The sequence below is a fragment of the Aestuariibaculum sp. YM273 genome, from assembly GCF_030908365.1.
Lineage (GTDB): Bacteria > Bacteroidota > Bacteroidia > Flavobacteriales > Flavobacteriaceae > Aestuariibaculum > Aestuariibaculum marinum.
Genome location: NZ_CP133090.1, coordinates 3361101 through 3418771, shown reverse-complemented (window position 1 = coordinate 3418771; position 57671 = coordinate 3361101). Strand labels below are relative to the sequence as shown.

42 protein-coding genes and 2 tRNA genes (2 of these 44 cut by a window edge) are annotated in these 57671 nt (G+C 33.3%); 34 read left to right on the top strand and 10 right to left on the bottom strand.

Features of this window, described 5'->3' with window-relative positions; translation table 11 throughout:
• The 4 genes from RBH94_RS14575 to RBH94_RS14560 form a co-directional block, all read left to right on the top strand.
• A protein-coding gene (locus RBH94_RS14575; RefSeq protein WP_307881552.1) for a hypothetical protein crosses the window boundary here: on the top strand, positions 1-189 show its final stretch. It extends 690 nt beyond the left edge of the window; the window shows 189 of its 879 coding nt (coding positions 691-879); the start codon falls outside the window, past its left edge; the stop codon is at positions 187-189.
• A gap of 17 nt (positions 190-206) precedes the next feature.
• Complete coding sequence (gene aroQ / locus RBH94_RS14570) at positions 207-623, top strand: type II 3-dehydroquinate dehydratase (RefSeq protein ID WP_307881551.1); 417 nt, start codon at positions 207-209, stop codon at positions 621-623.
• A gap of 102 nt (positions 624-725) precedes the next feature.
• Positions 726-1229 (top strand): hypothetical protein, encoded by a 504-nt coding sequence (locus tag RBH94_RS14565; protein WP_307881550.1) that lies wholly within the window; start codon positions 726-728, stop codon positions 1227-1229.
• The gene (locus tag RBH94_RS14560; protein WP_307881549.1) at positions 1226-1693 is read left to right on the top strand and encodes a hypothetical protein; all 468 of its coding nucleotides are present in this window, start codon (positions 1226-1228) and stop codon (positions 1691-1693) included. Before RBH94_RS14565 ends, RBH94_RS14560 begins: the two co-directional genes overlap by 4 nt.
• An 82-nt stretch (positions 1694-1775) precedes the next feature.
• Here the strand turns inward: RBH94_RS14560 and lpdA are convergent, their stop codons facing one another.
• Positions 1776-3152 (bottom strand): dihydrolipoyl dehydrogenase, encoded by a 1377-nt coding sequence (gene lpdA, locus RBH94_RS14555; protein WP_307881548.1) that lies wholly within the window; start codon positions 3150-3152, stop codon positions 1776-1778.
• A gap of 476 nt (positions 3153-3628) precedes the next feature.
• Here lpdA and RBH94_RS14550 point away from each other — a divergent pair, with 476 nt between their 5' ends.
• On the top strand, positions 3629-4555 hold the full coding sequence (locus RBH94_RS14550; RefSeq protein WP_307881547.1) for a nuclear transport factor 2 family protein: 927 nt from the start codon (positions 3629-3631) through the stop codon (positions 4553-4555).
• Between the two features lie 52 nt (positions 4556-4607).
• Here RBH94_RS14550 and RBH94_RS14545 read toward each other — a convergent pair whose 3' ends face one another.
• Entirely contained in the window at positions 4608-5159 is a 552-nt protein-coding gene (locus tag RBH94_RS14545; protein WP_307881546.1) for a DUF1572 family protein, read from the bottom strand.
• Positions 5160-5177: 18 nt separating this feature from the next.
• Positions 5178-5654, bottom strand: a complete 477-nt coding sequence (msrB, locus tag RBH94_RS14540; protein WP_307881545.1) for a peptide-methionine (R)-S-oxide reductase MsrB — start codon at positions 5652-5654, stop codon at positions 5178-5180.
• 164 nt (positions 5655-5818) lie between these two features.
• On the opposite strand from msrB, the gene RBH94_RS14535 reads away from it, so the two are divergent.
• Together RBH94_RS14535 and RBH94_RS14530 are read left to right on the top strand one after the other, a co-directional pair.
• Positions 5819-6634 (top strand): M48 family metallopeptidase, encoded by an 816-nt coding sequence (locus RBH94_RS14535; protein WP_188222183.1) that lies wholly within the window; start codon positions 5819-5821, stop codon positions 6632-6634.
• A gap of 90 nt (positions 6635-6724) precedes the next feature.
• Positions 6725-8056 carry an MFS transporter gene (locus RBH94_RS14530; RefSeq protein WP_307881544.1) on the top strand — a complete coding sequence of 444 codons (1332 nt, stop codon included), beginning with the start codon at positions 6725-6727 and terminating at the stop codon, positions 8054-8056.
• 66 nt (positions 8057-8122) lie between these two features.
• On the opposite strand, the gene RBH94_RS14525 is transcribed toward RBH94_RS14530, so the two are convergent.
• Entirely contained in the window at positions 8123-10669 is a 2547-nt protein-coding gene (locus RBH94_RS14525; RefSeq protein ID WP_307881543.1) for an ATP-dependent Clp protease ATP-binding subunit, read from the bottom strand.
• A 257-nt stretch (positions 10670-10926) separates the two neighbouring features.
• On the opposite strand from RBH94_RS14525, the gene gyrA reads away from it, so the two are divergent.
• Positions 10927-13497, top strand: coding sequence for a DNA gyrase subunit A (gene gyrA / locus RBH94_RS14520; RefSeq protein ID WP_307881542.1), 2571 nt, complete (start codon positions 10927-10929; stop codon positions 13495-13497).
• Positions 13498-13508: 11 nt separating this feature from the next.
• Entirely contained in the window at positions 13509-14759 is a 1251-nt protein-coding gene (locus tag RBH94_RS14515) for a tetratricopeptide repeat protein (protein WP_307881541.1), read from the top strand.
• Positions 14760-14816: 57 nt separating this feature from the next.
• On the opposite strand, the gene RBH94_RS14510 is transcribed toward RBH94_RS14515, so the two are convergent.
• Both RBH94_RS14510 and RBH94_RS14505 read right to left on the bottom strand, forming a co-directional pair.
• Entirely contained in the window at positions 14817-15566 is a 750-nt protein-coding gene (locus RBH94_RS14510) for a C40 family peptidase (protein WP_307881540.1), read from the bottom strand.
• 5 nt (positions 15567-15571) lie between these two features.
• Complete coding sequence (locus tag RBH94_RS14505) at positions 15572-16750, bottom strand: acetyl-CoA C-acyltransferase (protein ID WP_307881539.1); 1179 nt, start codon at positions 16748-16750, stop codon at positions 15572-15574.
• A 124-nt stretch (positions 16751-16874) separates the two neighbouring features.
• On the opposite strand from RBH94_RS14505, the gene RBH94_RS14500 reads away from it, so the two are divergent.
• The 4 genes from RBH94_RS14500 to RBH94_RS14485 all read left to right on the top strand — a co-directional run bounded on the left by RBH94_RS14500 (position 16875) and on the right by RBH94_RS14485 (position 20747).
• Complete coding sequence (locus tag RBH94_RS14500) at positions 16875-18935, top strand: HD family phosphohydrolase (RefSeq protein ID WP_307881538.1); 2061 nt, start codon at positions 16875-16877, stop codon at positions 18933-18935.
• Positions 18936-19035: 100 nt separating this feature from the next.
• A tRNA-Ser gene (locus RBH94_RS14495) sits at positions 19036-19119 on the top strand.
• A gap of 52 nt (positions 19120-19171) precedes the next feature.
• A tRNA-Pro gene (locus RBH94_RS14490) sits at positions 19172-19246 on the top strand.
• 217 nt (positions 19247-19463) lie between these two features.
• The gene (locus RBH94_RS14485) at positions 19464-20747 is read left to right on the top strand and encodes a site-specific integrase (RefSeq protein WP_258228539.1); all 1284 of its coding nucleotides are present in this window, start codon (positions 19464-19466) and stop codon (positions 20745-20747) included.
• Between the two features lie 150 nt (positions 20748-20897).
• Here RBH94_RS14485 and RBH94_RS14480 read toward each other — a convergent pair whose 3' ends face one another.
• Both RBH94_RS14480 and RBH94_RS14475 read right to left on the bottom strand, forming a co-directional pair.
• The gene (locus tag RBH94_RS14480; RefSeq protein ID WP_258228540.1) at positions 20898-21155 is read right to left on the bottom strand and encodes a hypothetical protein; all 258 of its coding nucleotides are present in this window, start codon (positions 21153-21155) and stop codon (positions 20898-20900) included.
• A 9-nt stretch (positions 21156-21164) separates the two neighbouring features.
• Positions 21165-21611 (bottom strand): hypothetical protein, encoded by a 447-nt coding sequence (locus tag RBH94_RS14475; RefSeq protein ID WP_307881537.1) that lies wholly within the window; start codon positions 21609-21611, stop codon positions 21165-21167.
• Positions 21612-21762: 151 nt separating this feature from the next.
• On the opposite strand from RBH94_RS14475, the gene RBH94_RS14470 reads away from it, so the two are divergent.
• From RBH94_RS14470 to RBH94_RS14425, 10 genes are all read left to right on the top strand, one after another.
• On the top strand, positions 21763-23562 hold the full coding sequence (locus RBH94_RS14470; RefSeq protein WP_307881536.1) for an RHS repeat domain-containing protein: 1800 nt from the start codon (positions 21763-21765) through the stop codon (positions 23560-23562).
• A 41-nt stretch (positions 23563-23603) separates the two neighbouring features.
• Entirely contained in the window at positions 23604-24239 is a 636-nt protein-coding gene (locus RBH94_RS14465) for a hypothetical protein (RefSeq protein WP_258226950.1), read from the top strand.
• A gap of 163 nt (positions 24240-24402) precedes the next feature.
• Complete coding sequence (locus RBH94_RS14460) at positions 24403-28125, top strand: hypothetical protein (RefSeq protein WP_307881535.1); 3723 nt, start codon at positions 24403-24405, stop codon at positions 28123-28125.
• Between the two features lie 495 nt (positions 28126-28620).
• Positions 28621-29355 carry a hypothetical protein gene (locus RBH94_RS14455; protein WP_258226953.1) on the top strand — a complete coding sequence of 245 codons (735 nt, stop codon included), beginning with the start codon at positions 28621-28623 and terminating at the stop codon, positions 29353-29355.
• Positions 29356-29358: 3 nt separating this feature from the next.
• The gene (locus RBH94_RS14450; RefSeq protein ID WP_258226954.1) at positions 29359-29718 is read left to right on the top strand and encodes a hypothetical protein; all 360 of its coding nucleotides are present in this window, start codon (positions 29359-29361) and stop codon (positions 29716-29718) included.
• Between the two features lie 20 nt (positions 29719-29738).
• Entirely contained in the window at positions 29739-30203 is a 465-nt protein-coding gene (locus RBH94_RS14445; protein ID WP_258226955.1) for a hypothetical protein, read from the top strand.
• Positions 30200-31453 (top strand): hypothetical protein, encoded by a 1254-nt coding sequence (locus RBH94_RS14440; protein ID WP_258226956.1) that lies wholly within the window; start codon positions 30200-30202, stop codon positions 31451-31453. The genes RBH94_RS14445 and RBH94_RS14440 overlap by 4 nt, the downstream gene beginning before the upstream one ends.
• Positions 31454-31476: 23 nt before the next feature.
• Positions 31477-31770: a hypothetical protein gene (locus tag RBH94_RS14435; RefSeq protein WP_258226957.1), complete on the top strand. Its 294-nt coding sequence runs from the start codon at positions 31477-31479 to the stop codon at positions 31768-31770.
• Positions 31763-32230 carry a prepilin-type N-terminal cleavage/methylation domain-containing protein gene (locus tag RBH94_RS14430; RefSeq protein WP_258226958.1) on the top strand — a complete coding sequence of 156 codons (468 nt, stop codon included), beginning with the start codon at positions 31763-31765 and terminating at the stop codon, positions 32228-32230. Before RBH94_RS14435 ends, RBH94_RS14430 begins: the two co-directional genes overlap by 8 nt.
• Complete coding sequence (locus RBH94_RS14425) at positions 32220-33353, top strand: type II secretion system F family protein (RefSeq protein WP_258226959.1); 1134 nt, start codon at positions 32220-32222, stop codon at positions 33351-33353. Before RBH94_RS14430 ends, RBH94_RS14425 begins: the two co-directional genes overlap by 11 nt.
• Positions 33354-33636: 283 nt before the next feature.
• On the opposite strand, the gene RBH94_RS14420 is transcribed toward RBH94_RS14425, so the two are convergent.
• Positions 33637-34833 carry an IS256 family transposase gene (locus RBH94_RS14420; RefSeq protein ID WP_258226960.1) on the bottom strand — a complete coding sequence of 399 codons (1197 nt, stop codon included), beginning with the start codon at positions 34831-34833 and terminating at the stop codon, positions 33637-33639.
• Positions 34834-35175: 342 nt separating this feature from the next.
• Between RBH94_RS14420 and RBH94_RS14415 the strand changes: the two genes are divergently transcribed.
• Genes RBH94_RS14415 through RBH94_RS14395 form a run of 5 tightly spaced genes read left to right on the top strand, consistent with a single transcriptional unit; the run spans position 35176 to position 43814 of the window.
• On the top strand, positions 35176-38310 hold the full coding sequence (locus RBH94_RS14415) for an RHS repeat domain-containing protein (RefSeq protein ID WP_307881534.1): 3135 nt from the start codon (positions 35176-35178) through the stop codon (positions 38308-38310).
• Between the two features lie 23 nt (positions 38311-38333).
• Positions 38334-38783 carry a lipocalin family protein gene (locus RBH94_RS14410; protein ID WP_258226962.1) on the top strand — a complete coding sequence of 150 codons (450 nt, stop codon included), beginning with the start codon at positions 38334-38336 and terminating at the stop codon, positions 38781-38783.
• A 6-nt stretch (positions 38784-38789) separates the two neighbouring features.
• Positions 38790-42857, top strand: a complete 4068-nt coding sequence (locus RBH94_RS14405) for an RHS repeat-associated core domain-containing protein (RefSeq protein WP_258226963.1) — start codon at positions 38790-38792, stop codon at positions 42855-42857.
• A gap of 22 nt (positions 42858-42879) precedes the next feature.
• On the top strand, positions 42880-43281 hold the full coding sequence (locus RBH94_RS14400; protein WP_258226964.1) for a hypothetical protein: 402 nt from the start codon (positions 42880-42882) through the stop codon (positions 43279-43281).
• A complete protein-coding gene (locus tag RBH94_RS14395) occupies positions 43281-43814 on the top strand; it encodes a hypothetical protein (protein WP_258226965.1) in 534 nt (177 codons plus the stop codon). The genes RBH94_RS14400 and RBH94_RS14395 overlap by 1 nt, the downstream gene beginning before the upstream one ends.
• A gap of 346 nt (positions 43815-44160) precedes the next feature.
• Here RBH94_RS14395 and RBH94_RS14390 read toward each other — a convergent pair whose 3' ends face one another.
• On the bottom strand, positions 44161-45153 hold the full coding sequence (locus RBH94_RS14390; RefSeq protein WP_258226966.1) for a DDE-type integrase/transposase/recombinase: 993 nt from the start codon (positions 45151-45153) through the stop codon (positions 44161-44163).
• A gap of 493 nt (positions 45154-45646) precedes the next feature.
• On the opposite strand from RBH94_RS14390, the gene RBH94_RS14385 reads away from it, so the two are divergent.
• The 6 genes from RBH94_RS14385 to RBH94_RS14360 all read left to right on the top strand — a co-directional run.
• Entirely contained in the window at positions 45647-48661 is a 3015-nt protein-coding gene (locus RBH94_RS14385; protein ID WP_258226967.1) for a hypothetical protein, read from the top strand.
• Positions 48662-48680: 19 nt separating this feature from the next.
• Positions 48681-49130, top strand: a complete 450-nt coding sequence (locus RBH94_RS14380) for a hypothetical protein (RefSeq protein ID WP_258226968.1) — start codon at positions 48681-48683, stop codon at positions 49128-49130.
• 6 nt (positions 49131-49136) lie between these two features.
• On the top strand, positions 49137-54302 hold the full coding sequence (locus RBH94_RS14375; RefSeq protein WP_258226969.1) for a DUF6443 domain-containing protein: 5166 nt from the start codon (positions 49137-49139) through the stop codon (positions 54300-54302).
• 12 nt (positions 54303-54314) lie between these two features.
• Positions 54315-54809 carry a DUF4348 domain-containing protein gene (locus RBH94_RS14370; protein ID WP_258226970.1) on the top strand — a complete coding sequence of 165 codons (495 nt, stop codon included), beginning with the start codon at positions 54315-54317 and terminating at the stop codon, positions 54807-54809.
• A gap of 604 nt (positions 54810-55413) precedes the next feature.
• Entirely contained in the window at positions 55414-56844 is a 1431-nt protein-coding gene (locus RBH94_RS14365; protein ID WP_307881533.1) for a DUF6055 domain-containing protein, read from the top strand.
• Positions 56845-56862: 18 nt separating this feature from the next.
• A protein-coding gene (locus tag RBH94_RS14360) for a glycoside hydrolase family 127 protein (protein ID WP_307881532.1) crosses the window boundary here: on the top strand, positions 56863-57671 show its 5' portion. 1585 nt of this gene lie beyond the right edge of the window; only the first 809 of its 2394 coding nucleotides appear in the window; the start codon lies at positions 56863-56865; its stop codon lies off the right edge, out of view.

Here is a 57671-nt window from a genome sequence, read left to right as displayed (position 1 = left end):
AAGCAAAAGTTGATTAATCTCGATTTAGCTAACGGAAAAACCTCTATTGTAATTCATGCTGACAATGAAGGAAGCATAACGCCGAATACGGTTATTGTAGAGCTAAAAGATGGTGATAATACTCTAAAAGCCATGTCTAACCTCAAAAAAGGAGAAAAGACACAAATCGATTTTTTAAAAGCTAAATAAGTCTATTATAAATTTAAATGAAAAAGATAATTATAATTAACGGCCCGAACTTAAATTTATTAGGAAAACGTGAACCTGCTATTTATGGTAGTTTAACCTTTACAGAGTTTCTCGATACCATTAAAGAAAAATACGAGGGCATAACTTTAGAATATTATCAGTCTAATGTTGAAGGCGAAATTATAAATAAACTACACGAAGTTGGTTTTAGTTACGACGGGGTAATTTTAAATGCTGGCGCTTATACGCATACTTCAATAGGTATTGGCGATGCCATAAAAGGTATTGAAACACCGGTAGTAGAAGTTCATATTTCAAATACGTTTGGTCGAGAAGAGTTTAGGCATCAATCGTATATTTCTCCAAATGCCAAAGGGGTTATTTTAGGCTTTGGTTTGCAGAGTTATGAGTTAGCTATTCAAAGTTTTATTTAGTTTTGTTTAACTTTAAATTGTAGTTTAATTATGATTGTATTGTGAGTTTTTTAACATGAATAGGTCTTAGGTTTGTGTTATTAATCATAAAGCAAATCAATCATGAAAAGAAACTTACTGCTATTATTCCTATTTTTAGGATTAATTAAATTGCAAGCACAAGAATTAAAATTCGCTACAAGTGTAGGGTCGAATGGTGGAGTAAATAATTTTGCTCTCGCTCTTGATGCAACTTATTTAGTGAATATAAACAAGAATTTAGATATTGGTTTTACAACCGGGCTATCGTATTGGTTTAAAAGTGACGAATATGATTTATCCGGTTTAAAAGTTTCCGGTAGGGGTGATATTAAAATGCTCCCAATAGCGTTAACCAGCCGTTTCAACTTAACTGAAAAATTGACCTTTGGTTTAGATTTTGGATATGCATTCGCAATAGATTCTCATCCTTATTCCAGTGGTTTTTATTTTGCTCCTAAAGTTCAATATGAACTTTTTAAAAATACTGATATAGTGTTATCCTATAGGCTGTTCAATATGGATTCTTCAGTTGGTGTAGGCCCTAATATTGATATGGTATCAATAGGTGTTGAATTTAAGTTATGAGTAAAAAACTAACACTTCATTTATTGGCTTTTATTGGAGTTTTCCAATTAAACGCGCAGAATTTACAATGTAAAAGCTCGATTCAGGATAGTAGTTTCACATTTGAAGTAACCAATGATTTTAATATTTTCAGAATTAACAGTAATCTAGATATTTTTCAGAGGGCACAAACAGTTGATTTTGGAATCTATTCAAAATTTGAATTACCGGTTTTGTTAAGGGTAAAATTAAGCGAAAAGTGGAAGTTGTTTAGTGGTGCGAATTTAATGTTGTTTAAGGACGGAATGACAGGTATTGATTCCCCTTCATTAAATGCAAACTTTGGTATTGAATATGAGCCTACAAATAATTTGATATTAAATGCTCAATTTAATTATAGACTTTCAAATGATAATCTCATAAAAACAGATTTCACTTCTGGTTCAAGGGAATCATTCACCGTTGGGTCTAAATTAAAATTTTAAAGATATAAAAAAGGTTTCAGTAATTACTGAAACCTTTTTTATATCTAAGATCAATATTCCGACTTATCTAAAAAGCCCGAAATTAGATGTGAATTACTTCATCGTAAGCAGCAGCAACAGCTTCCATAACCGCTTCACTCATGGTTGGGTGAGGGTGAACTGCTTTTAATACTTCATGACCTGTAGTTTCTAATTTTCTTGCTACAACAGCTTCAGCAATCATATCGGTAACACCAGCACCAATCATATGGCAACCTAACCACTCACCGTATTTTGCATCAAAAATTACTTTTACAAATCCGTCTTTGTTTCCACCAGCACTTGCTTTACCTGACGCCGAGAATGGGAACTTACCGATTTTAAGATCGTATCCTTTTTCTTTAGCTTGTTTTTCGGTTAAACCAACACTAGCAATTTCAGGAGTAGCGTAAGTACATCCAGGAATATTTCCGTAATCTAAAGCTTCAACGTGTTGTCCTGCAATTTTTTCAACACATAAAATACCTTCAGCAGAAGCTACGTGAGCTAACGCCTGGCCAGGAGTAACATCTCCAATAGCATAGTAACCTGGTATGTTAGTTTGGTAGAAGTTATTTACTAATATTTTATCGCGGTCTACAACAATACCAACATCTTCTAATCCGATGTTTTCGATGTTTGTTTTAATACCAACAGCACTTAAAATGATATCAGCCTCTAAAACCTCTTCGCCTTTAGCTGTTTTTACTGTTGCTTTAACACCGTCTCCAGAAGTATCAACTTTAGTTACTTCAGCAGAAGTCATGATGTTAATACCGTTTTTCTTAAACGAACGCTCTAATTGTTTAGATACATCTTCGTCCTCAACAGGAACAATGTTTGGTAAGTACTCAACAATAGTTACTTCGGTTCCCATAGAGTTATAGAAATAAGCAAACTCTACTCCAATAGCTCCAGAACCAACAACTATCATTTTCTTTGGTTGCTCTGGTAAGGTCATCGCTTCTCTGTAACCAATTACTTTTTTACCGTCTTGTGGTAAACTTGGCAATTCGCGAGAGCGTGCTCCAGTAGCAATAATAATATGGTCTGCGCTATATTCAGTTCCGTCAACGTCAACCTTTTTACCAGGTTTAACTTTTCCGTAACCGTTAATCACATCAATTTTATTCTTTTTCATTAAGAACTGAACACCTTTGCTCATGCCTTCCGCAACACCACGGCTACGTTTTACAACAGCATCAAAATCGTGTTCTGCTTCCTTAACTTTTAGTCCGTAATCTTCAGCATGCTTAAGATACTCAAATACTTGGGCAGATTTTAGTAACGCTTTGGTTGGAATACATCCCCAATTTAAACATACACCACCAAGGTTTTCTTTTTCAACAATGGCAGTTTTAAAACCTAACTGCGATGCTCTAATAGCCGTTACATAACCACCAGGACCACTTCCAAGAACAATAATATCGTATTTACTCATGAGATTTTTTTAATCGTTATTTTTCCGGGTACGAATTTACGAAACCTTATCCATATAAAGAATTTAGAACCCTATAAATTTGTATCTTTTATTGCCTTAATCGGGAAGATTTACTTTAATATCATCTTCTAAATAAGTTTTTTATTGAAGTGTAATTAAAGAGACGTTTAGTTGTTTTTTATAGGGTATAACATAATTTCAAGATTCTGTTTAGGTAAAGTGTATACGGAGGTATTATATAAGAGTCTTGTTAAAAGGCATTTTAATTGTCTTAAAAACACGTTTTACAATTACAAGTGATTTTGATAAGAAATAAGATGAATTACAGATCTCGAAAAAGCATTTATTAAGGATAAATAAGTTAATGCTTTTCTTATTTTACAGGTAGGAAATAAAATAAAAATAATGTAATCTGTTTATTATCAGTTATTTTGACTAAATTTAAAAGAGATTAATTAACCAAAAATTTATTCAAAATGAAAAAACTCGCTATTATCGGCATGATGATGTCCTCAATCATCATGTTCTCTCAGACAAAAAAAAATGGAACTATTTACGTTGAACATCCTGCAATTAAAGTTGTAGAAGATATGACAAAAGCCTTTGTAGAAGGAGATACTGTTAAAGTCGCCAGCTATTTAGCAGATGATTTTAAAGCTTACAATGGTATGAATACAGACCCAGACAATGAAGGTGTAGATAAAAGCCGATATTTAAGACAAGTGGCTTTTTGGCACAATAACACTTCTTATTTAAGTATTGAACGTGCTCCAGGAGCTTATCCAGATGCGCTTGAATATAAAGAATCTGGTTTGTGGGTGCAGACCTGGGACTTTTTAAAAGGCGTACATGATAAAACAGGTGTACGATTAAATATGCAGCTTCATAGGTTGTTTGTTATTGATGACGATAATAAAATTAGAATGATGATTACCTATGATGATGGTACCGTTTTCCAGGAGTTGCGACAAGGATTTCAGCCCAGAACAAACGGAACGATTTATAATCAGCATGAAAACATTAATAAAGTACGTCGAATGATGAGTGCGCTTGAAAATGCAGATGCAGACAAAGGATTTAGTTATTTTACTGAAGATGCGGAATTTTCAAACTTAGATATGCCATGGGGAGAAACACATAGTTTAGCTGAAGAAAAAGAAGGCTTTACCAAAATGTTAGACGACTGGACTATAGATGCTATTGAAGTCGTTGGTTACCCTGATTATTTAGAATACGAATTAGGAGCAGCAAAAGTGGTACAGTCATGGTGGAAAGTGAGAATGACGCGTAAAAAGGATGACAAGAAATTTGTGATCCCAATGATGCTGACTCACGATTTTAATGATGAAGGTATGATTACTCGAGAAAGAGGATACTATAGTTTAAGTGCTTTAATGGAATAACCTAATTTTTAAAAAAATATAAAGCCTTTAATTTCTATTAAAGGCTTTTATTTTATACATCATCAGTAAAATGTTTTCTAGATTTTTCCTGATTAAATTTATTAGCGTTGTATGTTGTAGATTTTCCTTTGAGAATGGACAATGATTGCCATTCCTTTCCTTTTAGTAATTTTCCTAAAAATACAATTTGACCTATGTGATAGGAGTAATGTGCTAATTGACGATTGATAGCTTCTAAAACTGTGTGACCTTCATTTCTAATATAAATTATCCTTTCTAAATCGGCAGAGGTTAGCCGTTTAATCGCTTTAAACAAACAATGCCAGCCACTTTCCCAGGATGCAATCAGGTCTTCTTTTGAGGTATAAGAGGCAATAAATTCGTCGTCTCGATTGCGCCACGATTTCTCACCGTCCTCAGACAAAAAGTTCGTCCATCGGCTTAGCATATTACCAACCATATGTTTTGCAATTATGGATATGCTGTTGGCATCCTCGCTACTTTGCCAGGAGATTTCATCAAACGTTAGTTGATTAAAGGTTTTGTCGCCCAAACTTTTATAGTATTCAAATTGTTTGATGATACTGGTTAAATAACTTTCCATACGTGTAAAATTACAGCTTTATTTCTTCTCTGGGATAAATTTTAAAGCTACACCGTTAATACAGTGGCGTTTTCCGGTAGTTTCCTTTGGGCCATCGTTAAAAACATGACCTAAATGACTGCCACAATTGGCGCAAATTTCTTCTAATCTGGCATAGCCTAATTTAAAATCGGTTTGATAGGTAATACTTCCTTTTATTTCTTGGTCGAAACTAGGCCAACCACAGCCCGCATTAAATTTATTGTTGCTTTTAAAAAGCGGTGCTTCACAGGCTCTACACACATAGGTGCCTTTTTTAAAATTTTTATCTAATGGACTAGAGTGAGGTCTTTCGGTGTAAGCTTGCCTAAGTACTTTGTATTCCATATCGTTTAATTCGGCCTGCCATTGTTTTTCAGTTTTTACAACCTTAAAATCTTGTTGATTATGTTTTTGAGCATTTCCGTTACAATTAAATAGCAATATAGAAAATGTAAGTAGAAAAATATTTTTCATGAGTTGAGTTGTTTTTACAGAAAGTCAGTCGAAGGATTCAATTAAAAATAACAGAACCCTTGTGTATAATTTTTATTTGTTTAAGTGACTTTTAAAAATTGAAAGCGTCTAAAAGAGAACCGTACAATTTTTGTATTTTTATAGCGTATTTAATCCAAATTACGATGAAATTTAAGAAAACACTTATAGCTACAGGTGTAGTAGCAATGGCTTTATCGTGTGCAACAAATCCATTTTCAGGAAAGAAAACTATGGCATTTGTATCTAACGATCAATTATTTCCAACCTCATTTGCACAATACAATCAATTCTTATCAGAAAACAAAGTGGTTTCAGGAACAACTCAGGCCAACATGGTAACCCGTGTAGGACAAAAGATAGCTAAGGCTGCTGAACGGTATTTAGATGCCAACGGTTATCAAGGGTATTTAAACGACTATAAATGGGAGTATAATCTGGTGGATGATGAAACAGTTAATGCCTGGTGTATGCCAGGAGGTAAAATTGTGGTGTACACAGGAATTTTACCTGTAACAAAAACAGAAGCAGGTTTGGCTGCTGTGGTTGGTCACGAGGTGGCTCATGCACTTGCAAATCATGGACAACAACGTATGAGTGCAGCTTATGTACAGCAAGGTGTGGCATTAGCAGGTAATGTGGCTCTGTCGGGAGATCAGCAGTCTCTGGATATTTTTAATCAGGCTTACGGAATTGGTTCTCAGGTAGGTGTTATGTTGCCGTTTAGTAGGTCTCATGAAACCGAAGCAGATGAAATAGGTGTCTATTTAATGGCTATTGCTGGGTATAATCCGGATGAGGCAGCAGAAATATGGAAACGTATGAATGCGCTGGGAGGTGAAGCTCCTCCAGAAATGTTAAGCACGCACCCTTCTAACGAGTCGCGTATTGCGAATTTAACAGCTTTGGCACCGAAAGCAAAAGCTGAGGCGGCTAAATTTGGTGTAACGTCATTTAAGTAAGATTTAACCAATAAGAGTTAAAAATATTTATTTACTTTGAGGCTGCTCGGTTTGGGCAGTCTTTTTTATTTAAAACGTTTAGATTACTTTATGAAGCAATTAGAAAAAGGAAGTAAAAAACTGTTAAACGCTTGGGCTTTTTACGATTGGGCAAATTCGGTTTATAGTTTAGTTATCGCATCGGCAATCTTTCCTATTTTTTACGGTGCACTTTTTAGAATTGCAGATATAGAAAAAGTATCGGTTTTTGGAGGCGACATTTCCAGAGCGCCACTTATCAGTTATACCACATCTTTAGCTTTTGTTTTTATTGCTGTTGTAACGCCTTTAATCTCTGGTGTTGCAGATTATTTAGGGAATAAGAAGATTTTCATGAAGTTTTTCTGTTATTTAGGAGGAGCCTCTTGTATAGGTTTGTATTGGTTTTCGTTGGAACATATTTATTTTAGTCTGGCGTGTTACTTTTTTGGACTGGTTGGGTTTTGGGTAAGTTTTGCGATTAATAATTCGTATTTGCCAGATATCGCTTTCGCCAATCAGCAAGATAAAATTAGTGCCAAAGGATTTTCGTTGGGGTATATAGGAAGTGTCATTCTTCTGTTGCTTAATTTGGCTATGGTTATGAAACCAGATTTTTTTGGAATTACTACAGATGAAAGTGGGGCAGCCGAAATTAAAGCCATGAAATATTCATTTGTTTCAGTGGGGATCTGGTGGATACTGTTCAGTCAGTATTCCTTTTATTATCTGCCAAAAGGAAATAAAAAGGAAAGTGAAAGTCCTAAGAAAAATGTTGTTTTAAACGGATTCAAGGAGTTGAAACTGGTTTGGAATCAGTTGAGTCATAATGTAAAACTGAAGCGTTATCTAGGTGCTTTTTTTGTTTACAGTATGGCGGTACAAACGGTTATGCTTATTGCGACTTATTTTGGTGAAGAAGAAATTGCTTGGGGAACTGATGCAGAGCGAACCATGGGATTAATCGTTAGTATTTTGGTTATTCAGGTTGTTGCAATTTTAGGAGCCGTAGTTACAGCAAGAATTTCAAGAGTATTTGGAAATGTAAAAACTTTGATAGGTATTAATGTAATTTGGGCGATAATTTGTGTGTACGCTTATTATGTTATTACTCCAATGGATTTTTATATCGCTGCCGGTTTTGTGGGGATTGTAATGGGGGGTATTCAAGCGTTATCACGATCTACATATTCTAAAATTTTACCTGAAACAAAAGATACAACTTCGTTTTTTAGTTTTTACGATGTAGCCGAAAAAATAGGGATTATTATCGGAACCTTTCTGTATGGATTTGTAGCGCAGTTTACAGGAAGTATGCGTAATGCTGTTTTATTTCTATTTGTTTTCTTTTTTATAGGTATAGTGCTGTTATTTAGAGTGCCTAAAGAATTAGAATCGAAATAAATTTGAAAATAGATGATAAAAAGCCCGAAAGATAATTTCGGGCTTTTGGTTTATGATAGAATCTTATTAAGATTCTGTTGGATTGTTTTCAGCTTTTTGAATGCTGATGTCTAATTCCTGTGTGTCATTATTTAAATCGATAGCAATTGTATCGCCTTCTTCTACATTAGAAGTTATGATTTCCTCAGCTAATGCATCTTCAATGTATTTTTGAATAGCACGCTTTAAAGGTCTTGCACCATATTGCTTATCGAAACCTTTTTCTGCTATATAATCTTTAGCTTTATCAGAAAGTTTTAAGATGTATCCTAAATCTTTAATACGAACTAAAAGTTTGCTTAATTCAATATCAATAATCTTATTGATATCCTCTTTTTCTAGAGCGTTGAACATCACAACATCGTCAATTCTGTTTAAGAATTCAGGAGCAAAAGACTTCTTAAGTGCGTTTTCAATAACACTCTTCGCGTTAGCATCTTCCTGTGCTTTTTGTGACGAAGTCCCGAAACCAATTCCAGTACCAAAATCTTTTAGCTTACGAGCTCCAATATTTGAAGTCATGATGATGATGGTATTTCTAAAATCGATTTTACGACCTAGGCTATCGGTTAAATACCCATCGTCAAGCACCTGAAGTAACATGTTGAATACATCTGGATGCGCTTTTTCAATCTCATCTAACAAGATAACAGCGTAAGGTTTGCGTCTTACTTTTTCGGTTAACTGACCACCTTCTTCGTAACCAACGTATCCCGGAGGCGCTCCAATTAATCTGGAAATAGCAAATTTCTCCATGTATTCACTCATGTCGATTCTAATTAATGAATCTTCACTGTCGAATAATTCTCTGGATAATACTTTAGCTAACTGTGTTTTACCAACACCAGTTTGACCTAAAAATATAAATGAACCAATTGGTTTATTCGGATCTTTAAGTCCGGCGCGGTTACGTTGAATGGCTTTTACAACTTTTGCAACCGCTTCATCCTGACCAATGACTTTGCCTTTAATAAGGTTTGGTAACTCAGCCAATTTATTAATCTCAGTTTGCGCAATTCTATTTACAGGAATACCGGTCATCATGGAAATCACATCGGCAACATTTTCTTCAGTAACTATTTCACGATGTTGCTTGGTGTCTTCTTCCCATTTTTCCTGAGCAACAGCTAATTCTTTTTCAATGCGTTTTTCATCATCTCTTAGTTTAGCAGCTTCCTCGTATTTTTGCTTTCTAACCACCGCATTTTTAGTTTCCTTAATCGCTTCAAGTTGTTTTTCAAGCTCGATAATTTGTTTAGGAACTTCAATGTTTGTGATGTGTACACGAGAACCAGCCTCATCTAAAGCATCGATAGCTTTGTCTGGTAAAAAACGCTCCGTCATATAACGGTTGGTTAATTTTACACAAGCTTCAATTGCTTCAGGCGTGTAGTCTACGTTATGGTGTTCTTCGTATTTCGCTTTAATATTATTTAAAATCTCAATCGTTTCAGAAACACTCGTCGGCTCAACAATTACCTTTTGGAAACGACGCTCTAAAGCACCATCCTTTTCGATATATTGTCTGTATTCGTCAAGTGTTGTGGCTCCAATACATTGAATTTCACCTCTTGCCAATGCCGGTTTAAACATGTTTGACGCGTCTAAACTTCCGGTGGCACCACCTGCACCTACAATGGTATGAATCTCATCAATGAATAAAATAACATCGTCATTTTTTTCAAGCTCGTTCATCACGGCTTTCATGCGCTCTTCAAATTGACCACGGTATTTGGTTCCAGCAACTAAACTGGCCAAATCTAAAGTCACCACACGTTTATTAAACAGTATTCTGGATACTTTTCGTTTAACAATTCTAAGAGCTAAACCTTCGGCTATAGCAGATTTACCAACACCAGGTTCACCAATTAAAAGTGGGTTGTTTTTTTTACGTCGACTTAAAATTTGCGAGACACGCTCAATTTCTTTTTCTCTACCTACTACAGGGTCAAGTTTGCCTTCTTCGGCTAACGCTGTAAGATCGCGTCCAAAATTATCTAAAACAGGAGTTTTGGATTTCTTGTTGGTTTTACCTGTAGGACTATTGAAAATGTCTTTTGAAGTATCGTCATCAGAACTCGTATCATCTTGAAACGATTCTGCCTTTGGCTCTATATAATCATTATCGTTTGTAATCATAAGTTTAAATTGTTCTTTAACATTATCGTAGTCGATCTTTAGCTTATTTAAAAGCTTAGTAGTGGGGTCGTTCTCGTTTCTTAAAATACACAATAACAAGTGTGCTGTATTGATAGAAGAACTTTGAAATAGTTTGGCCTCTAAAAAGGTTGTTTTTAGTGCGCGTTCTGCTTGCCTAGTAAGGTGCAGGTTCTTCTTTTGGTTTGAAGCTGCAGCAATATTAGGGTTTGCAGGACTTAATATTTCAACTTTTCGCCTTAAGTGATTTAAATCTACATCTAAAGCGTTTAGAATATTTATAGCCTTGCCATCTCCATCGCGTAATAACCCAAGCATCAAATGTTCGGTGCCAATAAAATCATGACCCAAACGAAGCGCTTCTTCCTTGCTGTAGGCAATTACGTCTTTTACTCTTGGTGAAAAATTATCATCCATAATAGTTTCCTTTCTGCATTAAAAATACTAAAACATTTTACTAAAGGCAAAAACTATACCTTAAATTGTGTGAAAGTTGCTAAGTGACAAAAAAAACTTCATAAAATCAAAATTTACCCCTTCATTTTTATCAACTAAAAAAAGTGTTAAAATTGTTAATAAAAACACGAAAAAATATAAGAAAAAGTCAGGCTGTGATTGACGAAATACTTATATTAGCATGTTTTGAAAAACTCATAAAACTTAATTAAATATTTATGGCAGAAGGAGAAAAATTGATCCCTATTAATATTGAAGATGAGATGAAGTCTGCTTACATTGATTATTCAATGTCAGTCATTGTGTCACGTGCATTACCAGATGTTAGAGATGGGTTGAAACCAGTACACAGACGTGTGTTGTTTGGAATGCATGAACTAGGTGTTAAATCGAATACCGCATATAAAAAATCAGCTAGAATCGTAGGAGAGGTTTTAGGTAAGTATCATCCACATGGTGATTCCTCAGTTTACGATACAATGGTACGTATGGCTCAGGAATGGAGTTTACGTTATATGCTAGTAGACGGACAAGGGAACTTTGGTTCTATAGATGGCGATAGCCCAGCAGCAATGCGTTATACCGAAGCGCGTATGCGTAAGATATCTGAAGATATGCTTGCAGATATTGATAAAGAAACAGTAGATCATAAATTAAATTTCGACGATACATTACAAGAACCAACCGTATTACCAACACGTATTCCTGGACTTTTAGTTAACGGAGCGTCTGGTATTGCTGTAGGTATGGCAACCAATATGCCACCCCACAACTTATCTGAAGTTGTAGAAGGAACCATTGCTTACATTAACGACAACAACATTGAAGTTGATGAGTTAATGAAGTATATAAAAGCCCCAGATTTCCCAACAGGAGGTACTATTTACGGATACGACGGTGTTAAAGAAGCGTTCCAGACAGGACGTGGAAGAATCGTGCTTCGTGGTAAAGCCAATATTGAAGAAGTACAAGGTCGTGAATGTATTATAGTAACTGAGATTCCTTACCAGGTAAACAAAGCAGAGATGATTAAGAAAACTGCTGACTTGGTAAACGAGAAAAAACTTGAAGGTATTTCTACTATTCGTGATGAATCGGATAGAAATGGTATGCGTATTGTTTACGTGCTTAAGCGTGATGCAATTCCGAATATCGTTTTGAATAAATTATACAAGTATACGGCGTTACAATCGTCTTTTAGTGTAAACAATATTGCCTTAGTAAAAGGGCGTCCGGAATTATTAAACTTAAAAGATTTAATTTATCATTTTGTTGAGCATAGACATGAGGTTGTTGTAAGACGCACGCAGTATGAATTGCGTAAGGCTGAAGAACGTGCTCATATTTTAGAGGGTTTAATTATTGCATCAGATAATATTGATGAAGTTATTGCGATTATCAGAGCATCATCAAATGCCGATGAAGCAAGAACTAAATTAATTGAGCGTTTCAAACTTTCTGAAATTCAGGCTAAAGCCATTGTTGAGATGCGTCTGCGTCAGTTAACAGGATTAGAACAAGATAAGTTACGTTCAGAATACGACGAATTACTTAAAACGATTGAAGACTTAAAAGATATCTTAGACAAGAAAGAGCGTCGTATGGATATCATTAAAGAAGAGCTTGAAGTTGTAAAAGAGAAATACGGTGATGAACGTCGTTCAGTTATCGAGTATGCTGGTGGCGATTTAAGTATTGAAGATATGATTCCAGATGAGCAGGTGGTGATTACCATTTCGCATGCTGGTTATATCAAACGTACATCGCTTAATGAGTATAAAACACAGAATAGAGGAGGAGTTGGTCAGAAAGCCTCGACCACGCGTAACGAAGATTTCTTAGAGCATTTATTTGTTGGAACAAACCACCAGTACATGTTATTCTTCACGCAAAAAGGAAAATGTTTCTGGATGCGCGTTTATGAAATCCCTGAAGGAAGTAAAACATCTAAAGGTCGTGCGATTCAAAACCTCATCAATATTGAGCAGGATGATAAAGTTATGGCTTTCATTTGTACTCAAGACTTGAAAAATGAAGACTATATTAACAGTCATTATGTAATCATGGCGACTAAGAATGGTCAGGTTAAGAAAACATCTTTAGAGCAATATTCTCGTCCGCGTACAAACGGAATCAATGCCATTACGATTAAAGAGGATGATGAGCTATTAGAAGCTAAATTAACGACTGGAAACAGTCAGGTAATGTTAGCATTAAAATCAGGTAAAGCCATTCGTTTCGAAGAAGCAAAAACGCGTCCAATGGGTCGTGGAGCTTCAGGTGTTCGAGGAATTACTTTAGCTCATGAAGGTGATGAAGTTATTGGTATGATAACCATTGAAAATTCCAAAGAAGAATCGGTGCTTGTAGTATCTGAAAACGGATATGGTAAACGTACTTATGTTGATGATCCAGAGGATGGAGAACCAGTTTACAGAATTACCAACAGAGGTGGTAAAGGAGTTAAAACTATTTCTATCACTGAAAAAACAGGTGAGCTTGTTGCGATTAAGAGTGTAACAGATAACGATGATTTAATGATTATCAATAAATCTGGTATCGCCATTCGTTTAGAAGTTAGTAATCTACGCGTAATGGGTAGAGCAACTCAAGGGGTTAAGCTAATCAACCTTAAAGGAAAAGATTCTATCGCTGCGGTTGCGAAAGTAATGCACGAAGAGGAGCAGGAAACCGAAGAAGGTGTTGTAGATGCTCTAAATAGTGAAGGAGCTGAGGGTGGCACAACTCTTGATACCAACACAACAGAAGAGAATAACAATGATAATTAAATAAAACAAAAATGAAAAAACAGATTATTGTAGCTTTAGCGTTTTCAGTTAGTGCACTTTCATTTGCACAAAAGAAAGAATTGAGAGCAGCCGAAAAAGCTATTAAGGGAACTAATTATGCTGAAGCGAAATCTGCCTTAAAGCAGGTTGAAGCGTATATGCCTTTAGAGGATAAATACAAAGCAGATTACTATTACTTATATGCTCAAACACTATATGCTGGTGGAGCAGGGTCTTTAAGTGATATCGATGAAGCTATAAAAAGCTTAGGTAATATTGAAGGTTCGCTTTCAGCAGAAAGTGCAGAGTTAAAGCAAGAAATGGTTAACTCATTACTGTCGAAAGGAAATGAATCTTACGAAGGAAACGATTACGCTCAGGCATCTCAATACTTCGAGAAAGCTTACAGATTAAGTACTAAGGATACTTTATTCTTGTACTACGCTGCTGCAACAGCTATTAATGTTCAGGATTTCGACAGAGCATTAAGTATCTATGAAGAATTAAAAGATTTAGGATATACAGGTGTTAAAACAGAATATTTCGCAACGAATGCTGAAACCAATAAAGAGGAAGTATTTGAAAACAAAAACATGCGTGATATTTCTGTGAAAGCAAAGTCTCATACCAATCCGGGAGAACGTACAACAGAATCTAAAGAGCCTGAAATCGTTAAAAACATTGCTATTATTTATGTGAATAAAGGCGATAATGAAAAAGCGATTGAAGCTATGGCTGCAGCAAGAGCTCAAAGCCCTGACGATGTTAATTTAATTTTAACAGAGGCTAATGTTCATTATAAAATGGGGAACACAGAGAAGTTTAAAGCTTTATTAGAGCAAGCTACTAAAATGGACCCTACTAACCCGGAATTACAATATAACCTAGGTGTTATTGCTGCAGAATCTGGTGAGACCGAACAAGCTAAAGGATACTACGAAAAGACTATCGAGTTAGATCCTAACTATGTAAATGCTTATATTAATCTTTCGGCGATTGTATTGTCAAAAGAAGAAGGAATCATTAAGGAAATGAATGGTTTAGGAAGTTCTAAAAAAGATGATTTGCGTTACGATGAATTAAGACAACAACGTCAAGATCTTTATCGTGATGCCGTGCCTTATTTAGAGAAAGCCTTAGCTGTTGATTCACAAAATATCAATGCTGCTAAAACCCTAATGAATATTTACAGTATTCTTGGTGAAACTGAAAAGCACAAAGAAATGAAAGCTAAAGTTGCCGATTTAGAAGCAGGAAACTAATTAGTAAAATTTCATATGAAAATAAAAAAGCCGCAATTTAAATTGCGGCTTTTTTATTTATATAATCTTTTTAATAACCCGTAGTTTATGGGTATGCATGCGTTTGTCGACGTTATAAATTCCGGTGTGATCTAATCGATCTATCCTAACTTTACCATTGGCATGAATAATATAATTATCGCTCATAATTAAACCGACATGGGTAATTACACCTTCCTGGTTGTCAAAGAAAGCCAAATCTCCAGGTTCACTTTCTTCAATAAAACTTAAAGGCTCACCTTGTGTGGCCTGTTGTGAGGCATCACGCAATAATTTATAGCCGTTAAGTTTATAAACCATTTGCGTAAATCCCGAACAGTCAATACCAAACGGGGTTTTTCCTCCCCACAAATAAGGTGAGTTTAAATATAAAAAAGCGGTTTCAATAAGATTGTTTTTAGCAACCTTACCCGAAACGGTATTACCGTCGTGGGTGTGGTTTAAAATGCTTAACCCGTTTAACGAAGAACCTAATAAAATAGGGTGTAATTGATGTTGAGGATCTTCAATAAACTCAACTAAATCTATAGATAATCTGGGTGTTTCTTTTTGAAGTGTATTGTAGTCTGAAGCCGATATTGAAACATATTGTTTGTTATCAATCCAACCTTCATATTTATCAAAAGATAATCTTATTTTGCTCCAGTTCTTGCGTTGTTCCAACACTTTAAAAAAGTCACCATACAGCACCTGAGAAACAAGTTCGCTGGCGTCTGAAGGCTCTCTTCTTAAAGGGACAATGCTTAAATTACAAATTCCGTATTGCATTAAAATTAATTACGTTCTATAATTATTGCAGATGCACCTCCGCCACCGTTACAAATGGCTGCGGCACCAATTTTAGCATCGTTTTGCTGTAAAATGTTTAACAATGTAACGATGATTCTAACACCTGAACAGCCTAGAGGGTGTCCTAGAGAAACGGCGCCACCGTTAACATTAACTTTAGAATCATTAAGACCAAGAAGTTTCATATTAGCTAAACCAACCACAGAAAACGCCTCATTAAATTCAAAATAATCCACATCATCAAGGCTAAGGTTAGCTTTACTTAAAGCTTTTGGGAGGGCTTTTGCTGGAGCTGTTGTAAACCATTCTGGTTCATGAGCAGCATCTGCATAGCTTTTTATAGTAGCAAGAGGTATTAACCCTAATTCGTTAGCTTTGCCTTTATTCATTAAAATAATAGCGCCTGCACCATCATTAATGGTTGATGCGTTAGCAGCCGTTACTGTTCCTTCTTTAGTGAATGCCGGACGTAGCTGAGGGATCTTGTCAAGTTTTACATTAGTAAACTCTTCGTCTTTAGTCACAAGAATAGCCTCCCCACGACGTTGCGGAACTTCTACAGGAACAACTTCATTCTCGAATTTTCCAGCATCCCATGCTGCTGCAGAGCGTTTATAAGACTGAATTGCATAAGCATCCTGTTCCTCCCGGCTAAAGCTATATTCGGTAGCGCAGGCATCAGCACATACACCCATAGCTTGCTCGTCGTAAGCGTCTACCAATCCATCTTTTTGCATACCATCAATAAGTGAAGCTGGTCCGAATTTAGTGCCTGTTCTTGCATGTAAATAATGAGGAATTAAACTCATGTTTTCCATACCTCCGGCAACAACAATTTCGGCATCACCAAGGGCAATAGCTTGAGCCCCTTGCATCACGGCTTTCATACCACTGGCACATACTTTATTAACTGTTGTACACGGTACGGTATTAGGTATACCTGCATAAATAGCTGCTTGTCTGGCTGGTGCCTGACCTGTTCCTGCTTGTACTACATTACCCATTAACACTTCATCTACCAATTCAGGTTTCAGGTCAATTTTATCTAAAGCGCCTTTAATGGCAATGGCTCCTAATCGGGGTGCTGGTATTGTAGATAAAGCCCCTAAAAAACTACCAATAGGAGTTCTTGCTGCAGAAACAATTACAACTTCTTTATTCATTATTTAATCTTTGTCTTATTCCTGCGAAATTAATCATTTTTTAGCAAACAAGAGAAGGATTCATTTATTATAAAAGCAATGGAAGTTTATAAATTTATTACATTTGATTTACTTATTGCTTTAAATGAAAGATTTAATAAATAAACTGTATAAAAACCACTCGTTGATTTACAAAGGGTTACTGTTTTTATGTACATCGTTTCTAATTGTGTATCTGTTTCCAAAAAGTGGAAAATTCAGATATAATTTTGAAAAAGGAAAACCGTGGCAATCGGAAAATTTATATGCGCCCTTCGATTTTGCCATAAAGAAAACCGATGAAGAAATTACTTTTGAAAAGCAGAATATTATTGATAATTCTGTATTGTATTTCGATATTGATAGTTCGGTTGAACCTAAAGTTAAAGACCTGTATAAAGAACAGTTTAAAAAGGTATTTGGCGACTCATTATCTGTAAGATCTTTTCAAACCGTTTACAATACCGGCTTAGAAATTATTGAAGAACTTTATACTTTTGGTATTCTTAATGAAACATACGATTATGCCGATACCAGAATAATTGCCTTACTTGAAGAACGCACAAAAAAACAAGACGGTTTTTTTGCCGATTTAATAAAACTTGATGCCGTTAGCATTATAATTAATAAAGAACTCGAAAGCAAAGGCCTTCTGGCTTATAAAACTAATTTTACATCCTTGTTTTTTGATATTATCGAACCGAATTTAACGTTCGATAAATCGTTTACAGAAAAAGCTTTAGAGGAAGAGTTAAGCAGGATAGCTTACACCCGTGGGAGCATAGAAAAAGAAACCCTAATTATTTCCAAAGGAGAAGTTATAGAAGGGGATAAGTATCAGGTTTTAAAATCGCTCGAATCGGAATATGAGTCACAAGTGTGGACTAAATCCAATTACAATTGGATTATTTTTGCCTACACTGTTTTAGTGGCTTTGGCACTCTTGATGTTACTTTTATTTCTTAGAAAATATCGTGTTGAAGTCTTTGAAAATAATACTAAAGTAACCTTCATTTTCTTTAATGTGTTCCTCATGGTATTTATGACTACCCTGGTTGTAAATTATAATTCTGAGTTCGTTTATGTGGTTCCGATATGTATTTTACCTTTAATTCTTAAAGCGTTTTTCGATGCGCGTTTAGGATTGTTTTCACATGTTATAACGGTATTGCTTTTAGGGTTTATTGTTCCAAACAGTTATGAGTATACATTCCTGCAAATTATTGCTGGTATTGTAACTATTTTAACGGTTTCAGAGTTGTATAAACGCGCTAACTTGTTTATCTCGGTAGGACAGATTACCTTAATTTATATTGTAGCTTATTTTGCTTTTTTCTTAATTCATGAAGGAAGTATTGAGACCATTAAATGGGAAATGTTTAAGTGGTTCCTTTTGGGTGGACTGGCAACCTTATTTGTTCAGCCGCTAATTTATGCCTACGAACGTATTTTTGGATTGGTGTCTGATGTATCGCTTTTAGAGTTATCTGATACGAATTCAAATTTGTTAAAAGAACTTTCTAATAAAGCACCAGGAACGTTCCACCATTCTTTAAATGTGGCTAATTTAGCTGAAGCCTCTGCCAACGAAATACATGCCAATGCTATGTTGGTAAGGGTAGGAGCTTTGTATCATGATATCGGAAAAATGAAAAACCCGACCTATTTCACCGAAAATCAATTAACAGGTCTTAATCCGCATGATGAGTTGTCGCCAAAGGAAAGTGCTCGAGTTATAATCGATCATGTTATTAATGGTATTGAAATAGCTAAAAAGAATAACTTGCCCGACCGAGTTATTGATTTTATACGTTCGCATCACGGGACCAATTTGGTTTATTATTTCTATATGAAAGAGAAAAAGGAATATGAAGAAACAAATATTCAACCAGATCCGGCAGATTTTAGCTACCCAGGGCCAAAACCGTTTAGTAAAGAAACTGCAATCCTTATGATGTGTGATAGTATTGAAGCAGCCTCGAAAAGTTTAAAGGAACCTACTTCAACAAAAATTGATTCGTTTGTTGAAAATATCATAGATAAGCAGATTGAAGATGGTCAATTTTTAAATGCGGACATAACTTTTAAAGAAATTCAAAAAATAAAAAAAGTGCTAAAACGCAAGCTTGCAAACATTTACCATTTGAGAATTGAATACCCCGAATAATTTTCAAAAAAAAGTGCAAAAAATAGTTGTGAGTATCTCAAGTATCGCTTACATTTGCAACCGCAAAAACGATTGCGCAAGTTCATAATTAAAAGTTTAAGGAGAGGTGCCAGAGTGGTAATGGAGCAGATTGCTAATCTGTCGACGGGTAACTGTCGCCGGGGTTCGAGTCCCCGTCTCTCCGCAAAAAAATATTTCTTTTAAAACTGCCGGTTAAAGAAATATAACTTACACCTCGGGGTGTAGCGTAGCCCGGTTATCGCGCCTGCTTTGGGAGCAGGAGGTCGCAGGTTCGAATCCTGCCACCCCGACAAAATTGAAATATTGAAAACTAAATAAATATTAAATAAATGATTTTCAGGAGTTTAATATTTTTTAGTTTCAATTGAAATCATTTGAATTCAATGCTAAAGATGTCCTATAGGGTGTCCTATTTAATTCAAATGAATTTCGTAAATTGTCTTTCCTACGGGACTTTCCAGAGATTTGACTTTCACTTTAATCATTGTTTAACTAAAGTGAAATGTAATGAAAACCACAAAATCATTTAGTATTGGCTTTTGGCTGAAAAAGACAGCAATCAAAAGTGACGGACAAATTCCAATTTATGCACGTATTCGTGTGGATGGTGTTGGATCAGATATCAGTATTAAGCGTACAACCTTTGAATCTCATTGGTGTTCAGAATCCTCAAGACTTAATCCAAGGGTTAAAGGTGCGCAGAGTATAAACATGTATTTAGATGATGTTTATGCTGATTTAATGGATTGCCATAGACAACTGTACGGTGAAGGTCGCCCGATTACGTCTCAAAAAATTAAACTTCGTTATTTAGGAAAAGACAAAACCTTTGAAAAGTTATCGGACATTATAAGGTATCACAAAGAGGTTGAAGCTCCAAAACTATCTCAAGGCACCTTAAAAAACTATGGAGCAACAGAAAAGTATCTTAAGCGATTTATTGAGCATCAATATAAAACTTCAGATATTCAATTACAATTTATAGATTATCTCTTTATAGTAGATTTTGAAAACTACCTAAGAACATGTAAGCCACTTAGATCTTCACAGCCTTTAAATAATAATGGGGTAATGAAACATATGGAACGGTTTCAGAAGCTCGTAAACATTGCGGTTAAATTTGGATGTTTTACAGCAAACCCTTTTAATTTATACGGGTTAAAGTATGATGATTATGATAGTGCTTTTTTGGAAATAAAAGAACTGAATAAACTAAAAGTTGTTAAACTGAAGGAATCAGGATTGCTTCTTGTTAGAGATTTGTTTTTGTTTTCTTGCTATACAGGTTTAACCTATACCGAGGTTGAACTACTTAAAAAAGAAGATATAGTTGAGGGTGTTGATGGTGATTTATGGATAGATATTAAAAGAAAGAAAACTAAAACTACGGTTAAAGTGCCTTTATTACCCCAAGCCAACGAAATTTTAGAGCGTTATAGTCATTATCCAAACCAAGTTAACCAAAACAGGCTTTTACCGGTTATATCAAATCAAAAGGTTAATAAATATTTAAAAACCATTGCAACAGTCGTAGGAATTAATAAGCATTTAACCTTTCATGTAGCTAGGCATACTTTCGCTACAACAATTACTTTGCTTAATGATGTTCCTTTTGAAACGGTATCAAAACTTTTGGGTCATACTAAATTATCAACCACTCAAAAATATGCTAGGGTGATTGAAAAGAAAATAAGTAAAGATATGGGGAAATTAAAAGATGTACTAAAAAGGGAAGAAATTAAACAGAATCATTATATAGGATCAAATGTGGTTAGTTTAAGGATAGTTTAAGAGGTGTTTATAGCCTTCTAAGTAGACTGTCACAGGTTCGAATCCTGTCGCGATCACAAGTATTTAAAGGCTTCTCAAATATGGGGAGCCTTTCTTGTTTTTGATTTGCACAAAATTTATAAAATTAATGTTGATTTTCGAAGTTACTCTTTATTCATTGGTTTCATTCTCTTGATCGATAATGATCATTTCTACATCATGAATAAAAAATTTAGTTTTATAGGATTCCATTTTAATACCTCCATCATAATGAATTAAATTATAGTTTTTAATCATATTATTTGTCATAATTTGTATCTGTAATTCAATGGTTTCCTGATCTTTTTTGGAAGCTTTATTTTTTTCAATTGATTTAATTTTTAATGCATTTAAGTCTTCTTTTAATTTATTTAAATCTTCTGTTGTCATAGTTTTAGTTTATTTAATTGAAAAGTTTGCTTTTTCTCCTTTTAGAAATGATATTTTAAAATCTAAAATTTCATTATATCCTTTTTTATAGATTACTTTAACAGAATTTTCTATATCAGTGTAATTTTGCCTATTGATTTTATGCCAAAGAACTGCCACATGCCCTTCTTTATTTCTGAAAACTTTTGCTATTTTCAAACCTTTTTCAAAATCTGATTTGTTATCTGGAGTGATAATTTCAAAAATATTATCAATTAGGGAATTCAGTGAATAGGTGTCATGTGGGTTTAATTGATTTGAATCAATTATTGTTTTAAACTTTGTTGGTTTATTAGGGTTAAAAGGAGACTGTTTTTTTACTTTATTTATGCAGTAATTGTTTTTTAAAAATAGAGCTTTTAAGAGTAATTCTGTTCCAATACCAATGAATAACCTTTTTTGGATATTTCTTGCCATAAGTTTATAAGGTTCTTGAATAGAAATGTCTTTTGTTAAGATTTTAGCGGAATTTTCGAAATAGAAGTCGGCCATTAATTTTAATCAATACAACGGTAACATATCTCAGATGGTATGGAAGTCAGCCCATAACAATGTCAAGAAATCGTATATGTTTAAGTACGATAAACTAAACAGATTGCAGAATGCCTATTATGGGGAAGGTAGCAGTTTAAATACCAATTGGAACAAATTTGAATTAAGCATTTCTGGATATGATTTCAATGGTAACATAAGTAGCCTTACCCGTAAGGGAGGAAGTATGGGAAGTACCATTGATAATCTTACCTATTACTACGATGCAGGGAATCAATTAATGAAGATAGTTGATGCTTCAGGTTCGAGCGGATTTGTGAATGGGACTAATACTGGAGATGACTATACGTATGATGATAACGGAAATCTTACTAAAGATCTAAATAAGAATATCACTTTAATAGAGTATAACCATTTAGACTTGGTAACTAAAGTTACTTTTGGGGATGGTAAACGTATTGAGTTTTTATATGATGCTTCTGGGGCAAAACTACAAATGAAATATGTTAATGGAGGCAGTACTACTGCGACAGACTATATTGGAGGGTTTCAGTACCAGCAAAGTGTGTTACAGTTTTTTCCGACCCCAGAGGGTTATGTGGAACATAATGGAGGGATTTACAATTATGTGTACAGTATAAAGGATCATTTGGGTAACGTTCGCATAAGTTTTAAGGACGGGGATAACAATAACATTGTTAACAGTTCAGATATCCTCTCAAACACAGATTACTATCCAATGGGTATGCCTCATTACGGGGAATATGCTATAAACTCTACATATAATTTTAAATATCAAGGAAAAGAGTTACTAAAGAGTAATAAATACAACATGTACGATTTTGGTAGTCGTATGTATGATCCGTCAGTTGGTCGTTGGTTTAATACTGATCCACAGAACCAATTTGGTAGTCCCTATTTGGCTATGGGTAATAATTGGGTAGTGTCTGTAGATCCCAATGGAGAGTTTGCTTTTGTACCCATTTTAGCAGCTGCGATGATAGGAGGAATGATTAGTGGGGTACAGACAGATATGTCTGGAGGTGATTTTTTGCAAGGATTTGTTAAAGGTGCTATTATTGGAGGTGTTACATCAGTTGTTGGTCAAGTAGCTAATGGATTAAATATGGCTAAGTCGTTAGGTGTTGGCTTTTTTAGAGGAGCATATGTTGGCGCTTCTGGGGGAGCAGCTGGAGGATTGACTTCTGGGATATTAGATGGAAATGATTTTGAAGAAACATTAATATCGGGAGGAGTTGGTTTAATTAGTGGAGGGGGTATAGGTGGATTAGCATCTGGTATTACCGCAGCAAATCATGGAGGTAATTTTTGGACCGGTCATGGGGCTACTTTTGAGGTGCCAGCTTTTAATTATAAAGGAGAAAATCAAGTCGGTGAAGGTATGGAATATACAACTGAGTATGGTAAGGGATATTTAGATTATTTTCCAGATATGGAACATCCTTATAGATATTATGCTGATGGGACGGCTCCAAAGGGGTATATATATAATGAAAAAAATGGAGTATTATATAGTAAGAAAGGAACAGGTGCCTTAGCGGTGACAAGATATGACCATACTATTCTAAGGTCAGATATGTATATGGGAAGAGCGGCTTTTGTAAGTAAAGAAGCTCTTTATTTAACTACTGGACATGAGTTAATGCATATAGCGCATTTTAGTGCAGGTTTATTCAGTGAAGTTAAAGGGCATAATTCAATTTATGATTGGCAGTATCAACAAGCAAAAGCTTGGGGGTTACACGACATGGCTAGATCTTATAAATCTAGAATATTGCCAGGTTTTTTTAATAGAAATTATGATTGGAATAAATATTGCATTGGTATTTGTCCAACAAAGGGTTTTTTAAATTAGTTATGAAGATATTTAGTTTAATAAGTTTAGTGATATTGTTTATGTTTAACGGATCATGTATATCAAAAAAGATAGAGAAAATCCAGAATGTAAATGTTCTTGAATATCATAATTTTTATGAATATGAAAACAAAAATGTTATAGATCAAATTAAGATTTTATATAGTTCAGGTAAAGAGTTTAATAAAATTGATGATTTTCAAGTTAGAGATTTGAAAAATCAAAATATTTTAATAAATGGGGATCTATTTGATTTGGTGTTTGAAAAGTGTTTTTTGAAATATTACAATGATGATAAACTTTATATGAGTACTTTAAAGGAAACTTCTCAATTATATTATATAGGTAAGTTAGATCAAAGTACTTTTTTTTACACTCAATTTTTTTTGTTAAAAATAACGGATAAAAAAAAAACTTTTTTAATTGAGAAGTTAATTATGTTGAACTCAAATTATAATTCGTTAACAGCTTTAATAAATTTATCAGATAATCGTTGTTTTGATGAAGGTTGTGAAAGTAGGATAAGCAGGAGAATTAGTACTAATAAATTTATTATAGAGTTTAGTCCCTATTCGGCAGATTTAATTAATGAAAGTCCTTGGAGCACTGAAGAGGTGTTCTATACTTACTTTAATTTTACTAAAGATGGTTATCTAAACATTAAAATGAGGGATTAATTTTATTGCTTCTTGAGAATTAATAATAGGATTTAAACAAGAGGATTTGGATTTATTAGTAATTAAGGTTGAAAAAGACTTTTGTTTTATTCTTTAAGCTGTCTTCAGCTGTTAGATAATTGATTACTGATAAAGAATTAAAAAACATAAACTGTATTAAAAAATGAAAAGACTAGGATTAGTTTTATTATTGGTAACCATAAAATTTTACGCCCAAGATGCGGTAGATATAGGCACACCTGCAAGAAGTCCGTTTAATTTGGGAGGAGATATCCAAGGAGTTATACAAAATAGTGTTAATGAAGTTACTGGCAAGGTGACATTTTCATTACCATTAGGGACTATAGGAGCATCGACGGTTTCTTATGGTTTGAACTTGACCTATAATGGGCAATCAGCATTTAAAAATGGAAAGGAGACCAATAAATATAACCCAACCAGTGTGGTTGGTGTAGGTTTTTCATTAAGTGTTCCAAAAATCATGGTAGATAATAAGGGGACAGGTACCATGGAAGACGATGACTTTTATTTGTTAGATGGAGGAACTAGTAGCAAATTAATTTGTACAAATAAGGATGGATTAACTGGAGCAGAGACTTGGGAATTTCAAATGGAGAAGTATTCTCCTTGGAAAATAAAGTTCTATAAGTATAACCTTTATTATGAGGATGATTATTGGACTATTGTAAAGGAAGATGGATTGACCTATAAATTTGGAGCTTCAGCCAGTACAAGTAAATCCAAAGAAAGTGTTATTAGATGGGGGAACTGGATAGGAAGCTCTCTTCAGTCTGGAGGTACTCAACAAACGATTGTTTGGAATTTATCAAGTATCGAAGACCAGTTTGAAAATGTGTCTTTTCAATATGAATTAGAAGAGATAGCACAGTCAGGTTCGGTGAAACAAACGGAAGCATCCTATTTAAAGAAGATATCGTCTTCAAATGGAGCAAGTATTCAATTGACTTATGGAACTAAAGGTAGCTTGGAATATTATGAGCCACATAAAGAAAAGGTAGAACCGGATGCGTATCAGGAACGCTATGAGAAAAAGTATTTGCAAAGTGTTTCGAGTTATAATAATGCTAATGAACTGGTGTCTACTTATAACATAGGATATACTTTAAATGGAAGTAGCTTAAATACCAAGCGTTATTTAACCAGTTTGACACAAACAGCTTACAATAATGGACAGAGTGAGGTAATGCCATCTCAAACTTTTGATTATCATTATACAGGGACATTTAAGGGAGGGATAAAAACAATAACTTACCCAACAGGAGGGGCTGTAACCTATAATTACAAGAACAAGTTTTTATTTAATAATTATTCCAATCAATTCGAAACTTCAGCGTTTTCTCAGCCAAGCGGTTATATGTATCACAGTATGTTTGTAAGTGATAATTATGGGATATTCGTATACAGGACTGAGAATAAGATTAGTGGAGATAAATACCGCTTTAAGTTTTTTAGGGTTTGGTGGACCGGACAGAAATGGGAATGGGAAGAATTTACTTTTCCTCATTTAATGTTAGATCCAAGTACGGTAAATGAAGGAGGCCCCTTAAAAGATCTATATCCGGTTTTGGAAAGGGATTATTATGGGTTTGTTTATGACAAAGGCACAGCTGCAGATATCTATTTATGGCATTTGGAGAATGATGGCAGAACTTGGGATTATTATACCACGACCAATAAGAGTATTGGTAGTACAAACCCAAGATTTCATTCAGGTGATGAGTTTGTTGCTTTACAAAATTATTCTAGTGGGGAATTATATACTTATGTATGGAATGGATCTTCGTGGAATTACAAATTGATAGATCAAGGTTCAGGAAAGTATTATATTACTGCAACTAATAATTATATAATGTCCTTAAATGAAGAAGGAGGTACCGATTATATAAGTGGTGTTGGGCATACAGATAGATATTATTTTCATTATTTGGATGCTCAAAAGAATTGGCAAAGTAAGTCATGGTCTGCTGAAGCAGATCCTTATATAGACGGGACAGAGGCGCCTAGTTACTTTTACCCTGATAATTCGATTATTGGTTTTGTAGCAGATGATAATCCAGAATTGTTTCTTAGGTGGGATACAAATTATAATTTAACTAATGTTGACAACGTTCTAGGATCTTATAACGATAGTTCACCAATGGTTCCAGTTGGTAATGGTATGTTTACAATACATAGTTCGTTTTATAAGAATCCTAATAAATCAGCTAGGTTTAATGGTGTTAATTGGAGTGTGAGTGCCTTGCCATCTGCTAACAACTCTTATTATTCTAAACTTAATTTTGGAGAGGATATTATGCTATTTCAAAATAATCCAAGTATTTCAGGTGTCGGCTACCATAAATATAATCCTAACACTAATTCATGGACATATGCTACGTTAAATAGTAATTATTCCAGTTCTTTAAATAATTATAAACTTTCAACAATTAATTCTGATTTTATTATAGCATCTAATAAAATTTATGAAAGAACAAATCTTGGAGTACTCTCTGAAATAGGAACATTGCAATATGATAATAGTTTTAGTTATTCTGATGGATTAAGACATTCATTTGTAAGACAATTAAATGGAGGGAATTATCAAGGTGTATATTATTATATAAATAAGGAAACGGGATTATTATCAAGTATAAATACAGGATCACAATATATGTTTTCTTCACGAGGTAGTAAGATGGGAGGGTACACCTCTTTTATGTCTCCAAGTTCTATTTGGCTAAGACAAGATGAAGCTGGAGATTACAGATATTTTTATAGAATAATAGATGATAAGATTAACAATTCTGTATATGACATTGTAGTAAATCATATAGATATTAATGATGATAATGGAGGTTTAAGAAAAGTACAATACACTTACAATAAACCAAAGTGTAGCCCAGATAATAGTTCTACGTTTTATGGTGAAGTTATCATTGAGAATAAAGGTGTTGGGACTGGTAATATAGGTAAGGTAGTTAAAAGGTTTAATGATGGTTCTACAGATTTGAGTATGGTTGGTTTGCCTTTGGAAGTTTTAACTATCGATGCTAATAACAAGGTTGTAAAACGAACCACTACAACTTGGAATAAGTATTCAAAATCTATATATAATGGTAGTGGCTATTTTTATAAAAGTTATTATATAAGGCCAACTATCGAAAAAGAAGAGTTATTTTTTGAGGAAAGCCCAAAAATAGTTAACACTAAGACTTATAGTTATAATACATATGGGTTAAAAACAGGTTCAACGACTACAGATAGTAAAGGAGAAAGTATGAGTCAGAATATCACCTACGCCTATCAGCAATATAGTTTTGTTGAAGATAAGAATATGTTATCATTTCCTTATATGATTTATACAAAGGAGGGTAATTATATTACTTTAAATGTAGAGCAATCCAAATGGATAGAAGATAATGGTAAAGTCTATGTGAATGAGAATTGGTCTGGTCCAGCAACAAATAAAATGCGATTAAACAATCAAGTATCTAAAGTGGAAACGACAACGGGTAATGTATTAGAAAGCAATAACGGAAAAGGTATTTATAGTACGGCTTTATTTGGTTATAATAACCTTTATAATGTAGCGACAGTTAATAATGCCACTTATCAAGAGGTAATAGATGAATTGGATGTCACATATTATCAATTACAGGGATTAAGTACATCAAGTTTGAAGACTGAATTATTAAAACTATATGATCGTTTACCAAATGCAAGTATTAGTCTTAAATTTTATGATAGTAGTGGAAGAGTTATTAGTAAAGTGGATGAAAGGAAAGAAGAAGTATTTATATACTATGATACATTAGGTCGAGAGGATTATGTAACTGATGCCCAGGGTAATATCTTAGAAAAGAAAAATTATCATTTTGCAAATTAAGTTATAGGTGAAAATAGAACTGGTACAATAAATTGTAAAAAGGGGTTAACTAATATGTTAATCCTTTTTTTTGTGTGTTAAGTAATTAAATTTATAGAGGTCAGTAGTTAGTTACTTATAATTTCCCCTGCTATTCCCGAGCTCATTTTAAAATAAGTTGTCCCATATAAGGGAAATGGTTAAGTATGAGTTGGTTATTGTTTTGTGTGAGAATAAAAGCTAATTAAAATGTTTTTTTTAGAAGGTAAAGGAGGTTAAATCCCTTTAGCGTTATAATATTTATGTTTTATAAGCATATTTTACAAGAAGTATTTCTGTTTTGAGCTATTCTGTACTGTATTTGAGATTTAAATTTATTGGAGTAGGTGCTAAAATTTATAGATAAGTCATTAAAAGCTTAAACTAATGAGTTAAATTAAGCCTTATTATTACTAAGGTAAAACCTTAGTGTTTTTCTACGCATATTAAGTATTTTTATCGTTTTAAAAGATTTAAATGATAAAAAAAAAATTATGCCTATTAGGTTTAGGACTTGTTTTAATAAGTTGTAAAGTAGGTGAGGTGTTAGGGAATGGGGAGCATAAAACTTCACAACAGGTTTTATTGGGAGGAATTGGTTCTAGTGAAACCAATATATTTAAAACTGACTTTAGTAATACCGCACTTCCTGTTTATGATATTTCTTTAAAAGTTAATGTTGAACCTATTTCATTTAATAAACAAGATTTCAAGGACTTTAAGGTTGCAAATAATCTACAAAATGCACCTATCGAATTAGAGTTTATAGATTCTATAAAGATAAAGCCAAAATATGTTAAGTTAAAAATTGCAGACAAGGTTGAACTTTTAAAGGTAATCAATCAAACAAATAATAGTAATCTTAAGGATTATTTAGCACATTCAACTGATTCTAATTTTATAACAAGTATTTCTATGGCTTTTAATGGAGATGTTTTGGAAGCTTTAATGCAAGCCGAATCTGTTTTTCTTATTGAAAATAGTTATAAGACATATAGTTTAGAATTAAAGGATTCAAAAGGGGATTCTAAGGTCATTTCATTTAATAATGGTGTTGTTTTTAAATACGAGCTAAGCCATTGTTGCTGGCAGGAAGATAAAAGACATCATCTTAATATTGTCGATATAGTAGAACAGTATAAATCATGTCCTAAACAAACCTATTCTTCAGCTTTAAAAGCAGAAAAACATTCCAAAAAACACAAATTATAGCTTATGAAGCGTTGTTTAATATTTTTAATTTTTTTTACAACTATTTTTTTTAGTTGTGATGATATTATAGAAGTAGAAGATATATCCAGCGATGTGGTTTTAATTTTGGCACCTACATCAGGAAGTATAGTTGATTTAGATCCTGTTAGTTTTACATGGGAACCTATAGAAGATGCTGAAAACTATCATTTACAAATTGCAATACCCAACTTTGAAGAGGCATCACAAGTCGTATTGGATACAGTTATATCAAAGACGAATTTTGAAAAATCCTTGGAAGCAAGCCAATATGAATGGCGAGTGAAAGCACAGAATTCAGGGTATAGTACAGAGTTTAATTCAACAAAATTTGTTGTAGAATAATTAATTTTTAGGATTAATTAATGAAAAGCAAAAAGAATACATATTTATTGTTGGTAGGTGTTTTATCTATTTGGGGTATCGTTGCTTTTAAAATATTTTCTGCGGTATCTCCAAAGGATACCAAAATTAAACAAAAACAAATCATTCAATTTAATCCTAAGCATAGTAAAGTTATAGACACCTTTTCGATTAGCATAGTAAATCGGGATCCTTTTTTAGGAACAATGTATGTCAAGCCAAAACGAGAGGTTGTTGTAAAAAAAAGTAACGTTAATAGAAAGGAAATTGTCTGGAAAGATGTTAGCTACCATGGTAATATCTCTAAAAAAGGAAATACGGAAAATATTTGTATAGTTTCTATAGATGGAAATCAAAGGGTGATGCATGTCGGACAAGAATTTGGTGGAGTAAAATTAATTTCTGCAACTAATGCACATATATTGGTGAGTTATCAAGGTGCTAAAAAGAGGGTTGCGAAACTATGATTAAGTTAAAGGCTGGTGCATTACAGTTTACAATATTTGTTATTGTCATTGTTGGTATTTTACTAGCGACGTTCATTATTTTTATTTACACACATAATCAATTTCATAATCAGTCTGAATTACTAGTTAAAACTATTAAAAATGCAGATAAGGGAGTTGATTACTTACTCCATAATCTAATCGATTTAAAGTATTCAGAACCTTTTAATCTTGAAGCTGAAAATGAAGAATTAATTAGCATTACAACTGATTTTTGGGGTGTGTATAAAAAAGTAATATCCACTTCAAGTATCAAACAAAACACTTTTAATAAGGTGGCATTGTTGGGATTTAAACGATCTGATAAAGATGTAGCTCTTTATGTTGAGGATCATAATAGACCATTGGTTGTTGTTGGTGATACCAAAATCATAGGCGATGCCTTTATACCGGAACAAGGCATTCGAACAGGAAATATCTCAGGAAATTCTTATTACGGGTCTCAGTTAATTTATGGAAGGAGTAGAACCATAAAAGATTTTCCTAATCTCAATACAGAAATTTTAAACCAAATAAAGCATATAAAAGATAGAATTAAGGATTTAGATAATGGCTATTATTTAGATGTTGAAGGAAGAAGAGTAATAGAAAAATCTTTTTTAGAACCCTTAAAAGCTATTTATAAGCCAGATGTTATAAAGCTTACGGAAATATCACTAACAGGCCATATTGTTGTACAATCAGAGACCAAGATTAAAATTGATGCATCAGCAACTCTACATGATGTTATTTTAATAGCACCTCAAGTTGAAATAGGGGATAATGTTAAAGGGAATTTCCAAGTTTTTGCTTCTAAATCATTGAAGGTTGGAACAGCATGTAATTTAACATACCCATCGGTTTTGGTTTTAAACGAAGAAATAAAAATAAGTGAAACATCTAATAATGAAACACCTGTGTTGGAAATAGGGGAAGGAACAGAAGTTAAGGGTAGTGTTATATTTTTAGGAGAATCAAAAGGGTATAAGGCTCAAACTATAATCGATAAAAACACTATAATAACAGGAGAGGTCTACTGTAATAGGAATTTAGAGCTTAAAGGAATTGTGGAAGGTGTTGTATTGACTTCTAGTTTTGTTGCAAATCAATCAGGTTCCTCTTATCAAAACCATTTGTATAATGGCATTATCGATATAAATAAATTACATGATAATTATGTCGGTATTACTTTTAAAGATGAGAAAAGAGGAATAGTAAAATGGTTGTATTAAAAAAAATAAAAGGATCAACATTAATGGAAACCTTAGTAGCTAGTGTGTTAATTGTGGTTGTATTTATGTTATCCAGTATGGTTCTGAACAACATATTTTCAAATGTTATTAATGGAAAAACCAGAGATATCGAAGTATTTATAACCGAACAAGAATACTTATATCAAAATGGATTATTGAAACTGCCCTTTCAGGATGATTTTAAAGAGTGGCATGTTTCCATTATTAAGGAAGATAAACAGAATCAGGTTTTTATCGAGGCAATACATACGCAAACTCAAAAGGGAATAAATAGAATTCTAAATAGCAATGATTAAAAAAATTAATGGGTTTACATTAAATGAATTGGTCATTGTGTTAATTATAACGAGTATCGTTGTGGGACTTGCCTTTTCTATTTTATCTATCGTTCAAAGGCATATGTCGGCGATTCAAAAAAATATAATACATCATACACAATTGGATAAATTAGAACAGCGCTTATGGATGGATTTTAATAGGTTCTCCACTATTACTTATGATAAAGACAATGAATTGTTGATATTTATTAATGAACTAGATACGCTTAATTATGAATTTTTAGACAAACATGTTGTGATAGGTTCAGATTCTTTACAAATTGAAATCAAAGAAGTCAATCTGTTTTTTTTAGGACATTCGGTTGATTCAGGAAATGTTGATGCTTTGAAATTAGAAATGACAGAAGGGTTTCAAAGCCAACAACTTTTTGTTTATAAGCATAATGATGCTGCAATATTTATGAATAATGGCATTTAAATTAGATAGTGTTACCAACATAGAATCACGACAAGAAATCGATAAGCAAAATGGTTCTTTTTTAAAAAAGGAGATTCACTTATTTAATAAGGTATTCTCAAATAAAGTAAAGGAGGATTTTTATACTGAATTAAGCGTCCTTTTAAATGCAGGAATAACACTAAAAGAAGCACTAGAACTTATTTTAAGTTCACAAAAGAAAATATATAATAAGACCTTATTATCAGATATTTTAAACGATGTTATTTCAGGGCAATCTTTATCTGAAACGCTTAGCGTAAAAAATCAATTTTCACAATATGAATATTATTCCATAAAAATTGGAGAAGATACTGGAACCCTAGCGTTAGTGTCAGAACAACTTGGTAGTTTTTTTGCTAAGAAGAATGAGCAAAAGAGAAACCTTATAAGTGCACTTTCTTATCCAATGATAATTTTAACCACAGCTGTTTTGGTTGTTATCTTTATGTTGCGGTTTGTAGTGCCTATGTTTCAGGATATTTTTAGACAACAGAAGGTAGAGCTTCCAGGAATAACAAAATTTATTATTGGTGTATCAGATTTTATGGGAGACCAAGGATGGTATTTATTAGTGTTAATTGTCTTACTTTTTGTTTTAAGATCTTTATTCAATAAGAAAAAATGGTTTAATGAGTTCAAAGGAACATTAGTTTTAAAAATCCCTTTTATTGGACATTTTGTGAAACTTATTTATTTGTCACAATTCACCCAAGCTGTTTCTTTGTTGGTAGCATCAAAGGTACCCCTTGTAAATAGTATCCAACTTGTAAAACAAATGATTATGTTTTACCCATTGCAAGAAGCATTGGGAACAGTAGAGCGTAACATTCTAAAAGGAGAATCCTTAAGTTTTAGTTTGAAACAACATAAATTATTTGACGATAAAATGGTCGCTCTTGTAAAGGTAGCAGAAGAAACTAATCAAACGGAATTTATATTTAGCAGACTTAATATGCAATATAATAATCAAGTACAGCAACAGTCAAAGGTATTGTCCACTATTATGGAACCTTTTATCATTTTAATAGTGGGTATTTTTGTTGGGATTATTTTAATAGCCATGTATTTACCAATGTTTAAGCTAAGTAGTGTTTTGGGTTAGTGATAAATAATTATTGTCATTATGTTTTTCGGTTTAGATTATAAGTGGCTAAATTGCAAACAACTGTTATAGTGAGCCACCCGTAGCGAATGAAACTGAGCTACTAAAAAATAGATTCCATTTATAGGGCATTACCAATCTTATAATCAAAAAGATCATGGCCAATAAAATAAAATATGAGAAAAGTAAATTTGTCTTTTTAGCCAGTTATAAATAATTTGTGAATTTATTGACACTATCCCGAAAAGTGTGTAAAGTATAAAATATCGAGGGTTTAGCTTTTTTAAATCTGGACCCTTTTTTCAAATATAGTTAAAAACTGGTTTAAAATAATGCCCCAGTTTCTAATCGGCATCGACCATTTTTTAGTAGCCTCTCTAAGAGCTAAAAAAGTGGACTTCATTACTGCTTCATCTGTTGGAAATGACAGCTTGTTTTTGGTGTACTTCCTGATTTTTCCATTAAGGTTTTCAATAAGGTTCGTGGTGTAAATGATTTTCCTAATTTCTAAAGGAAATTCATAGAAAGCGGTAAGCTCTTCCCAGTTGTCATTCCAGCTTTTAATAGCGTAAGAGTACTTGTGTTCCCATTTTTGAGCAAAGTCCTCTAGAGCGGCTTTTGCTGCGCTTTTGGTGGGTGCATCGTAGATATTTTTCATATCCTTTGTAAAGGCCTTCTTGTCTTTCCAAACCACATAGCGGCAAGCGTTACGAATTTGATGCACCACGCAGATTTGGGTTTTAGATTCAGGAAAAACGTTTTTAATGGTATCGGTAAAGCCGTTAAGATTATCTGTAGCTGTGATAAGCAAATCCTGAACGCCTCTAGCTTTAATATCAGTCAAGACACTCATCCAAAAGGCTGCCGATTCATTCTTACCCAGCCAAAGTCCCAAAACTTCCTTTTTACCATCCCTGCGTAATCCTACAGCAATGTACATGGTTTTGTTAATGACTTTGGAGTTCTCCCGAACTTTGAATACAATACCGTCCATCCAAGTAATTAAATATACAGGCTCTAGTGGTCTGTTTTGCCAGGCAACAATATCATTGGTCACTTTATCTGTGATGCGAGATATGGTAGATGTAGATACATCAAAATCGTAAACTTCTCGGATTTGTTCTTCGATATCAGAATTACTCATACCCTTTGCATAAAGGCTGATAATGACGTTTTCTATGCCATCGACCATATTGGTACGTTTAGGAACTAACATAGGGTTAAAAGAGGCTTCTCGGTCTCTGGGAACTTTAATATTGGTCTCTCCTAAAGCTGTTTTTATCTTTTTAGAAGCGTAACCGTTACGGGTATTGCTATTGTCGGATTGTTGATGTTTATCATAATCTAAATGCGCATCAAGTTCTCCTTCTAGCATCTTTTCAATACCTCGCTTTTGGATGGATTTTAGAAAGGAGGTCAGTTCGTCTCCTGTTTTAAACTGTTTTAAAAAATCGTCGTTTAGAAAATCTTCTTTCTTCATAAGTGTGTAAATTTTAAAATTAAACAAAAAAAATATCGAGAGCATTAACCCTCGATTTTTAATCTTTACACACTTTGTGAGATACTACCAATTTATTATTTTACAAGCATATGTTTTGTTAAAAGTCAACCTTTCTAATAAATAGTATGCGAAATATTCTCTAAGTAAATAACTCAGAATTCTTAAAGAGTCATAAATAAAATAAATATAGGAGTGTGATAAGAGGGACCATATTATTTAATTGCCACAAACAGTAGGGTTTGTCCTTATTATTGTGATGGTGATACCATAGAATTAAAAATAAATTATTGTGGATTTTTGCGGAAAAATAATACTACTTTAATGAATGTTTTTAATCTAAAAAAAGGACCTTTAATTTTAAGTTTAACTTTTTCTTTTCTGTTGTATTCACAAGAAGATTATTATGGAAAACAACTTAATTCAAATGTAATGTTGTCTTCTCAAACACTAATTAGTCCATCTGTATCCTCTCCTGATATTACAGCTTTTACAAAATATAATTTTGTTCCTACTTCTAATTACACAGGAAGAGCAAATATTAATATTCCTTTTTATGAGATTTCAAGTGGAAATATTCATATACCTATAAATATTTCGTATAATTCTTCTGGTGCTAAAGTATCAGATATGGCCTCTAATGTGGGTTTGAATTGGAGTTTAAATGCAGGAGGAGCCATTACAAGAATAATTAAAGGGGTGGATGATTTTACTAGACCGAAATATACAGTTTCTACTGAAAAGATGGGGGTTTCAGGATGGTTAGGTTATACTTCAGTAATTAGCAATTTTAGCGATGCATCACAACTTTATAATGATCCTGCTCCAGATGTTTTTGTAGTCAATGCTCCGGGACTTTCAACAAAATACATCCATGAAAAACATTTGAAGGCAACAAATGGGGAAACTACATTTTTTCCAGTTAGTGGGACTAAACCAGATCCAATAGAGCTGAATCATCAAGGAAATTTAATTGATGAAACATTTGGATTTGTGACAAAAACCTATTTCGATGAATCTCAACAAAATTATAAAGAGAATACAACATTTGGTCTTCAAAATGTTAAAGTAACGGCGTTAAATGGATTGGAGTATAGTTTTTCTACTCCTGATTTGTCCAGGCACCAAAGTGGTTATGGAGAACTAGGTCTCAATACTGTAACGGATAAAATTAGTGCCTATAAATTGGATCGAATATATGATCCTTCAACCAATCAGGAGGTTATTTTTGAATATGAGCAATATTATAATTACTTCGAAGAAATTATTTTAACTAAACCAAATTCTTATGGAGGAGGTACAGATATTCAATATTCTCATGATACCTCTAAAACTGTATTTCCATATTTACATCGATTAAAAAATATATATTTTGAAGGTGGGGTAGTTCAGTTTATTTATGGTTTAAATAGATTAGATAATACGGGGGAAAAAGCATTAACAGAAATTAAGGTTAAAGATCAAAATAACATAGTAGTTAAACACTTTAAATTGTCTTATGGTTATTTTCAATCAAACATAGGAGCGGGGACAGCGCAAAGTAAACGATTGAGATTAGATAGAGTGTATGAGGTGGATAAGAATGCAAATGAATTACCGGGGTATTCATTTAACTATGATACTTTAAATGAGATGCCTCCTCGAAATTCTTATGCTCATGATTTTCTAGGGTATAATAATGGATCTTTTAATCAGTCAATTGTTGATCCTGTGCCAATTTATTATTTCAAAAATAATAAGGTAATTCCATTCAATGAATCCAATTCGGTTTTATTGCCAGGAAATTTTTCATTGGAAGCCAATGAGGCCTATTGTAAATCTTACAGTTTGACTCAAATGACGCTTCCTACAGGAGGAAGAAATGAGTATGAGTATGAAATTAATAAATTTCAATATTTAGGAAGTACAAAAGAAGGTGGAGGCCTACGTTTGAAATCTCAGAAGATAATTGATGAAGAAGGATCTGAGCAAATTATAGATTATGAATATGGTTCAGGAGGTATTGCTAGATTTCCAAATTATGCTGCTTTTAAACTAAAAAATGGAAATTGGAATGCTTCTAGTAATCCACAAAATTTAACAGAATTGACTTCCTATTTTGGTATAGATACTTTTACTTCTCCTCAATCCTATGTAGAGTATACAAACGGTTCTTTTGTAGGTTATCAGAATGTTACTGTAAAAAATAGATTGGGTAATGGAAAGACGACATATAACTATAAGGGCTTTCAAGGGTATCCTAATTTAGATTCATCTAAGTCTTATAATATTTCAGACCCATATTCAGAGTCATGGAGTTTAGTAGGGAAATCCAGTCTTTATTTTGATAGGGATTTTATGAGAGGAATTTTAGAAAGTGTATTGATATATGATGAAAGTGGAGGTGTTTTGAAGGCAAAATATTATACTTATTCCTATAATGAGTTCAGAAGTATTAGTTTAAGCCACTTAAATAAAGCCGTTAGTGGTTCTTCTAATTGTTACTCAAGTAATGGTGAGTATTATTGGGTATCTAGTTGTGGAGGATATGTTGAAAATTTGGAATTACCGATAGCTAGGTATCTTTTAAGTTCTGTAATTGAATATGATAATTTAAATAGTCAAAACCCTAATTCATTTGTTACTAAAACTGAATATACTTATGATTTTAAATACCCTCTAATTAAAATTGAAAGAAAATCAGTCGGCGAAGATGATACTCTTCAAGGGTTAGATCCATTTTTAGAATTATACACCAATACAAATTATGATTTTCAACAGATTAAAGAAATAAGTTACCCTTTAACAGGAGGAAATCCTGAGTACAATGAGCAAGATGAGATTAGTGGTGTGGTTAATGCAGATAATTTAGTTGCTCAAAATAGATTAAGTACAGTTTTAAACGTAAAATACAAAGATCGAAATTCTGAAATTATTAGGGAAGAAAGATACAATTATAAAAATTTTGGAAATGATATAATAGATCTAGAGAATATTGAGTACATAGGTCATGATGGAACAGCTTCATTTTCGGAGCAGGTATCTAAAAGGGATAGTAAAGGAAATATTTTGGAAGTTGTAGGGAAAACAGGAAATCCTATTGTTTTTGTTTGGGGGTATAATAAGGAACATCTAATTGCTAGGATTGAAAATGCTACAATTGAACAAGGGAAGTTAAACTCAATAAATGCAACTATACAAACCTATATTGATGATGCGGTTGTTGCTTCTGATGAAGATAATTCAGGGGTAGCAGAAAATACGTTACGTTCAAAATTACAATTAGTAAGAAGTAATTTACCTTTAGCTATGGTGACTACTTACACCTACGATCCATTAGTAGGTGTGACCAGTGAAACCGATCCCAGGGGTAATACAATTTCCTATGTATATGATGATTTCGGAAGATTGGAATATGTTAAAGATGCAGATAGTAATATATTAAGCAAGAACGAATATCATTATCAGGGTCAACAGTAATAATCAGTAAAAAATAGAATAAAATGAGAGCAATATATCACATATGGCTAGCGATAGCTATGTCTTTATTTACCGTTTCAGAAGGTATATCACAAGAAATAGAACCTACTATTGTAGGGGAATGGCAGATGGATTATACCTCCAGTTACAACGAAATTTCATTTGAAGGCAAGGAAAGAATTAATAGGCTACCAGAAAAGATGAAGGAGCGAATTGAGTCATCATATAAAAGTCGGTTGTTAATTTTGGAAGATACAGGTGTGTTTCATATAAAGTCAGATAAATTAAAGGACTTTTCAGGGACTTGGCAGTATATAGCAAACAGTCAAGTCTTGCAATTGACTAGCGCTACAGGTAAATCTCATCAAGAATTTAAGGTAATAGAATTAGGAAGTAATCGAATGGTTTTAAAACTCCTTGGTAAGGGGGATTCAACAGCACTATTTGTAACACAATATTTTAATAAAAATTAAAAAACTATGAAGTGTAATTTTATTATAAACCACCGATATCTTTTTGTAGTATTCTGTTTAATTAAAATTTGGATTTTAAATGCTCAGGAGGTTGAATGGTCAGATACGGATGGGGTCGGTCGTTATACAATTCATGGCCTAGAATCTGTTGTTGCTGGAGAAAAAACGATGTTTGATATTTCAGATAATGATAATTGGGGGTCGTTAGAAGTGTTTACTTATGTTGATGTGTATGTTTGGGAAGGGACAGCTCACCATCCAGACGTACAGTTTCTAGATCCTAATCATTATAATGCGTCTAACAATTTGTTTTATTATATTTTTGATGAATTGAACAATCCACATGTATTTGAGGTTAAAATTGAAGCAGATCAGTCACCTGATTTTCCAGATGTTGAAGTTATTATAGAGGATGAATTTGGTATGTATTATTTATTCGAGATATATGTTGATGTAATAGAGTTGGAAACCACATGGTACGAAGATCAGGATGGAGACGGATTAGGCGATCCAAATTCAACACAGGTTAGTAGTTCTCAACCTAGTGGATATGTTGATAATAGTGATGATCAATGTCCTTTATCCTATGGTCCTTCATCAAGCAATGGTTGTCCGGTAGTTAGTTTAAGTGATGAGAATTATGTTTACACGATATCTCCTCAAATAGCAACTTCTACAGTTTCAAGCCTGTTAAATTCTCAAAAGATAGAGAGTGTGAAGTATTATGATGGATTAGGTAGAGCAAAGCAGAGTATAGGTATAGGAGCTGGAGGCACTGGAGAAGATGTTGTTACCCATATAGGTTATGATGCCTATGGCAGACAGGATAAGGACTGGTTGCCTTATGCGGCATCTGGTAATAATGGAAGTTTTGTTACTAATGCCGAATCAGGAACTAATTCCTATTATACGACTTATTTTGCCTCAGAGATTAGCTCAACGACGCCAAACCCATATTCAGAAAAAATTTATGATTATTCTCCTTTAAATATTGTAAAGGAAAATGCTTTTCCAGGTGAAACTTGGATGAATAAAGATTTAAATGATCATACAGTTAAAATCGAGTATGATAATTTAAAAACTTCAGACCAAGTTAGAAGATATACAGTTAGTTATTCAAATGATCAACCTGTTTTAGTTGATAACGGTATGTATTCTGTAAATGTTAGTTCAGAAGAATATCTGCCATCTGTTTTATTTAAAACTGTATCAAAAGATGAAAACTGGAATTCGAGTGAATTAAATGACCATACAACTCATACTTATAAAGATTATCTGGGACGAGTTGTATTGAAGAGACAATTTAATAACCAAATTCCCTTTGATACTTATTATGTTTATGATTTTAAGGGGAATTTAGTTTTTGTATTACCACCAAAATCTGAAGCAACAAATAGCAAGCCATCTCAAAGTATGCTTGATAATCTTTGTTTTCAATATAAGTATGATGGACAAAATAGATTAATAGCTAAAAAAATTCCAGGAAAAGGAACAACTTCTAATTGGGAGGAGATAGTTTACAATAGGCTGGATCAAGTTGTTTTAACTAGAGACCCGAATTTAAAAGCGCAAGGCAAATGGTTGTTTACGAAATATGATACTTTTGGAAGAGTAGCTTATACAGGATTAACGCTTAATAGTAATAGTCGTGCATCGCTACAGACTACAATCGATGGACTTACAACATCTTGGGTAACTAAACAAAGTTCGGCTACAAGCATTGCAGGAACAACAATCTATTATAATAATGGAGGTTTTCCCACATCGATTTTAGAGATACATACTATTAAATATTATGATGATTACACTTTTGATAAGTCTCCATTGGTTACACCACCATCAATTATAGACGGACAAAGTGTTGTAAACTATAATAATGCTAGTGGAACACAAAAATTAACCAAAGGATTAGTGACAGGGAGTAAGGTTCGTGTTTTAGATACCGATAACTGGATTACTTCGGTGAATTACTATGACTCAAAAGGGCGAGATATTTACAATGCGAGTTATAATGCATATTTACAGACGACTGATGTAGTTCAATCAACTTTAGATTTTACGGGTAAAACAACAAAAACGTTGACCACACATAAAAAGGGAACAGGGGCTGTATTAACAACAACAGATACCTTTACCTACGATCATGCAGGGCGCCTAGTTAGTCAAAAACAGAAGATAGGTGGGCAAGCAGAGGAATTACTTGTACTTAATGAATATGATGCTTTAGGTCAATTAAAGCAAAAGAAAGTGGGAGGGGCGGTAGCTACAACTATTGAGAACTCTGTAGGGTTGCAAACTGTAGATTACTCATATAATATTAGAGGTTGGTTAAAACAGATTAACAATCCGGCTAGTTTAGGTACAGATCTTTTTGGATATAAGATTAATTATAATGACCCAGTAGCCACGTCTACTTTACAATCGTCACCGCTATTTAATGGCAACATTAGTGAGACTCAGTGGAAGACAGCAAATGATAATGTGCTTAGAACTTATGGATATAAATATGATGCATTAAATCGTATTACACAATCAAAATTTAGTGATCAGGCAAATTATTTTTCAGAGTTTTATAGTACATTATATTTATATGATAAAAATGGTAATATAGAGTATATGGATAGGAATGTTTGGTATGATGAACATGATGATTTTGAAGATAATACATTAGATTATAGTTACCAAGGTAATAAGTTAGTTAGCTTACATTTGCAGGATAATGCATTTGGAGATTCTTTTAGGTATTATATTTATGATGCAAATGGAAATTTGTCTGAAGAGGTAAGAGAAGAAAATGGTTTTCAAGGTATATATAATGGACAACCAGAACGACAAATAAGTTACAATCATCTTAATTTACCAAATTATATAAATATTGATTCAAATGGAGCTGAAAATGATATATTAGGCGAAGAATTGTCAAGTGGAACAATTACATACAAATATGATGCTACAGGTAAAAAAATAGAAAAGAAAGTATCCGTGAGTGGAAATACAAGTGTTTATACTTTTTATACTGGAAATTATGTTTATTCTAGGATTGGGGATACAGGTGATGGAAGCTTGAAGTTTTTTAATCATCCTGAAGGATATGTAAATGCAGAGAATGGATATAAATATGTGTATCAATTTAAAGATAATTTAGGGAATGTAAGATTGTCTTATGAGAATATTGGAACAACTAGTTCTCCAAATCTTGAAATACTTGAAGAGAACAACTATTATCCTTTTGGTCTTAAACATAAAGGGTATAATGGTAACATAAATTCTACTAATTTAGCACTCAAATATAAATTTGGAGGTAAAGAATATCAGGATGAGTTAGGATTAAATTGGTATGACATTACGGCTAGGAATTATGACCCTGCATTAGGTAGGTGGTTTGTTATTGACCCTAAAGCAGATGATATTTTACAAGTAGATTTAAGCCCTTACAATTATAGTTGGAATAATCCTGTAAATTTAAATGACCCTGATGGGGAGTGTCCTTGGTGTTGGGGTGCTGTGATTGGATTTGCGGTAGAATATACGGTTCAAGTAACTTCAAATTTAGCTAGTGGACAGGAGTTGGGAGATGCTTTAACTAATGTTGACGGAGGTAAGTTATTAATAGCAACTGCAACTGGAGCTGCTACAGGTGGATTGTCGAGTGTAAAGGTAATCGGAGCTACAGCGAATGTTTATAAAGCTGTTGCTTTATCTTCAACAGCGGCAGGTGGGAATATTGTGAAGCAAGCTATAGTGGATGAAAACAAAATGTTAGACCCTGTTGAAATGGCGACTGATGCTATTTTGGAGGGAGTTCCAATACCTAAAGTAGAAGTGCCAAACGTTAGTTCCAAAACTATTAAAACAGCAGAGAGACAACTTGATAGGGCAGAAAGAGTAGCAGGAGATAATCCTAGACCGTCTAGAGCTCAAGCTGTAAAGGATTCCAAAGAAAAGGTCGAATCCTTAAATAGTAAAAAAGAAAATATTGAAACAATAAATAAGGTTGGTAATGATGTTAAAGATTCCGTGATTAAGGAGAGTATAAAGAATGAATTGGATGATAATAAGAAAAAAGATTATTAAAATGGAAATTATATAGTTAAAAATGAAAAAAAATTGGCTTGATATTATACTGTTTTTAGGGGTTGCTTTAATGATAACTGTTTCGGCAGTAATATTTATAAAAACATATGAGAAGAAAGAAATTATAGAGGAAGGTATCCAGGTTGAAGCAGAAGTGTTAGAGTCTCCAAACTCTTGCGATAATTTAGGGCGAAGACCTCCGTATAGCAAAATTAAATACCTCAATAAAATATTTATAAAAAAGACAGGTAATGATATTTGTCATTTAGTTTCACAACAGAAGTATGTAACCGTTTATTCAAATAAAAGTGGAGACGAAATTATATTTTTTGAAGAGTATAATTCAATGCAGTTTGTTTACGCCATAGGGATATTTTTAATTGCTATAGGAATAATAATTAAGAAAATTATAGAGAGAAATTAATGAGAGGTTTTTTTTTAGTATTATTTTTTATTAGCTTTTTTAAAATGTTTTCCCAAAATGAAAAAAGTTTTTTTGTAGAGAATAATAATAAATATGTCATTTTACTTGATAATGATGTTGAAGTTGCAAATAAGACTATAGGCAGTACGGAAATGGATTTTTTTGTTAAAAAAGATGATAGTAATTTGGGATATACTTTGGTTGTGTCAAAAATATTTGAGCATGAATTTGTTGAAGGAGATTTGTTAAGAACTAATTATGAGGATTTCTTTTTGGAATCATGTGGTTGTGAAATATTGAATAAAGAGGTGGTGGAAAATCATAATTTAGATACATATAGATTTAAAATTAAAGTAGATAAAAAAGGAAACAAATTTTTAGGTTATAATGATAGTTTTGTTTTTGGAGATTTTTTGTATAATATTTTGTTTTTAGCTCTGGAAGACGATTTTTATAAATATCGTGAAAGATATTTCGAAATTATGCAATCTTTGGTAGTCAATGGGAAAACTACCATCAATGGAGAGTATTAATGTTATGTTATTTATCAAGACTTAAGTTAGGATAGTTGGCTTATTTCCTAAGCCACTTAAAAACCTCAAAAAATAGTAACACAACCCAAGTTAAAATATACACGATAAGTGTAAATATTAAGCCAATAACCTTCAGGTCTTGCCCTATGGTTATTGGTTTATTTTTTTGCTCCGCATACTTAAACGCCATGCTATTCCTGAGCTCATTTTAAGATAAAGTGTCCCATATAAGGGAAACGGTTAAATATGAGTTGGTTATTATTTTGTGTTAGAATAAAAGCTAATTAAAATGTTTTTTTAGAAGGTAAAGGAAATTAAATTACTCTAGTTTTAAATTATTTCTGATTTATAGACATACTTTACAAGGAGTATTTCTGTTTTGAGCTATTCTGTACTGTATTTGATCTTTAAATTTATTAGAATAGATGCTAAAATCGATAGAGGAGTCATTAAAAATTTCAAAAGGCGTGTTTCCGTTCAAGCTAAGTTTTGGTCGTTGTAGGTTGTATGTATCGATGGCATGACTAAGTACTGCCTCAAGCTTAATCCGGGAGTTAATATGTTTGGGGTATAAAAATTGGTATTTCAGCACTTTATTAAATGCTTCGATCATAGAATTAGAAAACAATACATCATGTTGAGCTATTTTATGTTGAATCGCTCCATCGGAAGCTTCTATAACTGCACTAACGTTGGCGTTGACATTTTCAGAACCACCATCTGTTAAAAATAACGTCTGTTTTGGTTTGTATTTCAGATAAGCACTCTGTAATAAGTGGCGAATGGTTTTTCCTGAACTGTGCTTTTCAATTTGATAACCCAGAACCATTTTAGAAAAGTGATCCATTAAAATATGGATGTAGTGCTTAACGCCGTCATTCGTTTTAAAAATAGTGACATCCGCACACCACACCTCATTAGGTCTTGTAGTTTTAAGCGGATTATAATTATTAGGTTTTGTTATGATGTTAGTACCCGTAAAGCCTAAAATATTACAGTATTTGTAAAAGGTTGATAGTCCACAGGAAAGGGCATCATCTCTTATGGCTTTTAGATAAATAGAAGATTTTGACCATAATTTATAGGAGTCATGATTCATATAGTTTTTAATGGTGCGTACTTCACCTGTTAAGAGTTGATTTGGCATTTTTCTGGTGCACCATTTGTAATAGGAGGCTTCACATTTATGAATAAGGATGGTTTTGTAGTTCTCAAAAGAGCTTCTGGATATATTGAAAAGGTTTAGAGCTTTATTTATAGGAACGCTGTGCTTTACAGATTCTACACAGTTAACCACCAATGCCATGTTGTCTTTAATAAGCGACTTGAAACCTTTCACGTTAGAGATAATTTGGTTTAAGGTATCGGAGAGTTTAAAATAACCTTCGATTACGGTTTTAATTTTAGCAGACTGATTAAAACGTTTAATTAAATCGATTTCCTGATTGATAAATTCAGAAAGTTCACAGCCTTTATATTTGCTTTCAGACTCTTGTTTCCACCGGGATATATTAGAACTGGGAATATTGTGTCTTAGGTTTTCAGGAATATGCGCCTCTAAACCTACCCTGTAATAATGCTTTATACAGGTGTCCCAAGATTGGCGTTTTAAACTGGATTGAATTTTGATAAGTCTTTTTTAAGAGCAAATTTCAGAATTAAAACCTAATAAGTAATAAGGTTTTACCTTATCAATTGCACGGTGAAACCCCACCAGTTTTATCTGTTATTCTTGTAATTTTCAGACTGTATAATATTAAATATCAATTATTAATATGTTAAAACAGTTTGCGCTAAAGAAGACCTGGCAATTAAAAATTTTGTTTTTATGTATGCTGGCTAGTACTTGTTTGATTGCTCAAGGACTACCTGAATTGCCATCAATTATTCAACCTACACCAGCAGTTGCAGAGCTGGGTAAATATGGAACCTATCCTGTTTCCATGAATACAGGAATACCTAATATAAGTTTTCCATTGTTTGAGGTGAATGTTGCTGAAATTTCCTTACCATTTAGTTTGTCTTACCATGCAGGAGGGATAAAAGTGAATCAAGAAGCCACAGAAGTAGGTTTAGGTTGGAGTATTTCAGGGAACATGGTTATACACAGAAATGTATTAGGAACGCCAGATGAAATGCCAGAAGGGAATTTCAATATGCCAGTCATGGATTTTGATGAATATTATGCTAAAGTATCCCAGGGCGGGTATTCTGAAATTGAAGAAAATTATTATGATTTAAAAGCTTCTGCAGATGGCGCAGGAAGAGACACGAGGCCTGATATGTTTAATTATAACTTACCAGGGAAATCAGGGCAATTTATGTATGCGTCAGATAGGACCTATATGACTTTTCCTTACGAGCCAATAAAAATACTACGTAACACTATGGGGAGTGATTATGCTTTTTCAATTATAGATGATAAGGGGACTGAATATAGATTTAGAGATATAAATAAGATTTTGATTGATGATAGTCCTCAGCCAAGGAATAATTATATAACAGATTGGTATGTAACAGAGATTGTATCAAGAACGAAAAAAGATACAGTTTATTTTGAATATGAAACATGCGGTTATGTGAAGGAGCAAAAGTCATATTATCAAATGATGGAAAGTAATGCATCTGGATTAGAAGAGGAGAGTTATTCAATAGTTAGTCAGGAGGAGATGCGCGTAAAAAAGATAAGTTATCGTTTAGGAGAAGTAATTTTTAATTACAATACGCAACGATTAGATAGGACTCAGAGTTCAGCTAAAAGTCTTGATAATATAAGAGTCTATGATTTGAATGGGGAACTAGTTAAAGGGTTTGATTTTGTTTATGATTATTTTACTGCAAATTTTGGGTTGTCTGGTTACCCTGATTCTGATACTAAGAGATTAAAATTGTTGAGTTTTTCGGAGACTTCAGAGGCAGGTTCTGACATTGGTAAAAAATATGAATTTGATTACGAGGCAAATATAGGTATTCCAAGAAAGAGTGAATTTTCTCAAGATTTATGGGGTTTCTTTAATGGTAAGTTAAATTTCAGTTTAATATCATCTAAGACTGTTCAGGGTGATGATTTTTATTTATCGGACTTATATGGCACTACAAATTGCTGTCAAAATCCAACTACGGCAGAACAAAATACCACTTATAATATAGGTTCGGCAAATAGGGCGGTTGATACAAGTAAAGTAAGGATGTGTATGCTTAATAAAATTACATATCCAACTAAAGGGTATTCAATATTTAAGTTTGAATCCAATTCTTATACGTCGGAGTTATCAGGAACACCTACAACAGTTTATGGTGCGGGACTTAGAATAGCTAATATTAAGAATTATAACTTTGATGGTACGTTAGAGTCTTTTGAAGAGTATAAATACGGAGTGAGTGAAAATGGACTTGGAGAAAAGCTATTTAATGAAGATTTGTTGTTTAAAGATTATGATGATTACACTCAAGAATTTTGGGAAGGAGAGATGCCATATACTGGAGGTTGTACAGGAAGGGCTTCTTCATGGCATAGAAAATACCTGGGGTTAGAGGTATATTCAGCATTAAATTATAATGAGGGTAATTTAATTTATCCTGAAGTAAATCATTATCAAGGAACAGACCTTTCAAACTTAATTAAAACTAAATATGAATATATTTTAGTTTCCGAATCTATTATAGATGCTCCAGAAGTTTACAAACCAGAGCGTTACCTTAATAGTGGGAATTATGCAAATTTATGTCATAATTGGACAGATTCACAATTGATAAAAAAGACATCTTATTCTAAAAGTGGTGGCGTGTATACTCCAATACACTTAGAGGAATTTATCTATAATGAGGTTTACTCCAAAACTGATTATGGCTTGTTGTTTAAAGAATTACAAAAATATATAGAAGCGACCTGTATACGTACTCCTGGATCAGGAGGAAACCCTTATTATTTTATTGCAAATGAATTCCTTTATAAAAGTCGAGCCTATCGTATGACGGAGAAAAAAGAAACCTCATATTTACCGACAACATCGGAGGCAGTGGTTCAAACAACGACCATGGATTATGATAATACGGATCATATGCAAATGACGGTTTCAACGACGACGTCGAGTGATGGAAAGACATTAGTAAATAAGATGTATTATCCAGATGATATTACCTCTTCTAGTTATCTTTTAGGAGGTCCATTAACAACACTTCAAAATAATGCTATTAATCGTCTAAATTCAGATGGTGATATTCATAATGTAGTAGTTCCTATTCAAAGAGAAGTTTATCAGGATGATAATAGCAATGGCGTCGCAGACCCATCGGAACTTGTTTCTTTACAACGAACAAATTTTAAAGATTGGGGAGGAAGTGTGGTGCTTCCAGAAGAGATTAGCACCCTAAAAGGCGTTTATAACAGTAGTTCAAACCCTTTACAATCCAGAATTTATTATCACGATTATGATGATAACGGCAATCCTATAGAGGTTAGTACGGCTGATGGTATTCATATCTATTATATATGGGGTTATAATAATCAATATCCCGTTGCTAAAATCGAAAACTTCACATCAGCACAGGCTTCTAATGTTCAAAGCTTAATTAATGCAGTAGTCAGTGCATCAGACAGTGATGATTCACAAGTAGATGAGGATTTACTTCGAACCTCGCTTTCAAACCTTAGAAACAGTTCGTATTTGTCGGGGGCTATGCTAAGTACATATACCTATGACCCATTAGTTGGAATGACTAGCATGACTGACCCTAAAGGGTATACTACCTATTATCTATATGATGCATTTAATAGACTTCAGTTTGTTAAAGATGATAGTGGCAAGGTACTAAGTGAGAATGAATACCATTACAAAGGACAATAACTAAAAATCCATAAAACAGATGAAATCTATATATACATTGACACTATTATTAGTGTTCATTTTAATGCCTATGTCTGAAGTTTCCGCTCAGATAAGTGAAGCAGATCTAATAGGTACTTGGAAATTGAACTATGAGAATACTTTAAGTAAAGTCAGTCAAGCCATGCGCTCTAAGTTTGATTCGTTACCAGCGCCAGTTCGCACAAAAGCAGAATTGGCCTACCGAGACCGGTTAATCTATTTGAAATCAGATAAAAGTTTTTTAATGAGGCTAACAGATGGTAAAACCGTCAGCGGCTTTTGGAAATTTAAAGAGGGAGCAAATCAATTGGAAGTTAGCACCTCCGGAGGTAAGGTTTTTAATTATAAGGCTCGTGTTTTAAACTTTAACACATTAATACTTGTAATTGATCCTTTCAATACAAGTGCATTATTTTCAGAAATGGAGTTTACTAAAATCAAAAATTAAAATGGTATGGATAAGATGTATATTTATTTACGAAGCTTAACGGTTGTTTCCTGTTTTCTTTTGTCATTTAATCTTTGGTCTCAAGGATATTATATAAGTGGACCAACCTCTGTGAGTTCAGGACCTACTTACACCTATACTGTCATGGACCCTAATTATAATGGGATATCAGGAATTAACTGGATTAATAATAATGGCGATATTCAATCGATATCCAGTACCAGTGCTGAGGCAACGTTCTATTCAGGTAGTTCAGCTACTATTGTGGCTGAAGTTTATGATGGTATGTATAATTATAACCTTGTAACTCTTAACGTAACTATTGGTACGGGGCCACCAGCTGTGCCCCCTGCACCTACCATCCAAAGCACGAATTGTGGAAATACGGTTTTAGCCAGAAGTAATCCTCCTAGCGGTGTGGTTTATTATTGGCAGAGTAGTAGTAGTGGTACCAGTACTTCAAATTTTTCAAGTACGATAACAAAAACCAGTAGTGGAACACAATATTTGCGAGCCAGAAGTACAGGAGGGACGTGGAGTACAGCATCGAGTAGTAAATCGTATACGGTTACTCAACCTACCACATGGTATAATGATCAAGACGGTGATGGTTTGGGAGATCCATCGAGTACGCAATCTGCTTGTAGCCAACCTATAGGTTATGTGTCTAATAATGATGACCAGTGTCCAGCACAAGCAGGGAGTTTAGGGAATGGCGGTTGTCCTTTAAGTGATGAAAATTATATACATACATTTGCTTATCAGGAAGCCTATGAAGAAGGTCAATTAGGTTTAGCACTTGAGGAGGAAAAGCAGGAGGTCGTTACGTACTTTGATGGTTTAGGCAGACCCAAACAAAGTGTAGGCATTCGAGCAGGAGGCAATTTAGAAGATGTTATTACCCATATAGGTTATGACGATTATGGCAGACAAGTTAAGGACTATTTACCTTATGCAGCAGTAACCAATGGAGGTTTAATAAGAACAGATGCATTAAGTGCAACAGGCTCTTTTTACAATACCTCCAAGTACGAAAATACTTTAAATCCATTCTCAGAGAAGAATATAGAGGCCTCTCCGCTCAACAGGGTACTGGAGCAGGGAGCTCCTGGAGCAGATTGGGCAGTCAATAAAACCAGTGATTCCGACCATACCATCAAATTTGAATACCAGACCAATGCAATAGAGGATTATGTGCGCTTGTTTGGAGTGTCTTTTGTAAATGGCGACACTAAAAATCCTCAACTAGAAGATAATGGGTTTTATTCAGGAAATGAGTTGTACAAAACAATAACAAAGGATGAAAACTGGAATTCAGGTAAGAATAAAACAACGGAAGAATACAAAGACAAGCAGGGAAGAATTATATTAAAACGAACATTTAAAAGTTCTAAATGGCATGACACCTATTATGTTTATGATGATTTTGGAAATTTAACTTATGTTTTAACTCCAAAAATGGGTACTTACCAAACAGGGGATCAAATGTGGCTTAATAAAACTAGTAACTATAATATAGTACCTGATATATTTACTGCAGAAACAGAAATGGATGAAGTTGAAAGTGAAATTGAAGTGGGTCATAATAATGGGAATTTTGATTTTTCTATAGTGATGGAAAGTGGGAATGGTCTATTCTTTGTAGATGGTACAGTTGAAGTTTTAGATTTAAGCTATTTTGAACCAGCGATACCAGATATGAATCTTGATTATTGGTATGATATTTACGGCATTGTTCAAGATGCGTTTATTGAAAATGAAAAATTATATTTTACAATAGATAATAATGGTTTTGGTGATTCTAATTTCGAGTTTTACGGCGAGGTAAATTATACTAATTACACGTTGCAACGTACAATTAGTCAATCCGAATTAGATAATTTAGCCTACCAATACAAGTACGATGAAAGAAACCGTTTGATAGAAAAGAAATTACCAGGAAAAGATTGGGAAGAAATCGTTTATAATAAATTAGATCAACCAGTTTTTACCCGCGATGCCAATTTAGAAGATGATGGTAAATGGCTATTTACTAAATACGATGCCTTTGGACGTGTAGCGTATACAGGTATTATTACTTCTAGTCTATCAAGAGAATTATTACAGGCAGATGTTAATAACATCCAAAATCAATATGAAGAAAAAACAGGAGCTAATAGTATTGCAGGAACAACTATATATTATAGTAATAATGCATTACCTTCTGTGGTATCCATTTCAGAAATATATACTATAAACTATTATGATGATTATACCTTTGATGGATTCACAACTCTACCCCAAACCATATACAGTCAAGATATAGTTAACTATGATAATACCGATAAGTTAAAAACTAAAGGATTATCGACATGTAGTAAGGTTAGGGTGTTAGATTCAGGTCCAAAAAAATGGATAGTAGCCGTTACGGGGTATGATGAGAAAGGGCGAGCTATATATGTAAAAAGTACAAATGAGTATTTGAATACTACTGATATTGTAGAAAGTAAATTGGATTTTGTGGGTAAAGTAGAAGAAACCAAAACAACCCATCAAAAGACAGGGCAGATTGATATTGTTACAGAAGATGTTTTCGAATATGACCATATGGGGCGATTAATAAGTCAGAAACAAGATATCAATAACCAAGACGAAGAACTTATAACTAAAAATCATTACGATGAATTGGGGCAACTTATTAAAAAGGATGTAGGGAATACTGAAGTAAATCCATTGCAAGAGGTAAATTATACCTATAATATTAGAGGGTGGCTTAAAACAATTAACGATCCAGTAACAATGCATGAAGATGGTGATTTGTTTAGTTTTGGAATAAATTACAACAAACCAGATGGCCCAACAACTTCAGTTTACACCAACGTACCATTGTATAATGGCAATATAAGTCATGTACTATGGAAAACAGATAATAAAGATGGAGGCTTAAGACATTATAATTATCAATATGATAACCTTAATAGGATTACTAGTTCTAAATTTGCTGAGAACCATTTATATAAATCACACTTCAATGAGTATATTTATGATTACGATCGTAATGGTAATATAGGAAGGATATTTAGGTATGGGCAACATCCAACAAATAGTCAAAACAGTTACCCAATGGATAATATAACTTATGTATACGATTATGGAAATAAATTAATTAACGTTAACGATGGCTATAGAGTAAATTCAACTTCTAATGCTATGGGAGGGTTTATAGATGGTAATACTGTAGGAAATGATTATGCCTATGATGATAACGGGAATATGATTCAAGACTTAAACAAGGGGATAAATTTAATAAGTTATAACCATTTAAATTTACCAGATTTAATAAACATTAACGACGGAGATAGTAATGTTGGTACAATTTCCTATATTTACGATGCTACAGGAGTGAAACTAAAAAAGGAAGTAAGTTTAGGGACTACTACGGAGTATGCTGGTAATTACGTTTACCAAAATGGTTCATTGAAATTCTTTAATCACCCTGAAGGCTATGTAGAGCCCAAAGTTGAAAGCAATCTGTCGGCAGGGTTCAATTATATTTACCAATATAAGGATCATTTAGGAAATATCAGGTTAAGTTATGCCGATAGTAATGGTGATGGTGAGATAAAAGGTGCTTCTGAAAATGTTTTCTTGGATGATTTAGATAATAATAGCTCTAGTGGATGGGATAGTGTTGGTGCTCTTTATGGGACATCAGCAACTATTGATAATACCCATAGTAAATCTGGAGATTCAGCAGTTAAATTACACATGGCATCTACAGGGAGTAAATATGCACATTCAAATATTTGGTATCCAATAAATAATTCTGTTGCTACAGATTATTATTTTTCAGCTTGGGTTTATGTTGAGAATACAGGTCCTGCTAATTATTCGTGGGCTAGGTTGTTCTTTTTTATGAACGAAGATACAGAGACAACATATTATACTGATATAGATTATATTCCAGAGACTTATATTAAGTATAAATGGATCTATTTAGAAAAAAAGGTGACAGTGCCTGCAAATATAGATAAAATAAATCTTAGGATAGGGGTTTACAATAATTCAAACTCAGGTTCCACCATTTCAGCATGGTTTGATAATTTAAGTATTCGTAAGGCTAATGATCCTAATGACATAGAAATCTTAGAAGAAAACAACTATTATCCTTTTGGTCTTAAACATAAAGGTTATAATACTAACGTAAATTCTACTAACTTAGCACTCAAATATAAATATAACGGAAAAGAACTGAATGATGAGATTGGGCTTGATTGGTATGATTTTGGAGAAAGAAATTATGACCCAGGAATAGGAAGATGGATGAATATTGACCCGTTTGCAGAATTTATGAGGAATCAATCACCTTATAATTTTGGATTTAATAATCCTATTTATTTTAGTGATTATGCAGGTACGATACCTTGGCCTTTACCAGAATTTTGGAAGATATGGAGTAGAAAGAGTGAACCAGATGAGTATTTTGGTTATATAAAAAGACGAAAAAGAAATCATTATGGGTTAGATTTAAATTATAGTGGGGGAGGAAATACAGATTATGGAGCTCCTGTAGTAGCAACTCACTCTGGTAGAGTAGCCCGAATAATCCCTTTAAGTGCTAATGATGGGGGTGGGAGAGTAATTGTAATAGAATCACCTGATGGAAGTTTTCAAACCAAGTATATGCATTTAAGTTCTGTTGCGGTTCAAGAAGACCAAGAAATAAGTGAAGGGGAAACAATTGGTTTAATGGGAGGTTCTGCTTTTGGTAAAGAAAATGGTAGAACAGCACATTTACATTATGAAATACATAAAAGAAACTCAAATGGTTCTTATAGAGCTGTTAATCCATGGAACGGAAGTCAACCTATTGACCCACAAACTTGGGTAAATCCGATGCCTTCTTTAGTTTCAGGGACAGAAACACAGTGGTCTACTTATTGGTCAAATGTTATGGACACCATAACTGAAGGAATGGGTAATACGGGGGATAAAGGTACTGGTTCAGGCGAATCAAAAAGTGGAAATAGCCGCGAACCTCTTACACCTTTACCATCCATTACTCCAGCACCAATTACACCATTACCAACAATAGAACCAGTACCAGGTACTGTAACTCCAATAAACCCAAGTCCAAGTCCTTCTCCATCACCACCACCAATTAAACCACCAAAACCATGTATTGATTGTTAAATTTTATATAGAATGAAAAAAGTAAAATTAATTATAATTTTAAGTTTCTTATTTTTAATAAGTTGTATAAATAAGGATAGAGAAAATAAGGAAAAGACCTTTACATCTAGCAATGTTGAAAATATGAAAAATGATGGGGAAGAGAAGGTACAGAATAAAGAATCTTTTAAAAATTGTAATGAGACTTTTGATGAGTTTTTTGAAAGGTTTTCTAGGGATAGTATTTTTCAAAAAAGTAGAGTTCATTATCCATTGAAATGGTATTTTTTAGCAGACAATGAATCAAGTAAATTAAGTTTAGATATTATTAATCGAGTTGAAGATTATGATTATATAGACTTCACAATGGACAGTCAATCTGATAAATATGAAGTTGTTTACGAAAGGGAAGAGAAAAGTGTAAACTATATATTAAAAGGTAGCGATAGTGGGGTATTTATGACTTATAAATTTAAAACCTTAGATGAATGCTGGTATATGTTTGAAATAATAGATGAATCTACTTAATTTTTATACTATTTTGACTAAATTTGACAAGTGAATGTCACAAACTCGTTTGGCTATGTCCTATAGAGTGTCCTATTTGGAATACCTGTAATTAAGTATTTGAAATACAGTGGTTTGGGTTTTATTTAGGAATCCTGCCACCCCGACAAAAAAAGCCTGATGAATTTCATCAGGCTTTTTTATTTATTCTTCTCTTTAGATAAAAACTCAAAAGTTAGGTAAAACTAATTCATCTGATTTTTTTATGGCATATTATAGTTAACATTTTCTAATTGTTTATTGATTGAAATATTTGGCATTCTTATACTACCAAGTAATCCTTATTTTGAATCAATTATCTTATTCTTTGTAATGCTTTTTTAGATTCAGTTTTTTTCTTGTAAAGATTAACTAAAATAAAACGCATTTACTTAATACTAGGTAATATAGTATCTCTATAGGATAATAATTCTAATCCGTCTTAAAAATTGCATTTTAATTTTACCACAGTAATTATGATTAAATTTTATAGAAGTAAATAATGTTTAATAATTGCTTAGTTTAATTTTTTGGTAAGCCAAAGAGGTTTAGAGAAATCTTCTTTGGCTTTTAATTTAAAAAAAGAATGAAAAATAAAATTACAGCCACTTTAGTTTTAATATGTGCAATTTATGTTTGCGTTTCATGTTCCTCATCTAGTTCAGAAGAAAATGTTTATCCAGAGAAGGAGTCAGAAACACCTGAAAATAATGAAATTGTACCTCCTGAAAATTTCCAATACATTTTTGCTAAAAAACCTGAAGGAGGTAAAGAAGTTTATATACCAGATCATGAAATAGACAATGGGTATGATGTATATAATGATTTCGACTCTAATGAGAGTAGATGGAGCTATCAGAGAAGTGCCTCATCTGATAATGTAATTGTTTTTTGGGAAAAAGGATTTGGACAATACCCTAGTAAAACATCAAGGCAAAACCTTCGGGTAGATATCAATAATTTATTGAAAATGGCTGAAGATTTCTATGTTTACTATAGAGATGTTATGAAGTTTGTTGTTAAAGGTGACTCTAAAACAGATGATTATCGAATGATTATTCAATTATTCTATCAAGAGGAGTGGTTAGCAACTGGAGCTGGTTATGATGATGTTATAGGAGCCTTATGGGTAAATCCGGCAACAACTAATGGAGGGGCAGTAATAGCACATGAGTTTGGTCACTCTTTTCAGTACCAAGTACATTGCGATGGAAATTATGGATTTAGAGACCAGCCTTATGTGGGGTCGTTTTGGGAGCAATGTGCCCAGTACATGTCTTGGCAAATTAATAACGATAGTTATATTAGTGAGTTGCCGTACTTTTTAGATAATGTTCATAAGAATTTTTCACATGAAGATATTAGGTATCAATCTATGTATCTTCAAGAATATTGGAAAGATAAACACGGTGTAGATTTTTTAGGGAAACTTTGGCGAGAAGCTATTTCTCCTGAGCATCCGATTGAAACATACCAAAGGTTGACAGGAATAAGTCAAGAAGAATTTAATGCCGAAGTATTTCAATATGCATGTAAAAATATTTCTTGGGATTATCCATTGGGTGTTTATAATAATGATTTTATAGAGAATCTGTCTGCAACAGACCAAGAAAATTACAAGCATAAAACTAATTTGGAAGTTCTTGAAGATGGGTATTATCAGGTGGTGTCGAATCAAATTCCTCAGTCTTATGGGTATAATGCTATAGAACTAAGTATTCCAGTAACAGGTACAACAGTGTCTGTAGACTTTGTTGGTTTAGATGGAGGCTATTCAAATGTTGAAGGTTGGCGCTATGGTTTCGTTGCGGTAACAAATACCGGATCGGTTGTTGGGGAGGCAGGAGTTTCTAAGTTAGGAACTGCAGATATAATAATTCCCGAAAACGCAAAATCTTTATGGTTAATTGTAACAGGTGCTCCTACTGCACATGTAAATCATATTTGGGATGAAGATGCTTCAAATGATCAAAAGTTCCCATATAAAGTTAAATTTACAAATACAGCTTTAGAATAATTTTTTATACTAAATTTTATGAATAGAATAGTTATAACCCTAGTAGCCCTGAGTTCATTTGCCATTTTTGGTCAATCAAAAACCGGGTACCCCATTACACCAGTTCCTTTTACTTCTGTTAAAGTTAATGATGCTTTTTGGGGACAACGTATTGAAGCTAGTAGAGAAACAACCATACCTCTAGCTTTCGGAAAATGTGAAGAAACAGGACGTTATGATAATTTCATGATGGCAGCTACTCCAAGTCATGATCATAAAGCTGAAGGCTTTACTTTCGACGACACCGATGTGTATAAAACTATCGAGGGTGCTAGTTATTCAATTCAAACGCATCCAAACAAAAAATTAGAAAAATATATAGACAGTTTAATTACTATTGTTGCTAAAGCACAAGAGCCAGATGGTTATTTATATACATTTAGAACAATGAATCCAGATCAGCCTCATGATTGGGCAGGAGACAAACGCTGGGTTAAGGAAGAAGATCTTAGTCATGAGCTTTATAATCTTGGGCATTTAGTTGAGGGAGCTGTAGCACATTATCAGTCTACTGGAAAAAAGAATCTTTTAAATATAGCAATAGAATTTGCCGATTGTGCCATAAGTGAAATTGGTAAGGGGCCAGATCAAATTATGGTCGTTCCTGGACATCAAATTACTGAAATGGCATTAGCAAAACTATCTGTAGTTACAGGAGAAAGAAAGTATCTTGATTTTGCCAAATTGTTATTAGACGAGCGTGGACATACGCATATAAAAAGTGAATACAGTCAGTCGCATAAACCTGTTTTAGAGCAAGATGAAGCCGTAGGGCATGCAGTTAGGGC

What these genes read in the sequence shown, in the direction of transcription:
- RBH94_RS14485 (WP_258228539.1), top strand. Translation starts at nt 19,464, where the DNA reads ATGAAAACCACAAAATCATTTAGTATTGGCTTTTGGCTGAAAAAGACA.
- RBH94_RS14395 (WP_258226965.1), top strand. Translation starts at nt 43,281, where the DNA reads ATGAGAGGTTTTTTTTTAGTATTATTTTTTATTAGCTTTTTTAAAATG.
- RBH94_RS14425 (WP_258226959.1), top strand. Translation starts at nt 32,220, where the DNA reads ATGGCATTTAAATTAGATAGTGTTACCAACATAGAATCACGACAAGAA.
- RBH94_RS14475 (WP_307881537.1), bottom strand. Translation starts at nt 21,611, where the DNA reads ATGGCAAGAAATATCCAAAAAAGGTTATTCATTGGTATTGGAACAGAA.
- RBH94_RS14545 (WP_307881546.1), bottom strand. Translation starts at nt 5,159, where the DNA reads ATGGAAAGTTATTTAACCAGTATCATCAAACAATTTGAATACTATAAA.
- RBH94_RS14480 (WP_258228540.1), bottom strand. Translation starts at nt 21,155, where the DNA reads ATGACAACAGAAGATTTAAATAAATTAAAAGAAGACTTAAATGCATTA.
- RBH94_RS14445 (WP_258226955.1), top strand. Translation starts at nt 29,739, where the DNA reads ATGAAAAGCAAAAAGAATACATATTTATTGTTGGTAGGTGTTTTATCT.
- RBH94_RS14470 (WP_307881536.1), top strand. Translation starts at nt 21,763, where the DNA reads ATGTTTAAGTACGATAAACTAAACAGATTGCAGAATGCCTATTATGGG.
- RBH94_RS14515 (WP_307881541.1), top strand. Translation starts at nt 13,509, where the DNA reads ATGAAAAAACAGATTATTGTAGCTTTAGCGTTTTCAGTTAGTGCACTT.
- RBH94_RS14435 (WP_258226957.1), top strand. Translation starts at nt 31,477, where the DNA reads ATGGAAACCTTAGTAGCTAGTGTGTTAATTGTGGTTGTATTTATGTTA.
- RBH94_RS14565 (WP_307881550.1), top strand. Translation starts at nt 726, where the DNA reads ATGAAAAGAAACTTACTGCTATTATTCCTATTTTTAGGATTAATTAAA.
- RBH94_RS14415 (WP_307881534.1), top strand. Translation starts at nt 35,176, where the DNA reads ATGAATGTTTTTAATCTAAAAAAAGGACCTTTAATTTTAAGTTTAACT.
- RBH94_RS14405 (WP_258226963.1), top strand. Translation starts at nt 38,790, where the DNA reads ATGAAGTGTAATTTTATTATAAACCACCGATATCTTTTTGTAGTATTC.
- RBH94_RS14525 (WP_307881543.1), bottom strand. Translation starts at nt 10,669, where the DNA reads ATGGATGATAATTTTTCACCAAGAGTAAAAGACGTAATTGCCTACAGC.
- aroQ (WP_307881551.1), top strand. Translation starts at nt 207, where the DNA reads ATGAAAAAGATAATTATAATTAACGGCCCGAACTTAAATTTATTAGGA.
- RBH94_RS14450 (WP_258226954.1), top strand. Translation starts at nt 29,359, where the DNA reads ATGAAGCGTTGTTTAATATTTTTAATTTTTTTTACAACTATTTTTTTT.
- RBH94_RS14535 (WP_188222183.1), top strand. Translation starts at nt 5,819, where the DNA reads ATGAAATTTAAGAAAACACTTATAGCTACAGGTGTAGTAGCAATGGCT.
- RBH94_RS14370 (WP_258226970.1), top strand. Translation starts at nt 54,315, where the DNA reads ATGAAAAAAGTAAAATTAATTATAATTTTAAGTTTCTTATTTTTAATA.
- RBH94_RS14380 (WP_258226968.1), top strand. Translation starts at nt 48,681, where the DNA reads ATGAAATCTATATATACATTGACACTATTATTAGTGTTCATTTTAATG.
- gyrA (WP_307881542.1), top strand. Translation starts at nt 10,927, where the DNA reads ATGGCAGAAGGAGAAAAATTGATCCCTATTAATATTGAAGATGAGATG.
- RBH94_RS14550 (WP_307881547.1), top strand. Translation starts at nt 3,629, where the DNA reads ATGAAAAAACTCGCTATTATCGGCATGATGATGTCCTCAATCATCATG.
- RBH94_RS14400 (WP_258226964.1), top strand. Translation starts at nt 42,880, where the DNA reads ATGAAAAAAAATTGGCTTGATATTATACTGTTTTTAGGGGTTGCTTTA.
- RBH94_RS14465 (WP_258226950.1), top strand. Translation starts at nt 23,604, where the DNA reads ATGTTTAACGGATCATGTATATCAAAAAAGATAGAGAAAATCCAGAAT.
- RBH94_RS14560 (WP_307881549.1), top strand. Translation starts at nt 1,226, where the DNA reads ATGAGTAAAAAACTAACACTTCATTTATTGGCTTTTATTGGAGTTTTC.
- RBH94_RS14365 (WP_307881533.1), top strand. Translation starts at nt 55,414, where the DNA reads ATGAAAAATAAAATTACAGCCACTTTAGTTTTAATATGTGCAATTTAT.
- msrB (WP_307881545.1), bottom strand. Translation starts at nt 5,654, where the DNA reads ATGAAAAATATTTTTCTACTTACATTTTCTATATTGCTATTTAATTGT.
- RBH94_RS14505 (WP_307881539.1), bottom strand. Translation starts at nt 16,750, where the DNA reads ATGAATAAAGAAGTTGTAATTGTTTCTGCAGCAAGAACTCCTATTGGT.
- RBH94_RS14420 (WP_258226960.1), bottom strand. Translation starts at nt 34,833, where the DNA reads ATGAAGAAAGAAGATTTTCTAAACGACGATTTTTTAAAACAGTTTAAA.
- RBH94_RS14500 (WP_307881538.1), top strand. Translation starts at nt 16,875, where the DNA reads ATGAAAGATTTAATAAATAAACTGTATAAAAACCACTCGTTGATTTAC.
- RBH94_RS14440 (WP_258226956.1), top strand. Translation starts at nt 30,200, where the DNA reads ATGATTAAGTTAAAGGCTGGTGCATTACAGTTTACAATATTTGTTATT.
- RBH94_RS14455 (WP_258226953.1), top strand. Translation starts at nt 28,621, where the DNA reads ATGATAAAAAAAAAATTATGCCTATTAGGTTTAGGACTTGTTTTAATA.
- RBH94_RS14375 (WP_258226969.1), top strand. Translation starts at nt 49,137, where the DNA reads ATGGATAAGATGTATATTTATTTACGAAGCTTAACGGTTGTTTCCTGT.
- RBH94_RS14430 (WP_258226958.1), top strand. Translation starts at nt 31,763, where the DNA reads ATGATTAAAAAAATTAATGGGTTTACATTAAATGAATTGGTCATTGTG.
- lpdA (WP_307881548.1), bottom strand. Translation starts at nt 3,152, where the DNA reads ATGAGTAAATACGATATTATTGTTCTTGGAAGTGGTCCTGGTGGTTAT.
- RBH94_RS14460 (WP_307881535.1), top strand. Translation starts at nt 24,403, where the DNA reads ATGAAAAGACTAGGATTAGTTTTATTATTGGTAACCATAAAATTTTAC.
- RBH94_RS14510 (WP_307881540.1), bottom strand. Translation starts at nt 15,566, where the DNA reads ATGCAATACGGAATTTGTAATTTAAGCATTGTCCCTTTAAGAAGAGAG.
- RBH94_RS14410 (WP_258226962.1), top strand. Translation starts at nt 38,334, where the DNA reads ATGAGAGCAATATATCACATATGGCTAGCGATAGCTATGTCTTTATTT.
- RBH94_RS14385 (WP_258226967.1), top strand. Translation starts at nt 45,647, where the DNA reads ATGCTGGCTAGTACTTGTTTGATTGCTCAAGGACTACCTGAATTGCCA.
- RBH94_RS14530 (WP_307881544.1), top strand. Translation starts at nt 6,725, where the DNA reads ATGAAGCAATTAGAAAAAGGAAGTAAAAAACTGTTAAACGCTTGGGCT.